Annotated in this window: 50 protein-coding genes (2 of these 50 only partly in view); 31 read left to right on the top strand and 19 right to left on the bottom strand. The window is 58.2% G+C overall.

Annotated features, from left to right (window positions below; translation table 11 throughout):
• Both ACYQ15_RS17450 and ACYQ15_RS17445 read left to right on the top strand, forming a co-directional pair.
• Nucleotides 1–85, top strand: the 3' end of a protein-coding gene (locus ACYQ15_RS17450) for a YqjF family protein (RefSeq protein WP_459938773.1). 683 nt of this gene lie to the left of the window's left edge; the window shows 85 of its 768 coding nt (coding positions 684–768); the start codon falls outside the window, past its left edge; its stop codon occupies nucleotides 83–85.
• Nucleotides 86–160: 75 nt separating this feature from the next.
• A complete protein-coding gene (locus tag ACYQ15_RS17445; RefSeq protein ID WP_459938772.1) occupies nucleotides 161–1036 on the top strand; it encodes a deoxyribonuclease IV in 876 nt (291 codons plus the stop codon).
• Nucleotides 1037–1220: 184 nt separating this feature from the next.
• Here the strand turns inward: ACYQ15_RS17445 and ACYQ15_RS17440 are convergent, their stop codons facing one another.
• The 3 genes from ACYQ15_RS17440 to ACYQ15_RS17430 form a co-directional block, all read right to left on the bottom strand.
• Nucleotides 1221–2342, bottom strand: coding sequence for an Sfum_1244 family protein (locus ACYQ15_RS17440; RefSeq protein WP_459938771.1), 1122 nt, complete (start codon nucleotides 2340–2342; stop codon nucleotides 1221–1223).
• Between the two features lie 646 nt (nucleotides 2343–2988).
• Nucleotides 2989–3732, bottom strand: a complete 744-nt coding sequence (locus tag ACYQ15_RS17435) for a M23 family metallopeptidase (RefSeq protein ID WP_459938770.1) — start codon at nucleotides 3730–3732, stop codon at nucleotides 2989–2991.
• A gap of 416 nt (nucleotides 3733–4148) precedes the next feature.
• Nucleotides 4149–4889 (bottom strand): tRNA lysidine(34) synthetase, encoded by a 741-nt coding sequence (locus tag ACYQ15_RS17430; RefSeq protein WP_459938769.1) that lies wholly within the window; start codon nucleotides 4887–4889, stop codon nucleotides 4149–4151.
• Nucleotides 4890–5068: 179 nt separating this feature from the next.
• Between ACYQ15_RS17430 and rpoZ the strand changes: the two genes are divergently transcribed.
• Genes rpoZ through moaC form a run of 3 tightly spaced genes read left to right on the top strand, consistent with a single transcriptional unit; the run spans nucleotide 5069 to nucleotide 6918 of the window.
• Nucleotides 5069–5290: a DNA-directed RNA polymerase subunit omega gene (rpoZ, locus tag ACYQ15_RS17425; protein WP_092117367.1), complete on the top strand. Its 222-nt coding sequence runs from the start codon at nucleotides 5069–5071 to the stop codon at nucleotides 5288–5290.
• Between the two features lies 1 nt (nucleotide 5291).
• Nucleotides 5292–6398 carry a molecular chaperone DnaJ gene (gene dnaJ, locus ACYQ15_RS17420; protein ID WP_459938768.1) on the top strand — a complete coding sequence of 369 codons (1107 nt, stop codon included), beginning with the start codon at nucleotides 5292–5294 and terminating at the stop codon, nucleotides 6396–6398.
• 4 nt (nucleotides 6399–6402) lie between these two features.
• Complete coding sequence (gene moaC, locus ACYQ15_RS17415; RefSeq protein ID WP_459938767.1) at nucleotides 6403–6918, top strand: cyclic pyranopterin monophosphate synthase MoaC; 516 nt, start codon at nucleotides 6403–6405, stop codon at nucleotides 6916–6918.
• A 100-nt stretch (nucleotides 6919–7018) separates the two neighbouring features.
• Here moaC and hisF read toward each other — a convergent pair whose 3' ends face one another.
• Entirely contained in the window at nucleotides 7019–7798 is a 780-nt protein-coding gene (gene hisF, locus ACYQ15_RS17410) for an imidazole glycerol phosphate synthase subunit HisF (protein WP_459938766.1), read from the bottom strand.
• On the bottom strand, nucleotides 7788–8429 hold the full coding sequence (gene hisH, locus ACYQ15_RS17405; RefSeq protein WP_459938765.1) for an imidazole glycerol phosphate synthase subunit HisH: 642 nt from the start codon (nucleotides 8427–8429) through the stop codon (nucleotides 7788–7790). The genes hisF and hisH overlap by 11 nt, the downstream gene beginning before the upstream one ends.
• A gap of 475 nt (nucleotides 8430–8904) precedes the next feature.
• Between hisH and rfaD the strand changes: the two genes are divergently transcribed.
• Nucleotides 8905–9879, top strand: coding sequence for an ADP-glyceromanno-heptose 6-epimerase (rfaD, locus tag ACYQ15_RS17400; RefSeq protein WP_459938764.1), 975 nt, complete (start codon nucleotides 8905–8907; stop codon nucleotides 9877–9879).
• Between the two features lie 280 nt (nucleotides 9880–10159).
• On the opposite strand, the gene gap is transcribed toward rfaD, so the two are convergent.
• The 4 genes from gap to ACYQ15_RS17380 form a co-directional block, all read right to left on the bottom strand.
• The gene (gene gap / locus ACYQ15_RS17395) at nucleotides 10160–11182 is read right to left on the bottom strand and encodes a type I glyceraldehyde-3-phosphate dehydrogenase (protein WP_459938763.1); all 1023 of its coding nucleotides are present in this window, start codon (nucleotides 11180–11182) and stop codon (nucleotides 10160–10162) included.
• A gap of 67 nt (nucleotides 11183–11249) precedes the next feature.
• Nucleotides 11250–11810, bottom strand: a complete 561-nt coding sequence (locus ACYQ15_RS17390) for a GAF domain-containing protein (protein WP_459938762.1) — start codon at nucleotides 11808–11810, stop codon at nucleotides 11250–11252.
• Nucleotides 11811–12420: 610 nt separating this feature from the next.
• Nucleotides 12421–12888: a tRNA (cytidine(34)-2'-O)-methyltransferase gene (locus tag ACYQ15_RS17385; RefSeq protein WP_459938761.1), complete on the bottom strand. Its 468-nt coding sequence runs from the start codon at nucleotides 12886–12888 to the stop codon at nucleotides 12421–12423.
• Between the two features lie 277 nt (nucleotides 12889–13165).
• Nucleotides 13166–14056, bottom strand: a complete 891-nt coding sequence (locus ACYQ15_RS17380; protein ID WP_459938760.1) for a tetratricopeptide repeat protein — start codon at nucleotides 14054–14056, stop codon at nucleotides 13166–13168.
• A 381-nt stretch (nucleotides 14057–14437) separates the two neighbouring features.
• Here ACYQ15_RS17380 and ACYQ15_RS17375 point away from each other — a divergent pair, with 381 nt between their 5' ends.
• From ACYQ15_RS17375 to ACYQ15_RS17365, 3 genes are all read left to right on the top strand, one after another.
• Complete coding sequence (locus tag ACYQ15_RS17375) at nucleotides 14438–15835, top strand: DUF4139 domain-containing protein (RefSeq protein ID WP_459938759.1); 1398 nt, start codon at nucleotides 14438–14440, stop codon at nucleotides 15833–15835.
• 92 nt (nucleotides 15836–15927) lie between these two features.
• Entirely contained in the window at nucleotides 15928–16431 is a 504-nt protein-coding gene (locus ACYQ15_RS17370; RefSeq protein WP_459938758.1) for an EVE domain-containing protein, read from the top strand.
• A complete protein-coding gene (locus ACYQ15_RS17365; RefSeq protein ID WP_459938757.1) occupies nucleotides 16418–18478 on the top strand; it encodes a peptidase U32 family protein in 2061 nt (686 codons plus the stop codon). The genes ACYQ15_RS17370 and ACYQ15_RS17365 overlap by 14 nt, the downstream gene beginning before the upstream one ends.
• 453 nt (nucleotides 18479–18931) lie before the next feature.
• On the opposite strand, the gene ACYQ15_RS17360 is transcribed toward ACYQ15_RS17365, so the two are convergent.
• Nucleotides 18932–19624 (bottom strand): LysM peptidoglycan-binding domain-containing protein, encoded by a 693-nt coding sequence (locus ACYQ15_RS17360; RefSeq protein WP_459938756.1) that lies wholly within the window; start codon nucleotides 19622–19624, stop codon nucleotides 18932–18934.
• Between the two features lie 499 nt (nucleotides 19625–20123).
• On the opposite strand from ACYQ15_RS17360, the gene ACYQ15_RS17355 reads away from it, so the two are divergent.
• From ACYQ15_RS17355 to ACYQ15_RS17285, 15 genes are all read left to right on the top strand, one after another.
• Nucleotides 20124–20918, top strand: a complete 795-nt coding sequence (locus tag ACYQ15_RS17355) for a 2-amino-3,7-dideoxy-D-threo-hept-6-ulosonate synthase (protein WP_459939612.1) — start codon at nucleotides 20124–20126, stop codon at nucleotides 20916–20918.
• 71 nt (nucleotides 20919–20989) lie between these two features.
• Nucleotides 20990–21961, top strand: a complete 972-nt coding sequence (locus tag ACYQ15_RS17350; RefSeq protein WP_459938755.1) for a 3-dehydroquinate synthase II family protein — start codon at nucleotides 20990–20992, stop codon at nucleotides 21959–21961.
• A complete protein-coding gene (pheA, locus tag ACYQ15_RS17345; protein ID WP_459938754.1) occupies nucleotides 21958–23091 on the top strand; it encodes a prephenate dehydratase in 1134 nt (377 codons plus the stop codon). Before ACYQ15_RS17350 ends, pheA begins: the two co-directional genes overlap by 4 nt.
• Before the next feature lie 28 nt (nucleotides 23092–23119).
• Nucleotides 23120–24490, top strand: coding sequence for a 3-phosphoshikimate 1-carboxyvinyltransferase (aroA, locus tag ACYQ15_RS17340; RefSeq protein ID WP_459938753.1), 1371 nt, complete (start codon nucleotides 23120–23122; stop codon nucleotides 24488–24490).
• Entirely contained in the window at nucleotides 24487–25278 is a 792-nt protein-coding gene (locus tag ACYQ15_RS17335; protein WP_459938752.1) for a prephenate dehydrogenase/arogenate dehydrogenase family protein, read from the top strand. The genes aroA and ACYQ15_RS17335 overlap by 4 nt, the downstream gene beginning before the upstream one ends.
• A gap of 339 nt (nucleotides 25279–25617) precedes the next feature.
• The gene (locus ACYQ15_RS17330; RefSeq protein WP_459938751.1) at nucleotides 25618–27048 is read left to right on the top strand and encodes an anthranilate synthase component I family protein; all 1431 of its coding nucleotides are present in this window, start codon (nucleotides 25618–25620) and stop codon (nucleotides 27046–27048) included.
• A complete protein-coding gene (locus ACYQ15_RS17325) occupies nucleotides 27029–27610 on the top strand; it encodes an anthranilate synthase component II (RefSeq protein ID WP_459938750.1) in 582 nt (193 codons plus the stop codon). The genes ACYQ15_RS17330 and ACYQ15_RS17325 overlap by 20 nt, the downstream gene beginning before the upstream one ends.
• 16 nt (nucleotides 27611–27626) lie before the next feature.
• A complete protein-coding gene (gene trpD / locus ACYQ15_RS17320; protein WP_459938749.1) occupies nucleotides 27627–28628 on the top strand; it encodes an anthranilate phosphoribosyltransferase in 1002 nt (333 codons plus the stop codon).
• Complete coding sequence (locus tag ACYQ15_RS17315; protein WP_459938748.1) at nucleotides 28621–29397, top strand: indole-3-glycerol-phosphate synthase; 777 nt, start codon at nucleotides 28621–28623, stop codon at nucleotides 29395–29397. The genes trpD and ACYQ15_RS17315 overlap by 8 nt, the downstream gene beginning before the upstream one ends.
• Nucleotides 29387–30067, top strand: a complete 681-nt coding sequence (locus tag ACYQ15_RS17310) for a phosphoribosylanthranilate isomerase (RefSeq protein WP_459938747.1) — start codon at nucleotides 29387–29389, stop codon at nucleotides 30065–30067. The genes ACYQ15_RS17315 and ACYQ15_RS17310 overlap by 11 nt, the downstream gene beginning before the upstream one ends.
• Before the next feature lie 457 nt (nucleotides 30068–30524).
• Entirely contained in the window at nucleotides 30525–31700 is a 1176-nt protein-coding gene (gene trpB, locus ACYQ15_RS17305; protein ID WP_459938746.1) for a tryptophan synthase subunit beta, read from the top strand.
• 49 nt (nucleotides 31701–31749) lie between these two features.
• Complete coding sequence (gene trpA / locus ACYQ15_RS17300) at nucleotides 31750–32520, top strand: tryptophan synthase subunit alpha (RefSeq protein ID WP_459938745.1); 771 nt, start codon at nucleotides 31750–31752, stop codon at nucleotides 32518–32520.
• A 503-nt stretch (nucleotides 32521–33023) separates the two neighbouring features.
• The gene (locus ACYQ15_RS17295) at nucleotides 33024–33503 is read left to right on the top strand and encodes a cytochrome c family protein (RefSeq protein WP_459938744.1); all 480 of its coding nucleotides are present in this window, start codon (nucleotides 33024–33026) and stop codon (nucleotides 33501–33503) included.
• A gap of 14 nt (nucleotides 33504–33517) precedes the next feature.
• Nucleotides 33518–35530, top strand: a complete 2013-nt coding sequence (locus tag ACYQ15_RS17290) for a methyl-accepting chemotaxis protein (RefSeq protein ID WP_459938743.1) — start codon at nucleotides 33518–33520, stop codon at nucleotides 35528–35530.
• Nucleotides 35531–35537: 7 nt separating this feature from the next.
• A complete protein-coding gene (locus ACYQ15_RS17285) occupies nucleotides 35538–35798 on the top strand; it encodes a DUF493 family protein (protein ID WP_459938742.1) in 261 nt (86 codons plus the stop codon).
• A 273-nt stretch (nucleotides 35799–36071) separates the two neighbouring features.
• Here ACYQ15_RS17285 and ACYQ15_RS17280 read toward each other — a convergent pair whose 3' ends face one another.
• From ACYQ15_RS17280 to ACYQ15_RS17270, 3 genes are all read right to left on the bottom strand, one after another.
• Entirely contained in the window at nucleotides 36072–38444 is a 2373-nt protein-coding gene (locus ACYQ15_RS17280) for an FAD-dependent oxidoreductase (protein ID WP_459938741.1), read from the bottom strand.
• A gap of 378 nt (nucleotides 38445–38822) precedes the next feature.
• Nucleotides 38823–40460 carry a glutamate synthase-related protein gene (locus ACYQ15_RS17275; protein ID WP_459938740.1) on the bottom strand — a complete coding sequence of 546 codons (1638 nt, stop codon included), beginning with the start codon at nucleotides 40458–40460 and terminating at the stop codon, nucleotides 38823–38825.
• Entirely contained in the window at nucleotides 40424–41551 is a 1128-nt protein-coding gene (locus tag ACYQ15_RS17270; RefSeq protein ID WP_459938739.1) for a class II glutamine amidotransferase domain-containing protein, read from the bottom strand. The genes ACYQ15_RS17275 and ACYQ15_RS17270 overlap by 37 nt, the downstream gene beginning before the upstream one ends.
• A 766-nt stretch (nucleotides 41552–42317) precedes the next feature.
• Between ACYQ15_RS17270 and ACYQ15_RS17265 the strand changes: the two genes are divergently transcribed.
• The gene (locus tag ACYQ15_RS17265) at nucleotides 42318–43862 is read left to right on the top strand and encodes a hypothetical protein (protein ID WP_459938738.1); all 1545 of its coding nucleotides are present in this window, start codon (nucleotides 42318–42320) and stop codon (nucleotides 43860–43862) included.
• Nucleotides 43863–44109: 247 nt separating this feature from the next.
• On the opposite strand, the gene ACYQ15_RS17260 is transcribed toward ACYQ15_RS17265, so the two are convergent.
• Nucleotides 44110–45021: an EamA family transporter gene (locus tag ACYQ15_RS17260; protein WP_459938737.1), complete on the bottom strand. Its 912-nt coding sequence runs from the start codon at nucleotides 45019–45021 to the stop codon at nucleotides 44110–44112.
• 206 nt (nucleotides 45022–45227) lie between these two features.
• Here ACYQ15_RS17260 and ACYQ15_RS17255 point away from each other — a divergent pair, with 206 nt between their 5' ends.
• A complete protein-coding gene (locus tag ACYQ15_RS17255; RefSeq protein WP_459938736.1) occupies nucleotides 45228–46580 on the top strand; it encodes a DUF2254 domain-containing protein in 1353 nt (450 codons plus the stop codon).
• 496 nt (nucleotides 46581–47076) lie between these two features.
• Nucleotides 47077–48567 (top strand): protein adenylyltransferase SelO, encoded by a 1491-nt coding sequence (locus tag ACYQ15_RS17250; protein WP_459938735.1) that lies wholly within the window; start codon nucleotides 47077–47079, stop codon nucleotides 48565–48567.
• A gap of 265 nt (nucleotides 48568–48832) precedes the next feature.
• Here the strand turns inward: ACYQ15_RS17250 and gmd are convergent, their stop codons facing one another.
• A complete protein-coding gene (gmd, locus tag ACYQ15_RS17245; protein WP_459938734.1) occupies nucleotides 48833–49990 on the bottom strand; it encodes a GDP-mannose 4,6-dehydratase in 1158 nt (385 codons plus the stop codon).
• A 413-nt stretch (nucleotides 49991–50403) separates the two neighbouring features.
• On the opposite strand from gmd, the gene ACYQ15_RS17240 reads away from it, so the two are divergent.
• From ACYQ15_RS17240 to ACYQ15_RS17225, 4 genes are all read left to right on the top strand, one after another.
• The gene (locus ACYQ15_RS17240; protein ID WP_459938733.1) at nucleotides 50404–51471 is read left to right on the top strand and encodes a M24 family metallopeptidase; all 1068 of its coding nucleotides are present in this window, start codon (nucleotides 50404–50406) and stop codon (nucleotides 51469–51471) included.
• Nucleotides 51472–51542: 71 nt separating this feature from the next.
• Nucleotides 51543–52721 carry a glycoside hydrolase family 3 protein gene (locus tag ACYQ15_RS17235; RefSeq protein ID WP_459938732.1) on the top strand — a complete coding sequence of 393 codons (1179 nt, stop codon included), beginning with the start codon at nucleotides 51543–51545 and terminating at the stop codon, nucleotides 52719–52721.
• 70 nt (nucleotides 52722–52791) lie between these two features.
• Nucleotides 52792–53265: a chemotaxis protein CheD gene (locus ACYQ15_RS17230; RefSeq protein WP_459938731.1), complete on the top strand. Its 474-nt coding sequence runs from the start codon at nucleotides 52792–52794 to the stop codon at nucleotides 53263–53265.
• On the top strand, nucleotides 53262–54116 hold the full coding sequence (locus ACYQ15_RS17225) for an HDOD domain-containing protein (protein WP_459938730.1): 855 nt from the start codon (nucleotides 53262–53264) through the stop codon (nucleotides 54114–54116). Before ACYQ15_RS17230 ends, ACYQ15_RS17225 begins: the two co-directional genes overlap by 4 nt.
• Nucleotides 54117–54189: 73 nt before the next feature.
• On the opposite strand, the gene ACYQ15_RS17220 is transcribed toward ACYQ15_RS17225, so the two are convergent.
• From ACYQ15_RS17220 to ACYQ15_RS17205, 4 genes are all read right to left on the bottom strand, one after another.
• Nucleotides 54190–54843 (bottom strand): hypothetical protein, encoded by a 654-nt coding sequence (locus tag ACYQ15_RS17220; RefSeq protein WP_459938729.1) that lies wholly within the window; start codon nucleotides 54841–54843, stop codon nucleotides 54190–54192.
• A gap of 109 nt (nucleotides 54844–54952) precedes the next feature.
• The gene (locus tag ACYQ15_RS17215) at nucleotides 54953–56692 is read right to left on the bottom strand and encodes an aldehyde ferredoxin oxidoreductase family protein (RefSeq protein WP_459938728.1); all 1740 of its coding nucleotides are present in this window, start codon (nucleotides 56690–56692) and stop codon (nucleotides 54953–54955) included.
• A gap of 312 nt (nucleotides 56693–57004) precedes the next feature.
• Nucleotides 57005–57475 (bottom strand): ferritin-like domain-containing protein, encoded by a 471-nt coding sequence (locus ACYQ15_RS17210; protein ID WP_459938727.1) that lies wholly within the window; start codon nucleotides 57473–57475, stop codon nucleotides 57005–57007.
• A 53-nt stretch (nucleotides 57476–57528) separates the two neighbouring features.
• A protein-coding gene (locus ACYQ15_RS17205; protein ID WP_459938726.1) for an FAD/NAD(P)-binding protein crosses the window boundary here: on the bottom strand, nucleotides 57529–57671 show its end. It continues 715 nt past the right edge of the window; the window shows 143 of its 858 coding nt (coding positions 716–858); its start codon lies beyond the right edge, outside the window — the gene reads right to left on this strand; the stop codon is at nucleotides 57529–57531.

Here is a 57671-nt window from a genome sequence, read left to right as displayed (position 1 = left end):
CTTGCTGCATTACTCACGCGAACGTGAAATGCTGATTCAATCCATGGATTTCAGCGAACAATCCCAGCCTAAACTTGCCTTGTAGACGCGTCTCCTGTGGTCGCACGGTTCATGATTGCATTCGAGATGATGCTCATCGCCAAAACACACGGAGGAACCAATGCCCTTCCTGGGTGCGCATATGCCCGCTTCAGGCGGTCTGCATCTTGTTTTTGACCGCATTTCAGCTGTTGGAGGTGACGCATTGCAACTGTTCACCCGCAACCAGCGCCAATGGGCCGGCCCTTCCATCACGGATGCCGAGGCCAAGGCCTTTGCCGCGGCCTGGAAGCAATGGGGCCGCAAGCATGTCTTCTCCCATGCCTCCTATCTGATCAATTTGGCGTCTCCTGACGAAACATTACGGCGCAAATCAGCCTTCGCCCTGGCGCGGGAGTTCATCCGCTGCGCCCGGCTGAACATTCCCTGGGTGGTGCTCCATCCCGGATCCCATAAGGGCGCGGGGAGGAATGCGGGATGCATTCGCGCGGCAGCATGCCTGGATATGGCTTTTGAAGAGGCAGGAGACCAGGCAGGAAAAGTCGGCCTTCTTTTGGAGAATACCGCCGGAGCCGGGACCGCGCTCGGTGCGGATCCCGAAGATTTGGCGGAAATCATTTCCGCATCAAAACACCCTCAGCATCTGGGGATCTGCTGGGACACGTGTCATGGCTTCGCCGCCGGCCATGACCCTCGCCATCAGGATTCCTGGGGCGAGGTCACAACGCGCCTGGACGCAACTGTCGGCCTTTCACGGCTCAAACTGCTGCACCTCAACGACAGCAAGACTGAACTGGGCAGCCGCCGGGATCGTCACGAACATATCGGACAGGGCAAGATTGGATTTCCAGGATTTTCAACCATCCTCAACGATCCGCTGCTGGCGCATCTGCCCATGGTCCTGGAAACGCCCAAGGGTCCTGATCTGGCTGAAGACATTGAAAATCTGAATGTACTGCGGGGATTGTTGAAGGCCGATCAGGGCGAAATTCGGTAACTGCTCAAAAAGGTCGGGCACGACTGCGCGTTACCATGAAGCTGGATTCCCGCCTTCGCGGGAATGACTTCAATGGGAACGCTTTTCCAAGCACGTCATGCCCGCGAAGGCGGGCATCCACACCATGCTTGCCACTGGTAATTGAGCAGTTACGAAAATTCGTAAAAGAGCGGAAAAGCCCTGATCAGCGGCTCAGTTCTTCGGCATCCACATCGCCGAGAATGCCCAATGGGCGGATGATCTCTTCGATGATCCGCTCCACGGTCCGCTCGTGACAAAAGGGATCGGAGGCACGGTGAACATCGACCAGTTTTTGCGCCAATTCCCTGCCCCTGGCATACGCAGCGGTTCGAACCCGCTCCACTTCTCCCCAATCCCCGGACCGGGTGAATTCCGGGAAAATGCGGAAGATATCCATGAACAGCAATTTGGAAAGTGGACGCATCATGGCCAGATACAGGCCAAGTGAAGATTTGCTGTCCCCTGAGGCCATGAAGGCCAGAAGGCCCCGAGGGTGGGTGTCGGCCAGAAGATCCTTGACCGCTCGAATGAAAACCTCAGCCAGGGTCTGGCAGGTGTTGGCCACCATTTGATGCCAGACTTCGCCGGGAAAGGCGTCCTCCGCGGCCTCGCCGATTTCATGATGCACCCATATCCGAAGTTCTTCATGCACCATCCGCTCATAATTGCTTTGGAAATCAGCGGGACGCCGCAGAAGTTCCCGAGAATCCAGGCCATAGCCGGCCAGGGCGAAATCCAAAGCCGGGCGCACCGAGGGGCGCTGCTCCTGGACCACGTCCCAAATGAGTGAGGCCATGGCCTGGCGCCGGGCAATTATCCGGTCGCCTTGACGCATCACCGGTGTCACGAAAATATCCCGGCACAATTCCTGTTCCACGGTATAGACATTGAGACCATTGATCACGGTCTCTTCCACCGGCAACGCCAGAAAAAAACTGGGCTTCATCCCGAGAACATAGCCGGCGCCGTAGAGACAGCCCAGGGCGGCGCATCGGCTGTTCACTTCTTCGACCTCGAAAGGAGCGATGCAATCATCGTCCACTTCAAGCGCCTTGCACTCCAGCCCCTCCAGTTCCGCCCATAATTCTTCCCGCTGCTCCACCCATTCCAGAATCAACCCATGCTCAGGTTCTTCCCAGGGAGCCAGCCCGGATTCCCACTTGTACAGGTCGCGCATGCGCAGCAGCAGTCCGCACAAGGAAAATGATCCGCTGAAATTGGCATCTGAGATATGACAATTATGTTGCACTTGCGACTGCAACAACTGGAGATCGAAATTGGACATATTTTTTCTGCCTGACAATTCACTCGGCGTGAGCCGGAAAACATGGTGATGCCGCCATTGAGCGGGCTTTATGCGAACAAGGGAGTTTGCGAGGCCTTGAAATCAAGGCAAGCCGAACCTCAGCTGCGTAGTGATGACAAAAGGTATGATGCGATCAGAAGCATGGCAACCAGTGGCGCGCGGAAGTTTGAACCCTGGGGGGGACCAGGAGAACAATCACCATGAAGGGTGGCATTGAAGACCTTACAACAGAAGAGCTTGATGCAAAATGTCATCTTGCACCAGGCAGTGGGCAGTGGGCAGTGGGCAGTGGGCACTGATCAGTGGCTTGTGGCAAGTAAAATCAGGATGTTGCCGGAAGCTTGCAAGGTTGTGGACAGTCCACGGTCTTTTTTGCAATGGCCTCAGCAGAAGTCCCTGCTCAACGTCTCCAAGGCTGCCTGTGGCTGGTCTGAGGGAGGACGGATCTTGAGTTGTCAATGATTCGTCAATTCGTAACGACTCAGCAGAGCCAGAATAAGATCTGGATACCGGCCTTCGCCGTTATGACGAACATGGAAACGGCTTACTCCGATCCGTCATTCCGGCGAAAGCCGGTAGCCAGTTCTGGGGACTGGCCATGCACCATATGTGCTGAATAGTTACGTCAATTCAAGATGTATCGTTTGGGGTCAACCGGCATGCCGTTCAAGCGGACTTCGTAATGCAGGTGTGGACCGGTGGTGCGTCCGGTGCTGCCGATGTAGCCGATCAATTCGCCGCGACTGACATCCTGCCCCGTTTTCACGTTGATTCGCTGCATATGCGCATAGAGTGTGACGATGCCCGAACCATGATCAATGGTCACGGTCAAACCGTAAGCGCCATCTCTGCCGGCGGAGAGAACCCGTCCCTTGGCCGTTGCATAAATCGGCGTTCCCGGCGGACCGGCGATGTCGATCCCCTTGTGGAACTCTCTTCTGTCCGTGAACGGAGAACGGCGATAGCCAAAATCGGACGTCACCCAGCCATCGGTGGGCCAGATGGAAGGAGTGGACGCGAAAAACCCCTGGTTGTCGCGCAAGGTTGTCAGCAGTTCTTCCTGGCGAATTTGCTCCAGTTTGGCTTCCGTCCGCAACTCTTCCAGAAAATTATGCATCTTTCGAACCAGCAGTTCCTGACGATGGGATGTCGCATACTGATCCGTAAAACCGATTCTTTCCGATCCCCCCAGAGAGAAAGAGGCCGGAACATATTCAGATTCAAGGTTGGCCATGACCCGGATCTTTGCATTGAACTGTGAAACCTGATTGACTTGGGTTTCAAGTTCCTTAATCTTCTCGGTCAGGATGAGAAATTGGGTCTCCTGATTTTCCAGATTACTTTGAGCCTGATGAAGCTTGTTCTGCATGGATCCGACACTCAGGCGATTCTGGAAAAAGTGGAGATTCAAGCCCAATGACGCAAAAAAAATGCCGGCTATCAGCAAACATATCCATATCCGAAGAGTGAACGTGCTACAGTTGCCGGCATTGTCCTTGAAAACAAGGATCTGGTATTTTTTTCTGATCATTGGACCCTTTGAACCTTGAGACCCGGCAAGACGTTAGCAGAGCCGAAGATTTGCAAGTTAGCGGATCATGGCCGGTCACATCGAATGCAATCGCGGACACAGTACCATTACTTCTGCCCAGTCATGTGATCTGCATTCAGCTTCGAAAGTTTTGCACGTCAACTGAAATGACTCTACACTTTTCGGCAGCTAATTTGCGGCCAATTCACATGATACACGCCAACATGTCAAGCTTGTCTACTTCCCTGGGAATTTCACTTCATCACGTCAAGCTGCCACCGCTTCAAAGCGCCATAGACACTGCCGTGCATTGCCGGATCATTGGATACCACATTCCGGAACCAGGTTTCGGTAGTGGCGCGTTCACTTTGCGTCGCCGATGGGCAGGGATTGCTCCATATGGGCAAGTTCCATTGCTTGGCCGCCTTGCGGATCATCGGCTTCTCCACGAGCAACAACGGCCTGATCAGCGTCAGCTCGCCTCCGAAATAATCTTCCCTGGGCGTCAGGCCCTCCACGCGTCCATTCCGGAACAGATTCAAGAAAAATGTCAGCACCAGGTCATCGGCATTATGGCCCAGGGCCAGATGCGTCAGATTGTATTGACGACAAATCTCAAAAAGGCGTTTCCGCCGATGCCAGCTGCACAAAAAACAGGCCGAATTCTTTCTGTTGGCGGAGCTGTGCGCCAGTGGCCCGTAATCCGTCAGTTCCGCATGAAGCGCGACCCCATGCGCCTGCAGCCAGGGCGACAAGGGTGCATGGCTGACCGGATCAAACCCGGGATTGAGGTGGATGGCCATGACTTCAAAGGGAAATGGAACAATTCGCTGCCGCAACAGGAGCACCTGCAGCAAGACCCAGCTGTCGACTCCGCCGGATACGGCAACACCGACTCTCGCCCCGGGCCAGATCATGCCCAAGCGCTGCATCAACAAGCCCGTCTGGCCGAGACATTTTTTTTGGGCAAAGGCCAATTTTCTGATACGCGTCATGGTGATTCCTTTCTCATGTTTTCGCCGCATGGCGGCGCAATGCGCTTAAACAACTTCCACATTCCCATCAACCATATATCGGGACATTATTTTTTCGAGAACAAAGAACGTTGACGCGACACACGTTCCTTGATAAATAATAAAGTTTTGCAAATTGAAGAAACCGCCGGGGAGGATATATGGCCAGAATAACAGTCGAAGACTGCTTGCAGCAGGTGGACAATAGATTTCTTGTGGTTCAGATGGCGATCAAGCGGGTCCAGCAATATCGTAAAGGATATAAGCCGCTGCTGGAAAGCGACAACAAGGACATCGTCACCGCTCTGCGTGAAATTGCCGCGGGCAAGGTGCTGCCTTCTGAAGACATTCAGCAAGCCGCGGTCATTGGCGTGACAAAGTAACATGGCGCAACGTAAGGATTTTTATGAAATCCTCGGAGTACCCGGGGATGCGTCGGAAGAGGAAATTAAAAAATCTTATCGACGCATGGCCATGAAGTACCATCCGGACCGCAACCCGGATGATCCACAGGCTGAGGTACGATTCAAGGAAGCCGCGGAAGCTTATGAAGTGCTTCGCGATCCACAAAAACGCGCCCACTATGACCGCTTCGGCCATGAAGGGCTTAACAATTCGGGCTTCCAGGGCTTTCGCAACACGGACGACATTTTCTCGACCTTCAGCGACATATTCGGTGAGTTTTTCGGGTATGGCAATCGCGGTCCCAGGCCCCAGGCCGGGGCGGATCTTCGCTACAACCTGACGTTGTCCTTTCGGGATGCGGCCAAAGGCCGAGAAATCGAGCTGGAACTGCCCAAGAACGAGACCTGCGAGGAATGCGGCGGATCGGGCGCGGCCGCGGGAACAAGGCCGGAAACCTGCCAGCAGTGTGGAGGGCAAGGCCAGATTCACCAGAGCCAGGGTTTTTTCCGTCTCGCTGTAACCTGTCCGATTTGCCAAGGCCAGGGTGAAATCATCACCACGCCCTGCCGGACCTGCCATGGCCGGGGCATCGTGCGGAAGATCCGGGAACTCAAAGTCCGGGTTCCGGCCGGTGTGGACAATGGAAGCCGCCTGCGCCTGCGTGGGGAAGGCGAGCCCGGCCTTTATGGCGGCCCTCCCGGCGACCTGTTTGTTGTCGTTCATGTGCAGGAGGACGACGTTTTTCGCCGCCAGGGACAGAACCTGGTGGTCAAAAAGGAAATCAGCTTCGTGGACGCCGCTCTCGGCTCACGCATCGAGGTGCCCACCCTGGACGACCCTGTCCCCATGGATATCCCCAAAGGTACCCAGAGCGGACATGTCTTTCAGATTTCCGGAATGGGCTTGCCGCACCTTGGCAGCAACCATCGGGGCGACCTGCTGGTCGAGGTCCAGGTGATGATCCCAACCAGGTTGACCGGCAAGCAGGAAGAACTCCTGCGCGAATTTGCCCGCCTGGAAGATGACCGGCCCATGAAAAAGGTGAAGCGCCTCTTTAAAAAGGCCAAGGATGCCGTAAAAGGATGACCATATGGGCGCAATGTTTTCTCATCTGACGGAAAATGGCGATTTGACCATGGTGGATGTTGGCGACAAGGAACTGACCCAGCGCCTGGCCATGGCCCGCGGCGAAATCATACTCTCCGCGAAAACCCTGGACCTGCTCCTGGAAAAGGCCCTGCCCAAGGGGGACGTCCTGGCCACCGCCAAGGTCGCGGGAATCATGGCGGCCAAAAGAACCGCCGAACTGATTCCCCTGTGCCACACCTTGAACCTGTCCTATGTCGATCTGCGTTTTGCCGTGGACGTACAACGCCTGCGTATCGTCATCGAATCCGAAATTCGCTGCACCGGGCAGACCGGCGCGGAAATGGAAGCTCTCATGGCGGTTCAGGTGGCTGCGCTGACCATCTACGACATGTGCAAGGCCGTGCAGAAGGACATCGTGGTCGGCCCCTGCCGCCTGGTGCACAAATCAGGTGGACGCGGCGGAACGTATGAAGCCATTCCTGACGAAGATCACCCGACCGACGATTCGGCGGATTAGGCTCAGGCCGAGCTGATCAATTTACAACTCAAAGCGCCCCGTGCGTCTCTCGTTCTTTTGAGAGATGTACGGGGCGCTCTTCTTTGCGGCTTCGCAGACGTCACCACACCTGACGGACCTTGACGCCTAGTTCCGCCAGAATGTTCTTGATTTCCCGGATTGAGTACTCCCCGAAGTGAACGATGGAAGCCACCAGAGCCGCGGAAGCCAACCCCTGGTTCAGGGCATCGGCCAGATGTTCCGGCTTGCCCGCGCCGCCCGAGGCGATCACCGGGATGGACACGGCCTCGGAGATCATCCGGGTCAGGTTCAGCTCGTAACCTTCCTTTGTGCCGTCGGCATCAATGGAATTCAGACAGATCTCCCCCGCACCCAGATCCTGAACCTTCCTGGCCCAGGCCAGGGCGTCGATCCCTGTGGGAGTACGGCCGCCATGAATGACAACCTCGTATCCCGACGGAATGGATTGGCTCGTATCCACCTTCAGCACGTCCATGCCCACGACAATGCATTGGGATCCGAATGCCGCCGCGCCCTGGGAAATGATCTCCGGCGAACGCACCGCAGCGGAATTGACGGAGATCTTTTCCGCACCCGCCAGAAGCACGGCCCGCATGTCCGCCACGTTGCGGATGCCGCCGCCAACGGAAAACGGGATGAAAGTCTTGGACGCGACCTCCTCCACCACCCGCAGCATGATGCCCCGGTCTTCGCTGGATGCCGTGATGTCGTAGAACACCAGTTCGTCGGCCCCTTCGTCGGAGTAGAACCGGGCCATGTCCACGGGATCGCCGATGTCCACGTTGCCCTTGAACTTCACGCCTTTGGTCAGCCTGCCGTCGCGCACGTCCAGGCAGGGGATGATGCGTTTACTGAGCATGGGCCACCTCCTTGCAATAGGCGTGAAAGTTGGCAAGCAGGGTCAATCCGGGTCGGCCGCTCTTTTCCGGATGGAACTGGGTGGCCCAGAGTCCGGGGCGGCCGAACAGGGACGCGAATTCCCGGCCATAGAACGTGGTCGCCAGGACCAGTTCGGGAGCAGGCGCGGGAAAGTAGCTGTGCACGAAGTAGAATTCCGCCTCGTCCGGGACATTGTCCAGCAGGCTGCATTGCTTCTTGCGCTGGAACCCGTTCCAGCCCATGTGCGGAATGATCAGATTCCGCCCGCTCTCATCCGTCCAGGCAGGATCGAACCTTCGGCATTCTCCGCTCAGGATGCCCAGTGTAGCGGTGTCGTTTTCCGCGCTGTAGTCCAGCAGGATCTGGCATCCCACGCAGATGCCCAGCAAGGGCTTTTCCGTGCGCACCACCTCGCCCAGAACCTTGTCCAATCCTTTGGTGCGCAATTCATCCATGGCCTGTCCGGCTGCGCCGACGCCGGGAAATATCACTCCAGCGGAACCGAGCAGCACGTCCGGATCGGCCGTGATTGAACAAGGGATACCCAGAAAATCCAGAGCCCGGCGGACACTGGTCTGGTTCCCGGCTTCATAATCCAAAATCGCCAGCATGGCTGTTCTCCTTGATCAACAGGGCAAATGAAACCTGCGCGAGCAGTGCTCAACATAATCCTTGCATCTTTACAAGACGCGCTGGACACTGTTCCAATCATAAAACCATGTATTTGTCACCTTACAGGCTCTGCCCGCAAAATTGTACCTCCGTCGCAACTGCTCTGCACTTTCAGAAGAGGACAGGAGTGTTCCGGATTGTCCCGATTTTGACTGAGCCAGGATTCGTTCATTGAATCATTGCCGAAGGTCCGAAGCGCCAAATGAGGTCTACTCGCGCAATGGTTCGATGTACGAGGCCGGCGAAGAAGTTGCGAGGCCAAAAAATCGGGACAATCCGGAACGCAGCTGAACTGTGCCCTCCGTCGACAGAACCAGAAAAGCGACGGTTGACGATCCTTGCCAGCAAACACGGCTCCGGGGTAGAGCCTCAGCCGGAACGAACGAACAACACGTATTGGAACGGGGGACGCTTATGTACATCGTCACTGGGGGGGCTGGATTCATCGGCAGCGCCCTGGTCTGGAAACTGAATCAGCAGGGCATCACGGACATCCTGGTCGTGGATGATCTGGGGCGGGGAGAAAAGTGGAAGAACCTGGTCAACCTGCGCTACGCCGACTATCTGCACAAAGCCACGTTTCTGCAACTTCTGGAACAGGGCAGATTGGGCCCGGAAGTGCAGGCGATCCTGCACATGGGAGCCTGTTCCTCCACCACGGAGACCGATGCCGAATACCTGATGGAAAACAATTACCGGTACACGAAAATCCTGGCCCAGTTCTGCCTGCGCCATGACGTCCGGTTCATCTATGCCAGCAGTGCGGCCACCTACGGCGACGGGACTCTGGGTTTCGACGACGATCCGGAGTTGATGCCCCGCCTGAAGCCGCTGAACATGTACGGCTACTCCAAGCAGCTCTTCGACCTCTGGGCCCTGCGCAACAAGGTGGCGGACAAGATGGTGGGATTGAAATTCTTCAATGTTTTCGGTCCCAACGAATATCACAAGGGCGACATGATGAGCGTGGTCTGCAAGGCCTATCACCAGATTCTCGAAACCCGGAGACTGCGCCTGTTCAAGTCCCACCGGGCGGATTACGCCGACGGCGCCCAGCAACGCGACTTCATCTACGTCAAGGATTGTCTGGACGTGGTCTGGTGGCTGCTCGAGAATCGGGAGGTCAACGGCATCTTCAATCTGGGCAGGGGCGAAGCCAGAAGCTGGAATGACCTGGCCACAGCCGTTTTTTCAGCCATGGAACAGCCACTCAATATTGAATACATCGACATGCCGGAATCCATCCGCGAAAAGTACCAGTATTACACGGAAGCGAGCATGGGCCGCCTGTACGACCTGGGATGTCCCGTCATCTTCGGCACTCTGGAAGCCGGCGTGGCCGATTATATCCACTCCTATCTGATGACGGAAGATCCCTATCTGGGATGAAAGCAGCTAACGCGGGCTTTGCCCGACCCAGTTTCAAGTTATCAGTTATCAGTTATTTTTTGTCCGGATTTTTTCCTGATAACTGATAACTGATAACTGATAACAATCTCTTTTTTTTGGTGACAGGCTTGAAGCAGTAAATCACTACAGTGCTTCGTACTGAACCTCTCTGCCCTACTTCCGGATCACCTTCACGACGCACCATGAACAAGGGGCGCACTTTCGTGCGCCCCTGACAATACCCGTCCATTCGGCAACCCGCGAATCGACCGGAACCTCTTTATAATCCCTTTTCGGCCAGAAACGCCGCCAGGTCCGCAAGACGGCAGGAGTACCCCCATTCGTTGTCGTACCAGGCTACCAGCTTGATCAGGTTGCCCTTGCCGCCCATGACCAGAGTAAATTCCTCATCCACGATACTGGAACGATCGTCGCCGATGAAGTCCGAGGAAACCAGGGGCAGGTCGGCATAGCCCAGAATACCGTGCAGCGGTCCGTCCGCCGCGGATTTCAGCGTGGCGCGAAGTTCCTCGGTGGTGGTCTCACGCTCCAGGAGGATGGAGCAATCCACCACCGAAACCGTGGGCGTGGGCACCCGCAGGGAGTACCCGTCGAAGCGGCCCTTCATCTCCGGCATGACCAGGGCCAAGGCTCTGGCCGCGCCGGTGCTTGTGGGGATGATGTTGCAGGCAGCGGCCCGAGCCCGTCGCAGATCCTTGTGCGGCAAATCCAGGATACGCTGGTCGTTGGTGTAGGAGTGGACCGTGGTCATGGTGCCCTTGACGATGCCGAAGGCGTCGTGCAGCACCTTGACCGGGGGCGCCAGGCAATTGGTGGTGCAGGAGGCGTTGGAAAGGATATGGTGATTTTGCGGATCGTACCGGTCCTGATTCACCCCCAGGACCAGGGTCACATCCTCCTCCTTGGCCGGAGCGGAAATGATCACCTTCTTTGCACCGGCCTGCAGATGCTGACCGGCAGTGGCCCTGTTCCGAAAAATTCCCGTGCACTCCAGAACAATGTCCACCCCAACGTCCTGCCATGGAATCTGGGAAGGATCGCGCTGGGCAAAGCTGCTCACGGTCCAGTCCCCGATGGTCATCCGGTTCTCGCTGGCTCCGGCCTCGAAACGGAACCGGCCGTAACTTGTGTCGAACTTGAAGAGGTGCACGTTGGTGGCCACATCGAACAGATCGTTGACCGCCACCACCTGCAGCCTGTCGGCGTGCTTTTCATGAATCGCCTTGAGCACCTGGCGGCCGATTCTGCCGAATCCGTTGATTCCAATATTAATTTTTTGCATGTCTCATCCTTTCTGTCACGAAAATATTACCGCTGCACATGGAAAAACGCTTGCCGCTCCCCATCCATCAATCATCGAACAGCCGATAGTCGTAGGCCGTCTGCAACTCGCTATCCAGCTTGAGACGGTGGTGCAGGCGGGCATTTTCAATGGCAATGGCGCTCAGGTTGGCGATGATGGTCAAAAATTCGATTTCCTCCTCTGAAAAATCCCGGCACTGCTCCGAATAACCCCGTAGCACGCCGATGGCTTTTTCCTCGGCCAGCAGCGGCAGCACCACGACAGAGGAAATTCCCTCTTCCTTGGCTTTTTCCGGATACTGAAAACGAGGATCGGAACAGGCCTCGCGAATGGTGACCTGCTTTCCGGAGAGGGCCTCCTGATCCAGTCCGCTCTTGGCCACTTCCACGGCGCCTTTTCGCAGGTAGCCTTTGCTGAGACCATGGGAAGCGCCCATCAACAGATGCTTGCCGTCGTCTCCCAGGAGGCGGATGGAGCAGGCCTTGAGATCCAGGGCCTTCGTCACCTGCTGGGTGATGGCGTCCAACACCAGTGAGGGATCCAGGCTGGAATTGATCACTTTGGCCACTTCGTACAGGGAATGATAATAGTCCTTCTCTTTGGTCATGGGGTCTTCCCTCCGGAGGATTCAGGTTCTCGTAACTTCTCGGCATACAGAAACGCCAGAAGACATGATTGGTCCGACCTGCCTGATTATGCCTTGAACAGGTCGTTGCATACCAAAATAAACAATAAGCCATTTTCTACCCGGATTCTTCACAAAGGTCGATATCACGGCAGACATTAAATTTTGCAGCGCAACAATGAAGCCCCATAATCGTTTGCCGATGGAATTCCTCCGATCGGCCATCGCCAACATAGTGACCTATGCCATGCCCGTATCTATTCAGCAAATCCGCGAAAAAGATCTGGATAGCGATAGCGCCGGCGTTCGCCGGTATGACTGTATAGATGCAGCTTGCCACGATAAGTCATTCCGGCGAAAGCCGGAATCCAGTGCAGGTGAATGACCACCCTCCGGATGAACTGAATAGTTACTCATGCCCTTCCTTTTCGCCTATGAACCGGCCATGACCCTTTATATCGATGCTGGGGGAGAAAGTCGTCAGAGCATGGGGGATCCGACCTGTCTGAAAAAAGAGTTCCACAAGCAAGGGCCCTGGAAGTTTCTTTCTCCAGGGCCCTTGCTTGTGAAGCGATGGCAGCAGTTGACGTACTCATCTTTCCGGAAGATTTTGTGGAATGCCTCCGGTCTGGCGTAATGCTTCGTAGAGCACGATCCCGGCACAAGTAGACAGATTCAGACTGCGCACTTCTCCCCAGATCGGAACGCGGATGCAAGGCGCATCATTTCCGAGCAATTCCGGAGGCAACCCCCTGGTTTCCGGCCCGAACACGAGCAAATCCTGCTCCTGAAAAAGGAACTGATGAATCTCGATTCCCTTCCTCGCACTGCTGTACACCAAACGACCAGCCCCGAAACCTTCAAGGAACGCCGCCCAGTCCGCCCAGACCCGAACCTGGACGTGTTCCCAATAATCCAATCCTGCCCGGCGAAGGTACTTATCCTCGAGCCGAAAACCCAGAGGTTCGATCAGGTGCAACGGCGTCCGGGTCGCCGCGCAGAGCCGTGCAATATTGCCGGTATTCGGCGGAATTTCTGGTTGGTAAAGAACTATCTGCACTCACAACTCCGCGAAGCATCCAAGTGACTCAAAATTAAAAAAAATCGGCAACGGCATTGAGAGCCTCAATAAAACGAAGAACTGGAGGAACTGTTCAGCATGCTACTGCCCTGTGGACTTTGGCATCGCAGGCGGCCTCGGTATCGATACCCGGATCGCAGGCGGAGCCATGCGTAGGTCTTCTCAACATTTTACGAAATTGATTCCGATCCCGACACCGACCCCGATGTCGGAGGCAGATCGCACACCATGTGCTGAATAATTACGATCTGAAAAATCATTGCTCGGCACGCCGCTGCAGAACCCACTGCTCGGCTCGTCCGCGGGCATCGCTGATCTGTCCCGGCGTCATGCGCATTTCAGCCAGATTCATGGCCTCGGCCGCCTGCTCCAGCCCATGAAACACAGCCAGAATGAACCACTTGTAGGCCAGCACGTTTTCCTGAGACACGCCCTCGCCGGTCAAATACATCAATCCCAGATTGAGCTGCGCCTCGGGAAGCCCCTGTTCTGCGGCCTTTTTGTAAAGGGCGGCGGCTCTGTGGAGATTTTTTTCCACGCCTTCGCCCCGTTCCAGCAGGTATCCGGCGTGATACTGCGCCGGCGCATAGCCTTTTTCAGCGGAAGCAACGAGCAGATCCAGGGCTTTTTGGATGTTCCCTTCCGTGTCCTCCTGCTCCAGATACAGCTGGGCCAGATTGTACAGGGCCTCAGGATGCCCCTGATTCGCGGCCTCGGTATACCAGTGCAGCGCCTGATTCTTGTCCGGGGCGAATCCCAACCCCTCCTCGAAGAGAATGGCCAGATTGTTCTGGGCTTCCGGATGCCCTCGCTCTGCCGCGATCCGATACCAGTGGGCGGCATGCAGATAATTCTGTTGCACCCCGACACCCATGGCGTACATGGCTCCCAGGTTGACCTGGGATTCCAGATGCCCCTGTTCGGCGGCTTGTTCAAACCAGTAGAATGCCGATGCCGGATCACGCGGCACGCCGCGCCCTTCGGCGTAGATCAATCCCAGCTGATGCTGAAACATGGCATCCCCCGCCAGGGCCTGCTGCTGGACAAAGCCCAGATCATGAGCGGATCCCGCGGAAAAATTTCGTTCCGCCCCGGCAAAGACAATCATGACAACGAGGCAACCGCAAAAAGCGATCCGCTTGGGCATGAGAACTCCTCGGATTAGGTTGAATACGGCAATTCACCGACTGAAGGCTCGCGCAAAGAGTGACAACGGTTTCATATGGCAGCCATTGCTTGCAGGGAGTGCAGGTAACCTGTCATTGACCTCTTGCTTCGCATGGCTGTAGATTCAGGATTGCCGGTGAACGGATCTCGCCGATAGCCGGTTCTGTTCATATTTTTCTGGTCATTTCCAGCGAAGCCCGCTGCGGAACCATTGTCCGTCTGATGTACAAAATCCACGTTCTTCCGGCAATCTCCTCAGCGGCGCATTTCCGTTTCCAGGCCGCCAGGAATCCCGCTGGCCTTGCAACATCTCCGCTCCGGCGCTTACTCAACGCATTCATGCAGCTTCAAGGAGGAACACATGAAATTTTCAATTCTTATTCTTCTTTTCGTTCTTCTGGTCTTTTCGGCACAGATATCCTGGGCCGGGACCACGAAATCCCTGACCGTCACCGTGTACAATCACGGACAGGCCTTGATCAACGAGATCCGCGAACTTGAACTCCCCTCCGGGACCGGAATGGTCGAGTTCAGCGGAGTCGCCGAAACCGTTCAGGCTCCAACGCTGCAGGTTCGATCCCGAACCGCACCGGAAGACTTTGCCGTGCTGGACATGAACTACGAGTATGACCTGATCAGCGTGCAGAACCTGCTGGACCGTTACGTCGGTCGAACCCTGCAGGTTGTCCTGCCCGACCCACACGATCGCAAGGCCACCATTCTTCGCGAAGCGACGTTGCTGGCCAATAATGATCGTCCGATTTTCCAGGTTGAGGATCAGATCTACGTCGGCGACTACGACTCGATTTATCTGGCCGAAATGCCGGAAGGATTGCGGCCCAGGCCGACCCTGGTCTGGCTGGTGCAAAACCAGGGCCCGGTCCGCCAGGACATCGACGTCTCCTACCTGGCCGGTGGCATGAACTGGCGCGCCGATTACGTGCTCAAGGTGGACCGCGACAATGACCGGGCATCCTTGTCTGGATGGGTGACCCTGGACAACCAGTCCGGCATGGCCTTTGCGGATGCCGCCCTGAAACTTGTGGCCGGCGACGTGCATGTGGTGCGCCCCGAACCCACCAGGATGCGCCGCGACATGGCCATGGCCGCCCCCATGATCGCGGAGCAGATGCAGCAGGAAGATTTTTTCGAGTACCACCTGTACAGCCTGCCTCGCCCGGTGAACATGGCCAACCGCCAGACCAAACAGGTCAGCCTGCTGCAGGCTCCCGAGATGCTGTTGGGAAAAAAGCTTGTCTCCCGCTACAGCGGATATCCCGGACCCGGACAGGGAATAATCAAGCAGGGCGTCGAGGTCTTCCTGATCTTCAAGAACACCGAGGCCAACGGACTGGGCATGCCCCTGCCCAGGGGGATCGTCCGGGCCTATCAGGAAAGCCGGGACGGCAGCACCTTGTTCATCGGCGAGGATCGCATCGATCACACTCCCCGGGATGCGGACGTGGAATTGAAAATGGGGCAGGCCTTTGACGTGAACGTGGAGCGGCGCATGCTTTCCCATGAGCAGATCGGCAAGAACATGGCCCGCTACACCTGGGAGATCCGGGTCCGCAACAGCAAGAACGAACCCCAGCGGGTGATCCTGGAGGAGTATGTACACGGCGACTGGCGGCTCACCCAGTCCAGCCATCCCCATGAAACCATTGATGCCCGAATGATCCGTTTCGAGGTCGACGTTCCGCCTTCCAGCGAGCAGGATCAGCTCGTGCTGACCTATACGGTGGAAGCACGATTCTGATTTCAACAACCGCAAGATCGCCTTCGGGCATGTCACCTCCGGGAGGATGTGCCCGCAATACCCTCTTTCCCATTGCCCAGGGAGCCTGAACCGTGCCCAACTATTGGCTGCTCAAAAGCGAACCCACCTGCTTTTCCATCGACGACCTTGCCGCGGCCCCGGACCAGACCACATTCTGGGACGGAGTACGCAATTATCAGGCCCGCAATCTGATGCGCGAAATGCGCATCGGGGATCAGGCCTTGTATTATCACAGTCAGGTTAACCCTTCCGTGGTCGGCCTGGCCGAAATCGTCCGTGAAGCATACCCCGACCATACCGCCTGGGATCCCCACAACGATCACTTTGATCCGAAATCCACGCCGGACAAACCGGTCTGGGACATGGTGGACATCCGCCTGGTGAAAAAATTCTCCCGTCCTCTGCCTTTGCCCATGCTGCGTACCATCACAGCGCTGGCCGGCATGGAACTGCTGCGCAAGGGCAGCAGGCTTTCCGTTCAGCCCGTGACCGCGGACCAGTTCGCGACCATCCTTGGCCTCGCCTCAGACCGATCCTCGTCATTGATTTCCCAGGAACACCATGCAACTCAATGAAACAAGCTCTACAACCTTCCGTCCGGAGATACTTGCTCCCGCCGGAGACCGGCAGGCCTTTTTGGCGGCCCTGGCGGCCGGTGCCGACGCCGTCTACTGCGGCCTGAAGCACTTCTCGGCCCGGATGGAGGCGGAGAATTTTTCCCTGCGCGAACTGGCCGACCTGACGCGACTGGCCCACTCCAAGGGACGCAAGGTCCTGGTGGCCATGAACACACTGCTCAAGCCCCGGGATCTCACTGCCGCCGGCCACCTGGTGGACCAGCTGCAGCGCCATGTCCATCCGGATGGCCTCATTCTTCAGGATCTGGGATTGCTGGAACTCACACGGCAAGCGGGCTTCTCCGGCGAAGTGCATTTGTCCACCCTGGCCTGCGTCAGCACGGCCTCCGGCCTGGAAACGGCGGCCCAACTCGGCGTGCGGCAGGTGGTGCTGCCCCGGGAACTGCATCTCGATGAAATCAAGCAGATGGCCCAGGCCTGCCCATCCGGCATGAACCTGGAAGTCTTCGTCCACGGCGCGCTGTGCTACGCCGTCTCCGGGCGCTGCTACTGGAGCAGCTACATGGGCGGAAAAAGCGGCCTGCGAGGGCGCTGTGTTCAGCCGTGCCGCCGGGTTTACAATCATGAAGGCCGGCTGGGAAGCTACTTCTCTTGCCAGGATCTCAGCCTGGACGTGCTGGTCAAAACCCTGCTGGACATCCCGGAAGTCCGCACCTGGAAAATCGAGGGCCGCAAAAAAAGCGCCCACTATGTTTTCTACACCGTCACCGCATACCGCCTTCTCCGGGACGAAGGCAATTCCGTCCGCGCCCGGAAAGAGGCCGCGGCCTTGCTGGAGATGGCTCTCGGCCGCCCCGGATCCCATGCCGGCTTCCTGCCCCAGCGCAAATACACGCCCCTGGCTCCGAACACGCATCTCGCTTCCGGGCTTCTGGCCGGACATATCCCCAAGGATGCAAAAACCGCGTTCATCCGTCCCCGACTTCCCCTGCACCCTGGTGATCTGTTGCGGCTCGGTTCCGAGGATCAACCGTGGCACAGGGTTTTGCGGGTCACACGGTTTGTCCCCAAAGGCGGACGATTTGACCTTGCCGCGGAACAAGGAAAAAAGGCTTCGGAGAGAACAAAACGCTCCTTCCACGGCAGACCGGGAGGCGCAACGCCCAGAAGTACGGCCCCGCCGCCGGGAGCCGCTGTCTGGCTCATCGATCGTCGTGAACCGGAATTGAAACAACTGATCCAGCAACTTGAAGTCGAGCTGAACCAATCTGCCCCGGATGAAGTTCAGGCTTCGTCCTTTACTCCGGTTATGCCCCGATCCGCGCGTTTTGAAGGTCGCGGACGAACCATGATTGTCTCCCGCAGGCCAAGGCGAAGCCAGGAAAAAGTTGTCCAGGCCATGTGGTTGGACCCGAAATTTCTGGAGCACATGGGCCGGGAGACATCCCGCCGTTTGTGTTGGTGGCTGCCGCCGGTGATCTGGCAGGATGAGGAACATTTATGGCGTAGCGCCCTGGAGCAGGTCCAGTCGGCTGGCGCAAGATTTTTCGTCTGCAACGCGCCCTGGCAGATTTCCCTGTTCAATTCCTCAGCCTCCATGACCAATAGGGAAATCTGGGCCGGTCCTTTCTGCAACACGGCTAATGCCCTGGCCATTGCCCAGTTGCGGGAACTGGGCTTTAACGGCGCCGTCGTCAGTCCGGAATTGGACGAGGAATCTTTCCTGATCTTGCCCGAACAGGCCGGTCTGCCTCTGGGAATTATTACCGAAGGATTGTGGCCTTTCTGCGTCTCACGCCTGCAGGCCGAGGAACTGGTCCCGGAAAAGCCTCTGGCCAGCCCCAAAGGTGAAATCGCCTGGGCGCGCAAATACCAACAAAATCTTTGGGTCTATCCGGACTGGACCCTGGACTTGCACTCCCACAGAGAAAAACTGGAATCCGCGGGCTATCGCCTCTTCATCCAGCTCGAGGAAAAACTCCCCCCAGGGATGAATCAACGCCCCCGGACATCCCCATTCAATTGGAATTTGCGGTTGCTCTGAAGTCTAAAGGAAGGAGTAACTATTCAGCACATACTCTGGTCACTCGCCAGAGCTGGATTCCGGCTTTCGCCGGAATGACGTATCATATCAAGTCTTTTCCAAGTTGAGTCATACCGGCGAAGGCCGGTATCCAGCCCGATTTTTCTCGGATGAACTGAGTAGTTACAAAAAAGGAAGAAAATCCGGCTCAGGCCTCGGTTGATTATCGCAACGGAAGCGCGAGCCGGAACGTTCATTTGCTGGCAAGGGAACAGCCTCGTTTTCGTTTTTTTTTATGGCGTTATTATGCGCTTGACGTGACATTATTTATCCCATGTGAATTTTGCGCACCCGCAAAGGTCGCCCCTACAAATTAATCTCAAGGATACGCAGTTACCGATAGCCCATCGCCCCTTACCCATCGCCCATCGCCCATTGCCCATCGCCCATTGCCCATCGCCCCTTATAAAAGCCTCAAGGCCTGATCTTGAGCACCTGGCCCGGATTGATCCGGTCTCCGCTGAGGTTGTTCTGGCGACGAATTTCATCCACGCTCACATTGTAGGTCCGGCTGATGCGGAACAGGGTGTCACCGGGCTGCACCTCATGGGTGATTCCCCTGGAGGCTGCAGGACGCTGCTGGGCCGGGGCTGATGAAGCGACGGGTGCGGGTGCGGGCGCGGGCGCCGGTGCGGGTGCCGGGGCGGGAGCGGGTGCCTGGGCGGCTGCTTGTTGCTGTGCAGGGCGCGGTGCCGGAGTCGCGGCTTGCCGTGTTGCGGGCTGATTGGAGAGTTCAGCGACCTGTTCCTTCATTTCCCGGGAAAGCTTGTCAACGCGCATGGTTAGAATACTGAAATCGCCCTGCATCCGGACCAAAGCCTGCTGACGTCCGCTTTCCTGGTTCTCCAGACCCATCAGCCGTGTCTCGATGCTTTCAAGCCGGGCCAGGATGTCGCTGAAGTCCCGATCCGCATTGCCGCCCCGCCCGGAAGAGATGATGATTACCATGATAACCAGGACAAACAAGCCCACGCCGCCAAGGATCAACTGCTTTCCCCGGCCCTCCAAAGCGTCTCGCAAAGTGTTCGGTTCCGGCTCTGGAGCCTCAACCTCTCTCGGTTCCTGCTCCATGGATTCCAACTTCTGCAACCAGCTTTTTTTGTCCATATATATTCTCTCCGGTTAGTGTTAAGGTGCGTCGGCATGTTTCCAAAAAACACCGCAAGATGCAAGCCGCTCCTGCTTCAGGAAGGATGCAAATTCCAGCGTTCTCCTGTCCTTTGAATCCCTGATGCCTCCTCTCCTCGTCATAACATCCGGGATGATTTGCTTATCCTTGATCAGGACCGGCACAAGCCGACATTATCGCAGGTAGGAATTTTTCTGAAATAAAATGCTTGACACCTAAAAACTGTTTTGACTATTTATATCTCCATGCCTTCCTCAACCACCCTCCTCTCCACCAATTTTTATTTTGGTTTTTTTTATTTTTGGCGTGGATTGGCCTGTGGTCAGAGGGAAGCGGTGTATCCAATACAATAGGAAACCAGAATAAACCGCTCTCAAAGGGCCGCAGGCAAACCGCCTGCGGCCCTTTTTTTTTGGCTCAGGCGGCGACGAGACGGACTCCTGGAGACAATGCCGGGGAGATGAGATCATGCAAAACATGCACTTGGGAAAAGCAGTCCGACTGGAACGCATTTTCAACCGCAACACGGGGCGCACCATTGTCGTGCCCATGGATCATGGCGTCAGCGTGGGCCCCATTTCCGGGCTGGTGGATATGCGCGAGTCCATCAACAATGTGGCCGAGGGCGGCGCCAACGCCATCATCCTCCACAAGGGACTGGTGCGCTGCTCCCATCGCGGCCGCGGCGCGGACATTGGACTGATCGTCCACCTTTCCGCCAGCACGTCCCTGTCCCCCTTCCCCAATGCCAAGACCCTGGTCGGCACGGTGGAGGACGCCATCAAGCTGGGTGCGGACGCCGTCAGCCTGCACATCAATCTCGGCGACGAGACCGAGAGGCACATGCTGGAGCAGATGGGGCGGGTGACCACCTCGGCCATGGACTGGGGCATGCCCGTGTTGGCCATGGTCTATGCTCGCGGCCCGAAGATTCCCAATGAGTTCGATCCGGACGTGGTGGCCCAGTGTGCCCGGGTCGGAGTGGAACTGGGCGCGGACGTGGTCAAGGTGCCGTACACCGGCAGCATCGAAACCTTCCGGCCCGTGGTGGAAGGGTGCTGCGTGCCCGTGGTCATTGCAGGAGGACCGAAACTGGACAGCAGCGGGGACCTGGTGCGCATGGTCTACGACAGCCTCCAGGCCGGCGGCGCGGGTTTGTCCATCGGGCGGAACATCTTTCAGGCCGAGCAGCCTTCCCGTCTGGTCCAGGCCCTGCACGGCATTGTTCACGACGACTGGGAAGTGGCCCAGGCCATGGAATTGTTGCAGTAAATCAAGTTAATTCGGACTGCGGCTATGCATCTGCTCTGCTGAAAAAGACGCGACAACAAGAGGACACCAACATGCCCCAAGTCTGGTTTAAAGCCGTTCCCTTCGACAAGAACTCAGTGACCCTGGCCCTGGAATCCGGTGTGGACGTTCTGATCGCTCCCCCGGACCGCGTCGACGAGATCAAGGCTCTGGGCCGCGTTCAGGTCCTGGCTGAGAATGAAATTGAAACCATCTGTCTGGAACAGAAGGCCGACGAAGAACAGGCCGTGCACTGCCTGCGCACCCAGGGCAAGGTTCTGTTGCGTCTCGGCTGGGAGATCATTCCCGTGGAAAACATTCTGGCCCAGGGCGACGGCCTCGGCGTCGAGGTGATGTCCCTGGACCAGGCCCGGCTGGCCGCGGGGATTTTGGAACGCGGCGTGGATTTCGTGGTTGTTCTGCCCGAAGCGGTGCAGGAATTGAAAGCCATCGTGGCCGCATTGAAGCTCTCCGAAGGCATTCTTGAGCTGGACACGGCCCGGATCGAGGAAATCGCGCCCGTGGGCCTGGGCCACAGGGTCTGCGTGGATACCTGCTCACTGCTGCGCACCGGCCAGGGCATGCTGGTGGGCAATTCCAGCGCCTTCACCTTTCTGGTCCATGCCGAAACCGAAGACAATCCCTATGTCGCGGCCAGACCGTTCCGGATCAATGCCGGCGCCGTGCACGCCTATACCCTGCTGCCTCGCGACCGGACCGCCTATCTCGGGGAAATATCCGCCGGTCGCGAAGTGCTGGTCGTGGACGCCCAGGGCCGGACATCCTTGGCCGTAGTCGGGCGGTCTAAAATCGAAATTCGTCCCCTGATCCTGATCACCGCCTCCAGCGGAGGCCGCCGGGGCACGCTCTTCCTGCAGAACGCGGAAACCATCCGCCTGACGCGTCCTGACGGAACACCGGTCAGCGTGGTGGCCCTGGCCCCCGGCGACGAGGTGCTGTGCCGCCTGGACACGGCAGGACGCCATTTCGGCATGGCCATTACCGAGGAGATCAGCGAAGCATGAGCCAGAACAGCAGCGAAATACCTCTGTCGGAGGAGACCAGGTCCCGCATGGCCGAACTGCGGCAGGGGATCGACGCCGTGGACCGCGAACTTCTGACCCTCCTGAACCGCCGGGCGGGGTTCAGCCTGGAGGTCGGACGACTGAAGCGGGACCAGAAGGACATCATCTTCAAGCCCTTCCGCGAAAAGGAACTCCTGGCCGGACTGATCGCAACCAATCCCGGCCCCCTTCCGGAAGAGCATCTGCGCACCATCTACCGGGAAATCCTCTCCTCCTCCCGCCGTTTGCAACGCCCGCAGACCATCGTCTACCTCGGGCCCGAAGGGACGTTTTCCTACTTTGCCGGGGTGGAATACCTCGGCCACAGCGGTGAATTCCGGCCCAAGCCGACATTGCATGAAGTCTTCACGGCCATTGTGCGCCAGGAAGCCGAACTGGGCGTGATCCCGCTGGAAAACTCCCTGCAGGGCACCGTTGGGCAAAGCCTGGATCTGTTTCTGCAGTTCGAGGTTCATGTCCAGGCGGAAATCTACTGCAAGATCAGCCACGCCCTGCTCTCCACGGCTCGGCAAATGGCCGACGTGAAACGGGTCTATTCCCATCCCCAGGCTTTGGAGCAATGTTCGGCCTGGCTGCGGGCCCATCTGCCCACGGCCGGCATCGTGCCCGCGGAAAGCACGGCCGCAGCGGGCCGCCGGGTCCTGGAGGAACCTGACAGCGCCGCCATCGGCCATGTCCGCCTCGGGCAGATGCTCGGCCTGACCACCCTGGCCCAGCGTATCGAGGATCAGCCGGACAACTGGACCCGCTTCCTGGTCATCGGTTCCGTTCCGGCCGGAGCGGGCAACCAGGACAAGACGTCCATCCTGTTCACCCTGCCGGACAAGCCCGGGGCCTTGGCCGCGGTCCTGAACCTGCTGGCCCGGGAAGGCATCAACATGAAAAAACTGGAATCGCGGCCGTTTCGCGGCGAGAAATGGAAATACGTCTTTTTCGTGGACCTGGAGTGCGACATCAGTCGCGAGGAATACCAGCAGGTCCTGGTGGACCTGCGCAACAACTGCCATACCCTGCGCATACTCGGCAGTTACCCCTCTGGTCCCTACCTGGACGTCACCGCCGACACATGATCTTTTTTCCTGAATCCAAGGATTTTCCATGACCACACAGCCATCTCCCGTCATTCTCCAGGCCCCGGCCTCCAAATCCCTGTCCCACCGCGCCCTCATCGCCGCAGCCCTGGCTCCGGGCAAATCCCACCTGTCCAATGTCCTGGAAAGCGAGGACCTGGAACGCACCCGGGACATTCTGGCCCTGGCTTCGGCACTGATCCAGCGTGATGAACCGGGCCGGCATACGGTCTCCGGAATGCCTCGCGGCCCGCTGGGCCGCCAGGGCCAGGAGGACCAGGAACCGCTGATCATGGACGTGGGGGAGTCGGGCACCACCTGTCGCCTCCTGACCGCGGTCCTGGCCGCGGGTCAGGGAATGTTCCGGATCCAGGGCCGGGGCAAGATGCACTCCCGCCCCATTGCCAGCCTGGTCCGGGCTCTGCGCACGCAGGGAACGGAAATCGACTACCTGGAACAGCAGGATTGCCCTCCCCTGCTCCTGCGGGCCGCGGGTCTGCCCGGCGGTGAAGTCTCCATCGATCTGGACGAATCCAGTCAGTACCTCTCCGGCCTGCTTCTGGCCGCGCCTTTGGCCCGATCCGCAATGACGATTCAAATAGGCGGAAACAAAGTAGTCTCCTGGCCCTACGTCGGTCTGACGTTGCAGATCATGGAACAATTCGGGGCAAGTTTCCAGGTCCAAAGCCTGCAACAGGAAGGTTGGACCGACGTGCCCTGGCAGAACCCAGGGGACGTGGTACCCGGACGCCTGCGCATCATCGTCCACCCTGGAGCGTATCAACCTCGGGACATGGCCGTGGAAGGCGACTGGAGCAACGCCTCGTACTTCTTGGCCGCCGGCGCGCTGAGCCGTGTTCCGGTGGGGCTGCGGGGGCTGAACATGGACTCTCTCCAGGGCGACCGGGCAATAGCGGACATCCTGGCCAGAATGGGCGCCAGGGTGACCTGGAAAGAGGACGAGGTCGTGGTTGCAGGCAGTCGGTTGCACGGCGTGGACCTGGACATGGGCCACTGCCCGGACCTGGTACCCACGGTGGCGGCCGTGGCGGCCCAGGCCGAAGGAACCACCACCATCCGCAACGTGGCCCACCTGCGGATCAAGGAAAGCGACCGTCTGGATGCCGTGGTCACGGAACTGACCCGTATCGAAACCAGGGCCACCCCCCTGGAGGACGGCATGCGTATCGAACCCGCGCCCCTTCCCGTAGGCCGACGCTTCGCCTTCAAGACCTACGGCGACCACCGCCTGGCCATGAGCCTCTCGCTTCTGGAACTGGCCGGAATCGGCGTGGAGCTGGACCAGCCGGGCTGCGTTGCCAAATCCTTTCCGGACTTCTGGACCCGCTGGGCGGAGATGAAAACAGGCCTGCACGCGGCCGGACAGGAGACGGCATGACGCTGACGACGGCTCAACCGTCCAGCTGGGATCACTCCGCTCCCGGCCGGATTTCCCGCTGCTGCGTGATCGGCGCCGGCGGGCGCATGGGCGGCCTGTTCGTTTCCCGCTTCAAGGAGGCCGGATTCGAGACGACCGGGCTGGACCAGCCCCTGGAAGCCCCGCTTCTGGCCGAGGTTTTGCCCGTCCAGGATCTCGTGCTCCTGGCCGTTCCCGCACCGGCCATGGAGGAAGTCCTGGCTAAATGCGCCCCGCATTGCAGGCTGGATTCCATCCTGATGGACATCTGCTCCGTGAAGATCCAGCCCCTGCGCCTGATGTTGGACCATCACCCGGGACCGGTGGTGGGCACGCACCCCCTGTTCGGCCAGGATCCCGGCGAGGAACCGCGCGTTGCCGTGATCCCGGGCCGCGACGAACAGGCCATGCAAATGGTCGCTCAACTGCTTCAGGGCCTGGGCTTTCAGACCTTTCCCACCACGGCGGAGACGCATGACCGGGCCATGGCCGCGATTCAGGGGCTGAACTTCGTGACCACCGCCGCCTATCTGGCTGCGTTGGCCGGGGATGACGCACTGCGGGACTTCCTGACACCTTCCTTTGAGCGCAGACTGGAGGCGGCCCGTAAGATGCTCACCGAGGACGCAGCCCTTTTCGCGGACCTGTTTGAGGCCAACCCCTACAGCCAGGACGCGGTCCGCCAATTTCGCTCCCACCTGAACATCGCCGCCGGCGGGGACGTGGACGTCCTTGCCCAGCGGGCCGGCTGGTGGTGGCGAAGCTCATAGTCCAGGGGAAGACCGGCCCAAAAGCTTGTGCATCATCACGACATTTGACTTCAAAAGCCGCCTTCCCCAGGGAAGGCGGCTTTTTTTTGTTGGGCAATCAACTGTCAGCTTTGAGAAGTTATCAGCACGCACTGTCATTATGCGATCAGCAGCAAGCAGATTTTACCACGAAGAGCACGAAGGACACGAAGGTCATGAAGAAATGATTTCTCTCTGGATGATTTGAATTCGCGAATGAACAGCGCAGTATTATTTATTTTGTCATCTGTCTCACTTCGTGCTCTTCGTGTCCTTCGTGGTAAAAAAACAAAACGCGAACCCAAACCAAGGAGAACGCAAATGCATATCGATCTGCCCCAGACGGGCCAATGGCTGGCCGCGGATGTTCAGACGCCCATCAGTCTGTTTCTCGGCCTGGTGGGCAAGCGCCCGGGGATCCTCCTGGAAAGCGCTGAAGTGGACGGTCGCCTCGGACGATACAGCCTGATTGCCTGGGATTTTCGGCTGCGCCTGAGCTGCCGGGAAGGCCGCATGGACGTTCAGACCCATGACTCCAGTCTCAAGGACTTGGAAAAGCTGGATGGTGAGGAATTCATCCCCGCCCTGCGCGAGATCATGGCCTCGCTGCGCATTACCCCGCAGGACGAGTTCGCGGACCTTCCACCACTGGTCAGAGGTCTCTACGGCTACTTCGGATACGGAATGGCCGGATTGTTCGAACCCAAGCTTGCCTCGCTGCTGCCTCCGTCCCAGGCCGACTGCTGCCTCGTTCTCCCCGGCCGGGTGGCCCTGTTCGACCACCTGCACCATCGCTGCTGCGTGCTGAGCCTCGACCCGGACCGCAACTCCGTGGAAGAACTGCAACAGGCTGTTCCGGACGAGCCGCCGGTGGTGGGCCAGGTCCGGCACATCCCCGAGGGCGATGAATTCATGGAACGGGTTCGCCGAACCAAGGAACTGATCCGCACCGGCGAAGTGATCCAGACCGTCATCTCCACCCGGTTCGAAGCGCCCTTTTCCGGCGAGCCCTTCGTGCTCTACCGGCGGCTGCGCCAGATCAATCCCTCCCCCTACATGTTTTTCATGCGCCTGCCCCGGCTGACCCTGCTGGGCTCCTCCCCGGAACTGCTGGTGCGCTGCGAGGGAGGCCTGCTCCAATCCCGCCCCATTGCCGGAACACGGCCCCGCGGGGAAACCGAGGCCTTGGACCGACAACTGGCCGTGGAACTGCTGGCCGATCCCAAGGAGCGGGCCGAGCACGTCATGCTCGTGGACCTGGGGCGCAACGACCTGGGCCGTATCGCTGCGCCGGGCTCTGTGGAGGTGGGCAAATACATGCAGGTGGAGCGGTTCTCCCATGTCATGCACATGACCTCCTACGTTCAGGCCCAACTGGCCGAAGGCAAGGATGCCCTGGACGTGCTCCAGGCCACCTTCCCCGCGGGCACGGTCAGCGGCGCGCCCAAGATCCGGGCCATGGAAATCATTGCCGAACAGGAACAACTTCCCCGGGGACCCTATGCCGGGGCAGTGGGCTGGCTGGGCTTGAATCCGGCAAGCGGAACGCGGCAAAACGAGGTCAACCTGGACACGGGCATCACCATCCGCAGCCTCTGGGTCCGGGACGGGCAGGTCCATTTTCAGGCCGGAGCCGGGATCGTATACGACTCCGACCCCGTCAAGGAATGGCAGGAATGCCACAACAAGGCCCGAGTGCTGTTGGAAGCCTTCAAACGTCAGGGAGGAAGCGATGTTTTTACTTATCGATAACTATGATTCATTCACATTCAACCTGGTCCAGGCGTTCCAGGTTCTGGGGCATTTTCCCCACGTGGTGCGCAACGACCAGCCCGGGTTGATGGATCTGGCCCAAAACCCGGATTTGCAAGCCGTGATCATATCTCCCGGACCCAGCCGCCCGGAAAACGCCGGACAATGCCTGGATTTTCTCAAGCTCCTGCCGACCACAATCCCTGTCCTGGGCATCTGTCTCGGCCACCAGATCCTGGGACATCATGCCGGGGCTTCCGTGGTGGTTGCCGACCGGATCATGCACGGCAAGACCTCCGCGGTGCTCCATACCGATGAAGGACTCTTCGCCGGACTGCCCCAGCCCCTGGAATGCGGACGCTACCATTCCCTGCTGGTCCGGGTGGAGGAAGCTCCGGATCTTCTGGAACGCACCGCCTGGACCGAAGAGGGCGAAGTCATGGGCCTGCGCTACAAGGACAGGCCGTGGTGCGGCGTGCAGTTCCATCCCGAATCCATCCTGACCCCTGACGGCCCCAGGCTTCTGGACAATTTTCTCAAGATGCAGCCCATTGCGGCCTAACCGAGGAGGACAAGTTATGACCGACAGCGTGAACGATATTCTTGAACAACTGGCCCGGCGACAGCCCCTGACGGACACCCAGGCCGACCGGATCTTCAACGCCCTGCTCCAGGGCGAACTGGGTCCAGCCCAGGCCGGCGCCTTTCTCATGGGTCTGCGGGCCAAGGGCGAGGACTCCACGGACCTGGCCGCCGGCGTGCGGGCCGGGTTGGATCATGCCCTCCCGATCCCCGGTCTGTCCGGCGTGCGCATCGACACCTGCGGTACCGGAGGGGACAACGCCTGCAGCTTCAACTGCTCCACGGCCGTGGCTCTGTTCCTGGCCGAGATGGGCTATCAGGTGGTCAAGCACGGCAACCGGGCCGTGTCCTCCTCCTGCGGCAGCGCCGACGTGCTCGAGGCTCTGGGCCTGCCCCTGGACACCGAACCGGAGCAGGTGGCCGACCACCTGGCGGCCCGCAAGTTCGTCTTTCTTTTTGCTCCGGCCTATCATCCGGCGTTCCGGCACATCATGCCCGTGCGCCGGGAACTGGGCATCCGGACCCTGTTCAATCTCATGGGCCCCCTGCTCAATCCGGCCCGCCCCACCCACCAGCTCATCGGCGTGGGCGACCCGGCTTTCCTGTTCATCATGGGCGAAGCCCTGCTGCTCACCGGCGTGGAGCGGGCCCTGGTGGTCCATGGAGCCGGAGGCTACGATGAGCTGACCACCTTTGGTCCGGCCCGGTGCTACATCATCAAGGACGGCATCATGGAAAAGACGGCCATCAACCCGCAGAAGCTGGGGTTTGCGCGCCATGCTCCGGAAGACGTCACCGTGAAGGACAAGGACCATGCCGTGGGCGTGATGCGCGAAATCCTGGCCGGCAACGGCCCCAAGGCCATGGCCGAAATGGCGGCCCTGAACCTGGCCGCCTGCCTCTACCTCCTGGAAGAGGGCAAAACCCTGATCGAGTGCGCGGAGCTGGCCCGGGACGCGGTCAAAAAGGGTGTCGGCAGCCGGGTGCTCCATGCTTGAAAAATTCCGCCGCGCCAAGGAAGCCGAAATCCAAAAGCTGCAACGGATGGTCGCAGCCGGGACGCCTCCGGAACCGCTCTCCATTGCAAGACCATCCCTGCGCCAGGCCCTGCTGGACCACGGCCCAGGAGCCGTGATCGCCGAATACAAGCGCGCCTCGCCCAGCAAAGGCTTGATCAATGCGACATGGACCCCGGTTCAGGCAGCCGAGGGCTATGCCCGGGCCGGAGCCGCGGCCCTCTCCGTGCTCACCGAGGAAATCCACTTCCAGGGCAGTCTGGATTTTTTGCCCATCATGGCCGATACCGGCCTGCCCGTCCTGCGCAAGGATTTTCTGCTGCACCCGCTGCAGGTCCTGCAAACCGCCGCCACCCCGGCCTCGGCCTTGCTGCTGATCGCCCGGATGCTCACCCTGGCGGAGCTGGAAGCCATGCTCGGCGCGTGCCGGGAGCATGGCCTGGAAGCCGTGGTGGAGGTCTTCGACGCCGCCGATCTGGAGAAAGCCAAGGCCGCCGCCTCGAACATCATTCAGGTCAACAACCGGGACCTGGACAAGTTGACCACGGAATTGCGCATTTCCGAGGAACTGATCAGGCACAAATCTTCCGATGAAGCCTGGATCAGCGCCAGCGGCATGAACTCGGCTCGGGACATGCGCCGGATGCGCAATGCCGGCTTCGACGGGCTGCTCATCGGCACGCGATTGATGCAGGAACCGGATCCGGGCCTTGCCCTCGCTCAGCTGCTGGAGGAACTGCATGCTGCCTGAATTCCGAGTCGTCCATCATTCATCAGGACGGCGACGGCCGTTGATCAAGATCTGTGGATTACGTCGGCCCGAAGATGTCCTGCTTTGCGACGAAATGGGCGTGGACTGGACCGGCTTCATCTTCCATCCGCCCAGCCCCCGCTCTGTCGACCCGAAGCTCGTGGCCGGCTTGCCCAAAGGCCAGGCGGCACGGGTCGGTGTTTTCGTCGACCAAAGCGCGGAGGAAGTACTCAGGATCATGGAAATGGCCGGGCTGGATCTGGCCCAATTGCATGGCGGGCAGGACCGGAAATTCTGCGCCGCCGTGGGCGCTAATCGGGTCATCCGAGTCTTCTGGCCGCAACGCTACGCGAGGCGAGAGCTTCTGGAACAGGATCTGGACGCTTACGCTTCGGTCTGCCGCTGGTTTCTCCTGGATGCCGGAACCAGCGGCGGCGGGCATGGAGCAAGTCTGGACTTCGCCGGCCTGCACGGCCTGAACTCCCCCAGCCCCTGGCTGCTGGCCGGGGGGCTGGGTCCGGAAAATATCCGCCAGGCCCTGGACCAGTGTACACCCGACGGACTGGATTTGAATTCGGGAGTTGAAGTCGCTCCGGGAATGAAGTCCAGGCTGAAACTGGAAATGGCAATGTGGAAGATCAATGCAGCCAAACCGGTAACAGACCAGTGAAGCAGCTGATGGAGCACCTCATGAGGATTTACACAGGATAGTGGTAACTGCACAAGAATTGAGGCGAGCATGGCCTGGATGCCCGCCTTCGCGGGCATGACGAGCTTAATGACAGCATCTTTGCAACTACTCAGCAGAGCCAGAAAAAGACCTGGATACCGGCTTTCGCCGGTATGACTAGCGTGGGAAAGGCTTGCCCAGATACGTCATTCCGGCGAAAGCCGGTATCCAGTGCTGGAGAATGATCATGCACCGTATGTGCTGGGTAGTGCGTACCTTTTTAATGTCATTATTGCTAAGGCGGGAATCCAGGTGCATGGTAGCTATCAGGCTGTACCCGAATTTTATACAGTTTCGGATATTATTATCGAGAATGTTCTTCAATCTGTGTCAATCTGTGTCAATCCGCAAACAAAAATCTTAACAACCGTATCACGTGGACAATTAAGGAGAACCGATGAAAAAAGGATATTTTGGCGATTTCGGCGGGCGATTCGCGCCGGAGCTGCTCATGCCGCCGTTGTTGGAGTTGGAAGAGGCCATGGAACGGATCATGCCCACCGAAGCCTTTGCACGGGAACTTGGTGATCTGCTGGAACACTATGTCGGTCGCCCCACGGCCTTGTACCATTGTGCGCGCCTCTCGAAAGAGCTTGGCTTCGGCGTCTGGCTCAAACGCGAGGATCTGGCCCATACCGGGGCGCACAAGATCAACAACACCGTAGGCCAGGCCCTGCTGGCCAAGCACATGGGCAAGACCAGGCTGGTGGCCGAAACCGGCGCTGGGCAGCACGGCGTGGCCACGGCCACGGCCGCGGCGCTGCTTGGCCTGGAATGCCTGGTGTACATGGGAGCCGAGGATGTTGTCCGCCAGGCCCACAACGTTCAGCGCATGGAACTGCTGGGCGCTCGCGTTCAGCCCGTGGAGTCCGGCAGCCGGACCCTGAAGGACGCCATCAATGCAGCCATGCGCCACTGGATCGCCGAGCAGGAGCAGACCCATTACTGTCTCGGCTCCGCCGTGGGACCGCATCCGTTCCCGCTCCTGGTGCGCGAACTGCAGGCCGTCATCGGCCGCGAAGCCCTGGAGCAGTTCCGGCGACGGACCGGCGGTCTTCCCAACCGGGTCGTGGCCTGCGTGGGCGGGGGATCCAACGCCATCGGCATGTTCCATGCCTTTGTTCCCCACCCGGAAGTCGCGCTGATCGGGGTGGAGGCCGCGGGTGACGGATCACCGGGCTGCTGTCATTCCGCCACCCTGAGCACCGGAACCACCGGCGTGCTGCACGGAACCATGACCAGGCTCCTGCAGACCCCGGAGGGTCAGATCCTGCCGTCCCATTCCCTGGCTCCCGGCCTGGACTACCCCGGCGTCGGACCGGAGCATGCTCACCTGCAGGCCCTGGGTCGCGCCGAGTATGTCAGCGTCACTGACGATCAGGCCCTGGCCGCCTTCATGCGCCTTGCCCGGACCGAAGGCATCCTCGCGGCCCTGGAAAGCTCCCACGCCCTGGCCTATGCGGTCGGTCTTTCCGGCACCCTGCCTGCCACCGAGAACGTGGTCATCTGCCTCTCGGGCCGCGGCGACAAGGATCTGGAAATCGTCCGCGCCGCCTTGTCCAAAAGCAAATAAATAATCGCGAAATCCATCACGACACTCTCAACATCCTGGAGCATCAACAATGTCCCACAATCTTCTGACCCAAAAAATCGAACAGGCAAAATCCCAGGGCCGCAAGGCCGTGATGCCCTACCTCCCCGCCGGGTATCCGAACAAGCAGGATTTCTGGGCGCACATCCAGGACCTGGACGCCGCCGGAGCGGACATCATCGAGATCGGCGTGCCCTTCTCCGATCCCGTGGCCGATGGACCCATTGTCGAACAGGCGACCTTGCGCTGCCTGGAACAGGGCATATCCCTGGATTGGATTCTGGATGAGTTGCGTCTACGACGTGCTTCCGTCAACGCCGGAATCGTCCTGATGGGTTACATGAATCCCTTTCTGCAATACGGCATCCCCAAGCTGGCCAGGGAAGCCTCGGAAGCCGGCGTGAACGGCCTGATCATCGCGGACCTGCCCTTTGAGGAAAGCGCGGAAATCCGGGAGGACCTGCTGGCGCACGCCATCGACCTGATCCCCCTGGTCGGCCTGAACAGCTCGCCGGAACGGTTGCGCATGCACGCCGACAAGGCAACGGGTTTCGTCTACTTCGTCTCGGTCATGGGCACCACCGGCGAGCGAGCCTCCCTGCCTCCGGAACTGCAGTCCGCCCTGATCCAGGCCAGATCAATATTTTCCATCCCCCTGGCCCTGGGCTTCGGCCTGCATTCACCCAACCAGCTCCAGGGCGTGGAAGAGTCGGTGGACGGAGTTGTCATGGGCAGCTCGCTGATTCGGCACATCGCGGAAACAGGGCGAGTGGGAAGTTTTTTAAGCCCCTGGATGAATTGACACTGTCTCTTGTGAGAGACATGAAAATCAGCTTGTTTGATGATCTGAAATAGTTACTGTTCAGCCATGTTCCGGCTTGTCTCGATTTTTCGGCCTCGCAACACCTTCACCGGCTTCGTAGCATCGGACCATTGCTCGGATAAACATCCATGGGCGCTTCAGGCGTTGGGCAATGGTTCGATGAACGAATCCTGGCTCAGTCAGAGAGGCGATGCCAAAAATCAAGACAAGCCGGAACACTCCGAGTTTATCATGAAAGCGCTGAATAGTTACCTGGAATAAGCCGTCGAGTCATTGCCGGATGCTCACTCTCAAGGTGCCAACCCGCGCTTTGGTTTGCTGACGGCCGCATGGCAAAGCCAGCCAAGCATGAAACAGATGCTTTCCAACAATTTTGTAGCACTCGTTGCTTTTTTCACATAGACCTCGTACATGTCGCCGAAACTACGCCGCATGGGATACCATAGCACAATCAGAATCCATTACGACGCTACCTGGAGGAAATGATGAAAAAGGCTATGACTGGACTTGCCGTTATTCTCGGTTTTCTGCTGGTTTGTTTTCTGCCATTGATCACCGGCGCCCAGGCGCCTGTCAACGCGAGTTACGTCGGCAGCAAGCAATGCGCGGACTGTCACTATGATCAGTATGCAAACTTCATCGAACATTCCAATAAATCCAAATCCGATCATAGCGTGCGTCTGATGGCGCCGAAGCTGACCCCCGAGGAACTGCGGGAATGTTACGGCTGCCATACCACGGGATATACCCGTCCCGGCGGGTTTCGCAGTTTCGAGGAGACCCCTGATCTCGGGCATGTCGGCTGCGAAGGCTGTCATGGACCTGGCTCCGTGCATGTGCTTACCGGTGATCGAGCCGATATCCGAGGCAGCCTGACCATTGAGATTTGTCGGCCCTGCCACGAAGATGAGCGCGTTCGGGTAATCAATTACAAACCCCTCCTTCATGCCGGCGCCCACTAAGAGAGGATGTGATCATGCAAATACTCCGCGCCTCCCTGGGAACCAAAATCCTCGTCCTGGTCAGCATCCTCACGGCAACGGTCTTCACTGCCTTATTTCTCGTCAACTCCTACTGGCAACGCAGCGACGCCATGAGTCAGATCGACCGCATGGGCCTGCGCGTCACCGACCTCCTGCAACTGGCCATCGAGGAGCCGATGCTCATCGGCGACGATGCCGGCACGCGAGCCCAGTTTGCGAAAGTCGCGGGTTTATATTCGGACGTGGATATTTATCTGACCGACTTTCGCGGCAACATCACCTACTCCACGCAGCATGAGGTCATTCGCCGAGACATGCTTACAGTGGTTGACCATGATCAGATTCGCGAGCTGCTGCAAGACGGTTTGCTTCGGGAAACCGATCGGGAAGTGCTTATCGAACAGGCGGAAGCCACCAAATACGTCCGTCTGCGCTCCATCCCCAACGAGCCAAGTTGTTATCACTGCCATGGATCATCCCAGCCGATATTGGGCGCCATGCTCGTGTTTCAGGACGTCAGCGAGGATATCGCGATCCTTAGGGACCATCAGGTCAAGGGAGCGGCCTTGTCCGCCGGCGGTTTCGCCATTCTGCTGATCGGTCTGCTGGTCTTCATGCGCAGGGCGGTGGTGGGAAAAATCGCCACACTCAGCTCCGCCAGTCAGAAAATCAGCCAGGGCGACTATTCCGTCGAGTTCGAGGTCACGGGGGCCGATGAACTGTCGCAACTCGCCGGCAACCTGCAATTCATGGTTCGCGGCATTCAGAATCAGTTGGAATACAACAAGGGGGTTCTGGAAGGGATTGCCGTGGCCATGTACGTCACGGACAAGGACGAACGGATCCAGTTCATGAACGACCAGGCCCTGCAACTGCTCGGCAAATCCAGGGAAGACGTGGAAGGACGAACGGCCGGCGAAATCATGCGTGGTCAAGCCGGCGTCGGTGCGGCTTCGGAGGTTCTGCGCGAGGGCAAGCTGATCAAGGGCAAACGCGAATACCAGCACCCCAATGGCCGACTGGTGCCCATCTACCGGGAAGTTTCACCGCTCAAGGATGCCCAGGGGCAGGTGGTGGGGGCCATCGGCGTGCTGATCGACCTGAGCCAGGAAGAGGAAGCCAAAACACGAATCCAGAATCAGCAGGACAATCTTTTGACCGTTGCCCGGGATGTCACCGAGGTGGCCCTCAATCTCTCTTCCGTGGCTCATAAATTGTCCGGTCAGATCAGCACGGTCAATGAACGGATCGGGCATACCGAGCAGCAAACCACCCAGGCGGCCACGGCCATGAACGAGATGACCACCACGGTCATCGAAGTGGCCCGTAATTCCGCCAGCACCGCCGATGCCGCGGCCCGGGCGACCCAAAGCGCCAAGGAAGGCGGCGAAGGTGTCCGAGGAACCGTGGAGGACGTCAAGAAAGTGGCCCAGGACACGGATATTCTTTCCCGTTCCCTGAATGACTTGGCTCACCGGGCCGAGGACATCGGCCAGGTGCTCGGCGTCATCAACGACATCGCCGACCAGACCAATCTCCTGGCCCTCAACGCCGCCATCGAGGCGGCTCGCGCCGGAGACGCAGGTCGCGGATTCGCCGTAGTGGCCGATGAAGTGCGCAAACTGGCCGAACGGACCATGCAGGCGACGAAACAGGTGGAGGAAGTGATCACCACCATCCAGAACAGCACCCGGGACGCGGTGCGCAAGATGGAACAAACCCGCCAGGTGGTGGACGATACGGCCAAGAAGGCCCTGCTCACCGGCGAGGCCTTGCAGTCCATCGTCTCCCAATCCGAGTCCATCGCCGACATGGTGACCACCATTGCCACCGCCGCGGAGCAGCAATCCGTCACCAGCGATGAAATCAACGAGAACATCAGCCAGGTCAGTCAGCTCTCCATGGCCAACAGCCAGGAAATCCAGACCGCGAACCTCGATATCCAGGAGATTGCCCGCATGTCGGATCAATTGAGCGAACTGGTCAAACGATTCAAGGAAAGCTGATCAATCAATGAAAGACTACGACAGTTTCCAGAAACTTCTGGACGAACAGTATTGCTGGCCCGCGGTGTATCCTTTCAAATTCATCGTACCCAGGGCGAGTTCCGAAAAACTGCTGGCCGTGTTCGAGTCCCGGGAGGGAGTGAGCGTGCGCGAATCCGGCAAAGGCAATTACATCAGCGTGACTGCCAATGTAGTCATGCCCTCCAGTGCCAGTGTGATCGCGGTCTATGAAGCTGTAGCGGACATCGAGGGGATCATTTCTTTGTAGGTACCCTTTGTAGATACCGGGGACATGTTCGCCCGCGGAGGCGATCAAACAACAGGCCGTTGGCATTTTTCATTGCCAACGGCCTGTTTGTTTATGCAGGAGTAACTATTCAGTTCATCCGGAGGGTGGTCATTTACCTGCACTGGATTCCGGCGTTCGCCGGAATGACTTATCGTGACAAGCTGTATCTATACAGTCATACCGGCGAACGCCGGTATCCAGATCTTTTTCGCGGATTTTGCTGAATAGATACATGCAGGATTCAATTCTTTGCTATCCCAGGGGCGTGTTCTCCACCAGATCCCAGACCCCGCAGGGGCAGCATTTGCCGCAAAAACCGCAGCCGATGCATTTCTCCGGATTGGCCAAACGTTCGTATCTGCCGTCGCCCAGATCCTTGCGCTCGATGGCCGCCGCAGGGCAGACCACGTCGCACAGGCTGCAGTCCATGCAAGAACCGCAAGACGAGCACTGTGAGGCGCACTGGTTCAGGTCGTTGTATTCCGTGATCCGGGGATCATAATATTCCAGGGTCATCCGCGAATAGTCGATGCGTTCGGAGGATTCGCTGTACTCGATGGAGTAGTCCTTCAGCCAGGAAGAATCCATCGACGGACGCTTGCCCGTGGCGATTTCATCGATGATCCCGGCCGCCTTGCGGCCTGCGCCGATGGCGTCGGTGAGCAGGCCTGGCTTGACGATGTCCCCAATGGCAAAAACCTGCGGGTCGGAAGTCTGATTATTCTCATTGACCAGGACAAAACCCCGGTCCGTGGCGATGGCTTCGGGCAAAAATCCCAGATCGGGCAGGTCGCCGATGGAGATGACCACGGTGTCCGCCGGGATCACCTCCCCGGTGGTCAGCATCACGCCTTCGGGAGTGATTTCCTTGGTGAAGCATGGATACCGGAAAACCGCGCCGGCGCGTTCCGCGGCCTTGCGCTCTTCGCCGAAGGATGCCGGTTCCTGGATGTCGATCAGGGTGATTTCGTCCGCGCCCAGGCGGTGCCCCTCGGTGGCCACGTCGCAGCCCACATTGCCCGCTCCGATGATCACCAGCCGTCGACCCACGGGTTGATTGTCCAGCTTGGCGTTCTTCAGGAAGGTCAGGGCCGGCACGATCCGTTCCGCGCCGGGGATGGGGATGGTCCTGGGTTTCTGGGCGCCCGTGGCAATGACCACAAAGTCGAAATCCGCCTTCAGTTGATCAAATTCCTTGTGGGAAAGGTTTTGCTGCAGATGAACATGGGGCAGGATTTGACGGGCACGCTCGACTTCCGCCTCCAACACCTCCTTGGGAATGCGCTGTTCGGGAATGGCCGTGGCCATCTTGCCGCCGAGCACCTTTTCCATGTCGTAAATCCAGGTATCGTGTCCCTTGAGCCGGAGTTGCCAGGCCACGGAAATGCCTGCCGGTCCGCCGCCGATCACCGCCACGCGAGTGCCGCTCAACTCCGGGAGTTTGGGCGGCTTCGATCCGACGCCTTTCCTGCCCAAATCCGTGATGTCCACGGGCTGCAGCCCTCCGGCCACGCCCTTGGTGCAGCCCTGCATGCACAAATGCGGGCAGAGGTATCCGCAGATGGTGGCCGGAAACGGAGTGAAGGCCAGGGCCACGTCCACTGCCTCGTCCACCTTGCCTTCGCGAATCAAACGCCAGCGCTCCTGAACCGGCATGCCCGTGGGACAGGCGGCCTGACATGGGGCGAGATACTTGCGATGCTCCCAGACCGGCACATAGCGGCGCAAGTCTCCGGTGGTGATCAGGGGGATCGGGCTGCGATCCAGGTTGGTCAGATCACCGATCATGCCGCCGCGGCCCAATTCTCTGTCCCAGATATCGCGGCGAAACTCAGTGATTGAGCGGCGCTTTGCCCCGATCTTTTCCATTGGCGTGCGTGCGCTCAGACACTGCCACTCTTCACGGATCGTGAGCCCAGCAAGAAGCTCCTTGCGATGCACCTTGTCGAGGAAAATCTCCATGTTCGTGGTCAGCCACTGCCATTCCTCGTCGGATATGGGCGTCAGCTTGGCGTCCGCCTGGCTGTAGCCATGAATGGGACCGCGAAAGAAAATTTTCCCGCCGACCATGCCCACGCAGGGACGATAGCCCAGCACGTTGGAGGGATCCTGCGCCTCGTGACCGCAAACAACGGCAATCCCCCCGGCCATGAACTCGGCGAAGTAATCCCCCGTCGACCCCAGAACCCACAATTCCGGATGGGAAAATCGCGGGTTGAACTTGGTCATGGTCATGCCCCGGGAACCAATGGGACCGGCGACAAAAACCTTGCCCTGGGCCATGGCGTTGCAGGCGCCGTTGGTGGCATAGCCATGGACGATGATTTCCGCCCCGGCATTGAGCCAGCCGATGTCGTCGGACGCCGGGCCGTGAATTTCAATGGTTGTTCCCGGCGAACCCATGGATCCGGTGCGCTGGCCGGATGAACCGGTAATCCGCACGTTGATCGGCTTGCCTTCCGGCTGAAAAAGCCGCCCGCCAATACCATGCTGACCTCGGGCCTCAACTTCCAGGTCACAGGCGCCGTTGCGCACGGCCTCCTGAATGCGCTCTTCCAGAATCCGGGAAGAAACCCGCCCTGTCTCGTCTTTACCGGCGATGCGTACTGCTTCTGCGTTGCTCATATATGCCTCGTCAAGAGATATTTCCGTTCACGGACGTTATGGATGAACGGTTCACGTTTTCCTGGGTAGAGTATCGAAAAAAAATTGCGTAAGTATTCAGCAATTAAAATAAAGACTTGTATTTGATTTAATGTTGTTTTTCACCACGAAGAGCACGAAGAACACGGAGGATACAGGAAACAAACATCTGATGTTGCACCTCGCATTCATTCACAATTACCACAATGGAAACTCAGCCTTCGTGTCCTTCGTGCTCTTCGTGGTCGATCATCATGAACACGGATCAGCTGAGTTGTTACATCAAGCGCAACTGTCGCGGATCGTCGCTGGCCCTCGTTGCTCGTGCAACGAAGGCCGACTGAACCGCAAAATCAATCCCTACACCACGTACTTGATTTGCAGCCTTTCCGCCGCGGCCTTGTCGGCAATGCCCAAAGCATCGGACATCCCGATGGGCAGGGAGGTGGAGCGGCCCAGGGGAGCGACGATTTTCTTGAGTTCCGTGTCGAACCCGACGAACACGTCCACCACCCGCTCGGCCACCTGTTCCGGGTCCAGGCGGCGATACAGCCGCGGATCCTGGGACGTGATGCCCTTGGGACAGCGGCCGATGTTGCAGATGTTGCAGCGATCGCCCTCGGATCCGAGACAACCGGCCGCGGCCTGCATGATGTACTTGCCGATCTGGACCGCGCTGGCCCCGAGCATGATCAGGGCCGCGGAGTTGGCCGCCAGGTTGCCGTTCTTGCCCGCTCCGCCGCCGGCAATGATGGGCAGCTCGTTCTGTTTGCCCAGCTTGACCAGGTTCAGATAGCAGTCCCGCAGATTGGAGGCGATGGGATGGCCCATGTGGTTCATGGACACGTTGTAGGCCGCGCCGGTGCCGCCGTCCTCGCCGTCGATGGCCAGCCCCGCGGCATAGGGATTGCGGGTCAGATTGTTCAGCACGGAAAGCGACGTGCTGGAGGCGGAGATCTTCGGATATACCGGCACCCGGAAACCCCAGGCCATGCTCATGGACTGGATCATCTTGGCCACGGCTTCCTCGATGGAGTACTTGGTCTGGTGCGTGGGCGGGCTGGGCAGGCTGACGCCGGGCGGCACGCCGCGGATCGCGGCAATGAGCTGGTTGACCTTGTGCCACTGGAGCAGTCCGCCGTCGCCGGGTTTGGCGCCCTGACCGTACTTGATTTCCACGGCGCAGGGGTCTTCCTTCATGTGCGGAATGGCGTGAATGATCTCATCCCAGCCGAAATAGCCGCTGGCGATCTGGAGAATGACGTACTTCATGAAGCGCGAGCGCAGCAGCCGGGGCGGACATCCCCCCTCGCCGGTGCACATGCGCACGGGCATGCCCAGCTCCTCGTTGAGATAGGCCACCCCCATCTGCAATCCTTCCCACATGTTCGGGGACAAGGCTCCGAAGCTCATGGAACCGATCATCAATGGATAGATTTCCCGGACCGGCGGCATCCAGCCCTGCTCCCGGCGGGCCTTGAGCGCTTCCGCCGGAGGCAGAATGCGTCCAACCAGCGTGCGCAGCTCGAACTCATGGCGTCCGGCGTCCAGGGCCGGGTCCGTGAGCATGGAGATGCGCATGAACTTGATCTGATCCAGAACGCTTTCCCCGGCATTGCGCCGGCCGCCGCGGGTTCTCGGCTGACCGCCCCTGTCGCGATGATAGCGCAACGTGTCCATGCTTTCTGACTTCAGCGGCCGGATGGCGTTGTTCGGGCAGACCATGTTGCAGGTGGCGCAGCCGATGCACGCATAGGCCGGATCCGTGCGCTGCCGGATGCCGTAATAGACGTTGGAACTGGAGGTGGGCTTTTCCCGCAGGCCCAGGGGCGGCGTGACGATGGTCCGCTTGCGGAAGGTACCCAACTCGATGGAGTTGACCGGGCATACCGCCGTGCATCTCCCGCACAGGGTGCAGGTATGGATATCCCAGTTGATCTGCCAGGGAAGGTCGCGTTGACTTAATGTAGATGGGGTAACGGCTGCGTTTGCCGGCATATTCGAATCTCCTGACAATCGGGTGACACAATGGCCGTGTCAAGGTGCATGGGTTGAAAATCCTTGGATTTGTCGCGTTCCGGAATGGCCGCGTCCAGTCCGCAGGACTCGGACGAGAAGGCGTACAGGCCTGGCCTGCCGCCGACAATGCCGGGACGCAGTTTCTTGCGGTCCTGGACCATGAACATGGTCTTGTCCGGCAGACAGCCGATGACGCAGTTCGGGCCGTCAATGATCAGCCGCCGGCAAGCCTGCTTCAGTGTATGCAGAAAATCCCGGTCCGGATGAGCTTCCAGATCTTCAGCCTGAAGCGGGGTGATCACGTGCTTGTAGGCTTCCAGGCCGAGCCCGAGTCCCTTGAGGGTAAAATGGAGGATATGGGTGAACACCTCGGAGTCGGATTGGTATCCTTCATAGCCGGGAACGCCCTGGGTGCTCAAATATTCCTTGATGGGCACAAAGGCTGTGTTCTCGCCATTGGTCATGGTGGACACGCCCTGGATGAAAAAGGGATGACACGCGTACAGATTGATGCCGTAGTTGGTGTTCTGCCTGCCCTGAGCAAGTATCCGCCCCGCGAACAGTTCCTCCCGGTCCAGGCCAAGATATTGGCCAATTTCCATGGGATCGCCGACTTCCTTGATCATGATCACGTCCGGCCAGAAACTGAAGACGACCATGTCCTCCTCGGCCTGGCCCATGTGGCGCAACGCCAGCCGGGTCTTGGTCAATTCCTGTTCGCGAACCGTCGGCTCCAGGTCCTTCCAGTGCGCCGGAGGTTCGTAGACCTGGCTCAGATAGATTTCCCTGCGGGGAGTGCCCGGAGGAGTCTCTTTCATGTTCAAGGTCAGTTGAAATTTGGGAACAAACCCTTTCTCGGCCATGACGGTGTCCAGACGGCGCAGGCCATTCTGGGTGAAAATGCCGGAAAGGATGGGCAGGTCTTTGAATTCCTGGAAAGGACCGGAAAGATCAGTCAGAAAAAGACCGATTCCCGAACCGTCGTGACCTTCCTTCATCACATCCAGCGCCTCAATGGCCCGCATTGGCGATACGGGCTGGGAACTGGTCAGAGAGAATAAGCGGCACATGGGTAAACTCGTTCATTGAGGTGAGAACAGTACATCAACTTGATGACGCAAGACGATTGCCGACTGAAAGTTGAAAAGCAGCATAACAAATACCCGCAATATGGAGCATGAAATGGCACCTGAAATTCCCACAAAGATACAAAAATGTATTAACAGGAGTCAGGGCTTTCAGCAAGAAGCCACATAAATGTGTGAGACAGACAAAAAAACATCCGCCCCATGCCGGATATCACCAAAAACAGGAGCATAAATAATGATACGCCATATCCATTTTTTTCAGGAAAACGTACAAAAATGCAGACTTATGATGACAGTTGCCATTTTTGAAACATCTCTAACGAATGCTTCTCTTCATGGCAAGGTTTTTCTTTCAGGATTTGTAAAAGCTTTCGTAATTTCTCAGCACTTTTCATGACAAACTTGGATTGTTCCGGCTTGTCTCGATTTTTGGCATCGCTCAGTCTGACTGAGCCAGGATTCGTTCATCGAACCTTTGCCAATCGCCTGAAGCGCCAATGGATGTTTATTCGAGCAATGGTTCGATGTACGAAGCCGGCAAAGGAGTTGCGAGGCCGAAAAATCGAGACAAGCCGGAACGAAGCTGAATAGTACAAGCTTTCAGGGAGGGGCTCAGGGATTGTCGCCCAGGAATGGCGTTCTCGTTGATAAACACCACGGGTCCTGGTAGAGGAGTTGGGTACAGTATCGGTAAAAGCCGCTGCATGCCTGTCATAGTCCGTAATGCAATGCTTTAGGAGGTCGTCTCATGGATGTCGCCGTTGTGGTCGATCAAATAGCCAATTTGCAGATCCTGAACCAGTTCCTGCTTTCGTTGTTTCTCCTCATTCCCATGGTCCTGGTGGCCAGGACGGCCGTGGCCGGGACCCGCTATTCGCCTATCCTGATCATCGTCATTTTCGGGCTGACCATGGGTTACGTGCTGGTGGCCAGCGGCGTATCCACTCCCGGCTTGCCTCAGTTTTCACTGATCGACCTTGTCAGCCGAACGACCATTGTCGCCTTGACGGTCTCCTTTTTCGTGGGAGGGCAGGAACTGCGGAAGATCCTGGGCGGTGTTGAACTTGATCCGGACGACATGGTGGTTCCCTCCACGGAAGAAACCGTTTTGGGTACGGGGCGCACCCAGCTTGTCTTCATCATCCGTTCTTTTTTCCTGTTGATTGGAATCGAGGCCTTGTACCGCCTGATCGTGGGTCTGAGTTTCAGCGATCTCAGCCGGTTCTATCCGCTGATTGCCTATCTCGGGCTGGTGGGCGCCGTGATCCTCATCGATCACAAGGCCAAAGTGGCCAACAAGCGCCTGTATATCAAGATGGGGCTGGTGGAAGTGGCTGCCATTCTCGGCATTCTTCTGGTGTCGTATACCATTGCGATGTGGATCAGGCCCGTCATTGCCCTGCCCCAGATCTTTTTTGCCATGATCATTGCCGCCGGTCTTGGAGCGTTGATGTATCGCTGGCGTTTCGGGCCGACTATCCGGGCCCTGCTGTTTGCCGGAATTCCCGTTGTTCTGGCCGCCAATTTCATGATCGGCGGATCCCGAATCACCGAAGCCTTTGCCATCACCGGCATGAACGCCGTCCTGGCGTATGGTTTTTTCGGGCAAATGTTCTGGATGTTCGGCGGAATCGCCTTGCTGATGCTGTTCGGTAAAACCAATCAGGCCCGCAACCTTGCTCCGGGCATGGCCGGCGCCTTGTCCCACTCCGGATTGACCGGCGCCTGTACGGCTGGAGACCTTGGCAAAACGGCTGCCTACCGGGCGCCGATCATGATCAACATCCCTTTTTTCGGCCATATTTTCGTTTTTTCAGTGCTGGCCATGAGCGCACAAGTTGACAGACTGATCATGTGGCCGTCCCTGCTCATAGTTCTGGTCGGCATCCTGCTGACCGTCTACTCCATGCGGACCATGGGCAGAGCCGGCGGGAAGGACGCCAGCGAGGTCAAGGGATTGATGCAATTTTCCTTTGGCTGGCAGCTCTGCGCCGTATTCGGCGGATTCGTCCTGCTCAGCATCGTCGGCATGCCTCTGGGGTTTACGGCCATGGCCGTATCTTCAGGCATTTCCCACTTTGGTCTGTTCGCCGCCACCCAGGGCGGCATGTTCGGCGAGGAAGCAGCCCTCTTGATTCCCTTCATTTTCTCCATGCCGTTCCTCGTCCACCCCGTCGTTTTTTTCATGTTCGGGCGGGCCATGGAAAACGAAGGTGAAATGCCGAGAACGCCGGTCTTCATCCTGGCCGCCGTTGGATTTTTGGGAATCCTGTATTCAATGTTTGCGGTATAACAAATAAACGGAGTAACTATTCAGCACATACGGTGCATGACCATTCCCCAGCACTGGATTCCGGCTTTCGCCGGAATGACGTATCGGAGCAAGCCGTTTCCATGTTAGTCATACCGGCGAAAGCCGGTATCCAGATCTTTTTTCTGACTCTGCTGAGTAGTTACAAAACTGATTCCATTATCGCGTAATTCGCCTGGGGTTGGGCTTGCCCATTGCGTGGCGTTTGCCCAGGTACTATCCGACTGGGTCAGGGCTGATGCACGGTAATCAGCACAATGCCCCACAGGGCGATGACCACACCAACCACCTGGGCTCTGGTCATGTTTTCCTTGAAAAAAACCCGCGCCAGAAACATGGTCGGCGCGGGAGAAAGGGCGACGACCACGGCAATGATGGAGACCAGACTGTCCTGAATCGCCAGTAAAAAAAACAGGACTCCGAGGGACTGCAGCACTCCCGCCGAGACAATATGGGGCAGGTTTTGCCGTTGAAAAATCAGGAGTGATCTTGTCGCAGCGAGCACGACCCCGGTAGTCGCAACCGCGGCAATGCTCGCTGCGAAAACCGGCCACATGATATTGCCGTGCATGCTTGCCTGCTTCATGAAGATGCCGAGCAGGCCGAACCCGATGCCGGCCAGAGTTGCCCCCAACAAGCCCGGGGTTTTTAGAATCTCGCCCAGACGTCCCGCAATGACCAAAGCAGTGACTTGACTCCTTCCCCCCGGATTTGTTCCCGCTGGGGCCAACGCCCGTTTGGGGACATGCGACATGATGCCCACGGCGATGATGACGCAGAATATGCCCCAGACAGCCATCCATGTGGGGCGTTCTCCAAGGGCGAGGCCAAGTGCAAACGGCACCACCGCCGACCAGATCGCCGTGATCGTGGCCACAATCCCCATGTTCCCCATGGCCAGAGCCCGATAATACGCAAAAATCGACAACGCGACGACAGCACCTGCAACGGATCCCCACCCGACAGCCAAGACCGTTGGCTGTTCCCTGATCAGGCCCAGGACGACCCCGAACATCACCAATCCCGTCAATTGGGAAAGAAAGGTCACCGTCAGCGCGGGCGACCTCCGCGATGCCAGACCAGCGCTGAAATCCGCCGCTCCAAATGCGACGGCGGCTAAAAGTGCGAGCAATATGTCCATGTCTTTCTCTTTTCCTCATTTCCGCATTTAAGAATTTTTATCAAAGGAATAAGCAATTCTGCGTATTGTGCATCTACACGCCGACAAGATATCTTTTGCATATTCCGGCAAAAATTGAGGGTGTGATAAAAAAAAGCGCCGAACGTTCCGGCATCCCACACCCGCGCTGATACATCTGAAATATTGCCGGTGCGTGAGGCATCGTCGTGAAAGCGCAGTTCTTGAAACTATTCGTTCGGATCCGGTCCAGCTTGTGGTTCATCCCTGTTGTCATGTCCTCCGGGGCAGTGGCTCTGGCCCTCATAACCATCGTCCTGAAGGATCCCTTGGCGGAGTTTTTTGAGTTGACCATGGGCTGGACTTTTTCCGGCGGAGCCGAGGGCGCCAGCGCTGTGCTCAAAACCATAGCCGGTTCAATGATCACTATTGCCGGCGTCGTCTTCTCCATGACGCTGGTAGCCCTGTCGCTTGTCTCTTCCCAGCTCGGTCCCAGACTGCTCCGCAATTTCATGCGCGACACGCCGACCCAGGTCGTGCTCGGCACATTCGTCGCGACATTTTTGTATTGTCTTGTCGTACTGCGCACGGTGCGCCGCGTGGAATCTCCCGGTGATACGGTTTTCGTTCCGCACTTGTCAGTCACTCTGGCCGTGCTGTTCGCTGTCCTGAGCGTAGGGGTCTTGATCTACTTCATTCACCATGTCTCTGTTTCCATCCAGGCCAACAACGTCGTGACCCGGGTCGGCAAGGAATTGCTGAAAACCCTCGACCAGCTTTACCCGGAAAAGCGTAACGGGGATGCTTCTCGAACCATAGAGCCGCCCACCCCGGATTTTCTGGATGCGATCTCCAGGAAGTCTCAGCCCGTACTTGCTGCCGGCGACGGCTATGTCCAGTTCATCGACAAGAATGATCTGCTGGAATGGGCTGGAGAGAAAGACGCGATCATTCGGCTGGAGCAGCAGCCGGGACAGTATATTGTCGCGGGACGCCCGTTGGCACGTATTTGGCCGGAAAACAAAGTTACCGACCAGGTTGCGAAACGGGTCAATCGAGCCTTCGCCCTGGATCGGGAAAGAACACCGAGCCAGGATATTGAGTTTGCGGTCCTTGAACTTGTCGAGATTGCCTTGCGCGCCCTGTCGCCCAGTTTGAACGACCCATTCACGGCCATCGCCTGCATCGATCAACTGAGCTCCGCTCTCTGCCGACTGGCCCAGCGGGACAAACCGTCACCCTATCTTTACGACGATCGGCGTAAATTGCGAGTCATTGCCCCCCCTTTGCGGTTTTCGGAAATCACGGACGCGGCATTCAACCAGATCCGGCAAAATGCCCGCTCCAATGTTGCGGTGACCAACCGCCTTCTGGAAACAATCGCCACCGTGGCCAGTTTCGCGCGTCGCCCGGAAGATCGAGCTACGCTTTTGCGACACGCGGAATTGATTGTCCGAGGCGCCCGCGAAGGTTTGCCGGAAGAATCGGACCGCTGGACCGTGGAAGAAAAGTATCAAGGCGTCGTTCGGCTGTGCAGGGAACCAGCTACGGCGGGTTCTTGATCTTGCATGTTCATTTGCCGACGGCCAGGACAGTGTGGCATGAAAAGATCTTCGTAACTATTCAGGTAACTGCTCAAAAACTTGTGGCATTCAACGGGATAAATCCTGGGAGCGCCGCACTCCAGTGCGGCAACGGTGTAACGCACTCAAGGCAAAGTTCCGGCTGGAGCATGGTCCCAGTAGCTTGGTCACGAAACTCCGCGTCGACGGGTATACCTACACAAGGGAACTTCATCGCCCGGAGTTTTTGAGCAGTTACCTATTCAGCACATACGGTGCTTGACCAGTCCCCAGCACTGGATTCCGGCTTTCGCCGGAATGACGGATCGGAGCAAGCCGTTTCCATGTTGGTCATACCGGCGAAGGCCGTTATCCAGATCTTTATTCTGGCTCTGCTGAATAGTTACGATCTTCGTAACTATTCAGTAAATGCTCATCGAAAACCGGGAACTGGTCCGGCTGAAGTAGTTACAGATATTCAACAGGAGACAACGTAATGGATACAACCACCACGCCAAAAGATCCCGCGGCCGACCGCTCCGGATGGAAGTTCGACAACAGCTATGCCCGGCTGCCGGAGACATTGTTCGTCCGACTGAACCCGGTCCCGGTGCGTGATTCCCGACTGATCATCTTCAATCGTCCCTTGGCGGAGTTTCTGGGACTGGATGCGGACACACTATCTGGAGCAAAAGGGGCGGAGATCTTTGCCGGCAACAGCATTCCGGAGGGCGCGGAGCCTTTGGCCCAGGCCTATGCGGGGCACCAGTTCGGGTACTTCTCCATCCTTGGCGATGGTCGGGCGATCCTGCTCGGAGAGCAGATCACTCCGCGAGGAGAACGGTTCGACATCCAGTTCAAGGGTTCCGGACGCACGCCCTTTTCCCGGCGGGGAGACGGACGCGCCGCCTTGGGGCCGATGTTGCGGGAGTACATCATCAGTGAGGCCATGGACGGCCTGGGCATTCCCACGACACGCAGCCTTGCCGTGGTGACCACCGGAGAGCCCGTGTTCCGCGAAACCCCGCAGACAGGAGCCATCCTGACCAGGGTCGCGTCCAGCCACATTCGCTTCGGCACGTTTGAGTATCTCGCTGCGCAGGGAGACCGGAATACGATCCGAATCCTTGCCGACTACACATTGCACCGCCATTATCCGGATCGGATCAAGACCGAAAATCCTTACCTTGCACTGCTGCGGGCCGTCCTGGAGCGCCAGGCGTCCCTGGTGGCGAAATGGCTGCATGTCGGTTTCGTCCATGGCGTAATGAACACGGACAACATGACCCTGTCCGGCGAGACCATCGACTACGGTCCCTGTGCCTTCATGGACGCCTACGACCCGGAGACGGTCTTCAGTTCCATCGACAGGGACAGACGCTATGCCTATGGCAACCAGCCCCAGATCGCCCAATGGAATCTCTCCCGCTTCGCGGAGACATTGCTGCCTCTGATTGCTCCGGATCAGACAAAAGCCATCGATCTTGCCCAAAAAGAGATTTCTTCCTTTTCAGAAATTTTCGAGCAGGCCTGGCTTTCGGGGATGCGGAGCAAGATCGGTCTTTTCCATGCAAAGGACGAGGATCAAAACCTGGTCCAGGAACTGCTCTCCTGTATGCACAAGAATCGGGCCGACTATGCCAACACCTTCCGGGACCTGGCCTCTGAACAGCTTCCGGATGCACCTCTGTTCCAGGATCCAACCTTCCAGACATGGCGCGAGCGCTGGTTGGCGCGACTGTCGGAACAGGCAGAATCCAGGGAAGAATCCCGCCAATTGATGCAGGCCCGCAACCCGGCGGTCATCCCCCGCAACCACAAGGTTGAAGAGGCTCTGGAAGCAGCGGTGGAGCGTAACGACTTGAGCGTGATGCAGCGCCTCGTTGATATCCTCTCCCGGCCCTACGAGAGCCGTCCGGAACACGCCGAATACTGCCTGCCTCCCGAACCATCGGAGCGGGTCTATCAGACCTTCTGCGGCACATGACCCGGCTTTCTCACAAAATTTCAAGGCCCGATTTCCGCGCAAGCGCGGAAATCGGGCCTTGTTTATTTGAAAAAAATCAGCCGTGTAACTACTCAACTTTCGAACGGGGAAGAGGTTGGCTTAACACAAACTTGTGGCAAGCATGACCTGGATTCCCATCTTCGCCGGAATGGCTGTTTATAACACCTCCGGTCCAACATCCCGTGAAGTGAATATCCAGCCCGATTTTACCCGGACGAGCAGAATAGTTACACAACAGTGAACGCTACATGAATGCCTCGCAGCTTCCGGGCAGGCCGAAACCGTTGTGAACGCAGATGGATTCGCGGGAGGCTTCCCGGACATCGAAAGCAACCATTTCCGTAACCATTTCCGGAAAGCTGATCTCGGGGGTCCAGCCCAGTTTTTCCCGGGACTTGGTCGGATCGCCGAGAAGGCTTTCCACTTCCGTTGGCCGGAAGTAGCGAGGATCCACGGAAACCAGGACATCGCCCTCCGTCAGTGAAACGTCCTTCCCGATGCGTTGCAGGCAGGACTGGATGATCGGAGACGGCTGATATTTTGCGACAATGCCCTTTTCCTCAAGCCCCTCGCCTTCCCAGCGCAACTCAATGCCCACTTCCCGGAAAGCCAGTTCGCAGAATTCCCGGACGGAATGCTGTACCCCGGTGGCAATGACAAAATCTTCGGGCTGGTCCTGCTGCAGGATCAGCCACTGGGCACGCACGAAATCCTTGGCATGACCCCAGTCGCGCAAGGCGCCAAGATTGCCGAGAAAAAGATCCTTCTCCAGTCCCAGGGCGATGCGCGCAGCGGCCCGGGTGATCTTGCGGGTGACAAAGGTTTCGCCGCGAATCGGGGATTCGTGGTTGAAGAGGATTCCGTTGCAACCGAAAATGTTGTACGCCTCACGATAGTTCACCGTGATCCAGAACGCATACAGCTTGGCCACGGCATATGGAGAACGCGGATAGAACGGTGTGGTTTCGCTCTGGGGCACTTCCTGGACCTTGCCGTAGAGTTCCGAGGTGGAAGCTTGATAAAATCGTGTTTTATCCGTCAATCCAAGGAGGCGGATGGCTTCGAGCATGCGCAGGGTGCCGAGAGCATCGGTGTTGGCCGTGTACTCAGGGCTTTCAAACGATACCTTGACGTGGCTTTGGGCGGCCAGATTATACACTTCGTCCGGCTGCACCTCCTGGATGATCCGGGTCAGGTTGGTCGCGTCGGTCAGGTCCCCGTAGTGCATCAGGAAACGCACGTTCTCTTCGTGCGGGTCACGGTATAGATGGTCCACCCGTTGGGTGTTGAACAGGGAAGAACGGCGCTTGATGCCATGGACTTCGTAGCCCTTCTCCAACAGGAATTCCGCCAGATACGCCCCATCCTGACCGGTTATTCCGGTTATCAACGCTTTTTTCATGAGCAATTTCTCCTTGATTGATACTCGCTGTCCGCGTACGGACAAACGCACACGTTCATAACGGATTGCCGATTGCAGGGCAACTTTGGATAGTTTAGAAAAACACGACGGCGAGGCATTCTCTGGCTATCCGTCATCAAGCATCGTCAGTTTGGAATCATCTTCATTCAGATGTGGCGAAAAAAACGATCTGCTCATAACTCCGCGCAACCGTGCTGGATACCGGCTTTCACCGGTACGACTGGATTGGAAACTGCGCAGCATTTTGAAGTCATTCTGTCGAAAGTCGGAATCCAGCTCTTTCGATCGTTATTTCGGCTGCCTGCCATTGAGCAGTTACAGAACATATTCTTTCGGGAAGCATCCCGTCCGGGCCAGGCACCAATAAGATAAAAACACAGGAACGCAAAACCATGACCGACAGACACGCCCAGCGCCGGGAAAGGCTGCGGGAACGGCTGCACGAAGCCGGACTTCCGGCATTGCTGGTCTCCAACCCGGCCAACAGATTCTACCTGAGCGGATTCGAACTGCACGATCCCCAATGCAACGAAAGTGCGGGCATGCTGGTTGTCGACGCCGCTGGAAAGGACTGGCTGCTCACGGATCCGCGTTACGAAATCGCCGCTGCCAAGGTTTGGCCCAGGGAGCGGCTGTTCATCTATACCAGCCCCAAGGTACAGCAGATCCGAAATTTTCTGGCCGGATTGAACTACAACGCCCTGGGATTTGAATCCCGGGCCATGAGTTATGATTTTCATTCCGAATTGAAGGACCACATTGTCCTTGCGCCGACGCAAAGCATGGTTGAAATTTTGCGAAGGATCAAGGATGAATACGAGATCGCCCTGATGGAAGCGTCCAGCAAGCTGAACCACGAGGTTTTCGCCATGGTGCCGGATCTGTTGCAGCCGGGGCGCACGGAACGGGAGATCGCCTGGGAGATGGAAAAGCTGTTCCGGGAACGCGGCGCCCAGGAACTGGCCTTCCCCACCATCGTGGGCGTGAACGCCAATGCGGCCCAGCCGCATGCCGTTCCGGACGACACCCCTGTCCGGGAGGACTGCCTGGTTCTGGTGGACGCCGGCGCCCGGCTCAGCGCCTACTGTTCGGATCAAACCAGGACCTTTTGGGTCGGCGCAGCCCCTTCGGATGGCTTCAAGCGCACCATGGACCTGGTCCGCAAGGCCCAGGACGCGGCCATCGAGGTTATTCGTCCGGGAAAGCCGGTTGCCGACGCATATCATTTGGTCAAGGGATTCTTTCGAGACCATCTTGTGGATGAGCGGTTCAACCACGGCCTGGGACACGGTATCGGCCTGGAAACCCACGAAGCGCCGAGTCTGGGACCCCATGACAAGACCATCCTGGCTCCGGGGATGATCGTCACCGTGGAACCAGGTCTCTATTATCCCGAATGGGGCGGCATCCGCTGGGAATACATGATTCTGGTCACGGAAGACGGATGCCGGATTCTGTGAGTTCCTGTAAATTCCTGGACATCATTTTCTATGTCCATCAATGACGAAAACTTGATCACATGAGGTTTGTCATGAACATTCGCCACCCCGCCCTTTCTCAGTCGTCCTTCCTTGCGTGCATGCTCCTGGCCCTGGTTCTGTCGTGGCTGCCGGCCCCCGCCGCGGCAGCTTTGGACGACCATCTGGAAGCCAAGGTGGGCCAGATGCTGATGATCGGATTTCGGGGCCTGGATGTGGAGGAAACCTGCTCCGTCATTCAGGACATCCGTGCCGGTCGGGTAGGAGGAGTGATCATTTTCGACTATGACGTCGCGTTGAAAAGTCGCGTCCGCAACGTGGCCTCGCCGGAACAGCTCAAGAACCTAGTGGCCAGGCTCCACGCCGCGTCTCCGGACGTCCCGCTGTTCGTGGCCATTGATCAGGAGGGCGGACGGGTCAACCGCCTCAAGGAAATCTTCGGTTTTCCGGCAACGGTTTCCAAGGGCTGGCTCGGCATGCAGAACGACCTGGCCCTTACGGGTGAGTATTCCCGCCAGACCGCTCGGCTGTTGTCCGAACTGGGCATCAACATCAACCTTTCCCCCGTTGTGGATGTGAACGTCAACCCGACCAATCCGGTCATCGGCATGCTGGAACGCAGCTTCTCCGACAACCCGCAAATTGTCGCCCAGCAGGCCATCGCGGAAATCCTCTCGCATCAAGCCGAAGGCATTTTAACCGCGCTGAAACATTTTCCCGGCCACGGCAGCTCCACCACGGATTCCCATCTCGGATTCACCGATATCACCCAGACCTGGACCGAAATCGAGCTGGAACCCTACCGGGAAATCCTGAACTCCGTCGGCACGGACATGATCATGACCGCCCACGTGTTCAATTCCGCGCTGGATCCCACCTGGCCGGCGACCCTCTCCCCGGCCATCATGCAGGGGCTGTTGCGCGATCAGATGAACTATCAGGGCGTGATCATCTCCGACGACATGCAGATGCAGGCCATCACGGACCACTACAGCCTGGAAATCGCCCTGGAACAAACCATCCTGGCCGGAACGGACATCATCATTTTCGGGAACAACCTGGTCTATGAAGATGGGATTGCGCAAAAGGCCCAGGAGATCATCCTGGGGCTGGTTCGGGATGGACGCATCACGGAGGCTCGCATTCAGGAGTCATATGCACGGATCATGCGGCTCAAGGCCCGCCTCGCCGCGCGCAACAACATGGCTTGCATCCGATGCGATGCCTTTTGAGATCACCCATGCGGATTCCGATACACATTGAACAGGCCTGTATATTGACGGCAAATGGATCGATCCCGACATGAAAATCAATGTTTCCATTTCCGAATTGCGGGTGACGAAGCAACCCGGCGTGGTCCTTGTAACGCATTCGCTCGGGTCCTGCATGGGGCTTGCCGCCTACGACCCGGTGGCCGGAGTGGCGGGTTTGATTCACTGCCTCCTGCCCAAGCCAATGCTGAACAAGAAAGCCATGGACAATCCGGCCATGTGCGTGAGTACCGGAGTTCCGGCCATGATTCGGGAAATGTATTCCCTGGGCGCCCGGCGCCCGAACCTGATTCTCAAGGCCGCCGGATGCGGTAGAATGATGAATGTGCTCAACCAGTTCAACACCGGCAAGCGCAATCAGGAGACCTTGCTGGCTCTTCTGGAGTATAACGGGCTGGAGCTCGCGGGAAGCGATCTGGGCGGGAGCATTCCCCGCACCATGTACCTGGAGGTGGACAGCGGGCGGGTCTTGATCCGGTCAAAAAGAGAGGAACGGGAAATATGATCAAACGGAAGATTATTCTGTCCCAGATCGACCGGGTGCCGGTTCTCTCCACGGCAGTCCAGGAAGGCTTGCGGCTTCTGCGCGATCCCCAGGTGGACATGGGCGACCTGTCCCGGACATTGCAGCACGATCCCGGAATTACGGCAAACATTCTCCGGTTGGCCAACACGGCATATTTCGGCTCCGTGAACCGCGTAAACAATCTGCGGGACGCCGTGGTCCGCCTCGGCGCGAAACGGGTTTCCCAATTGCTGTTGACCGTGGCCGTCACCCCGCGCATCAGCGGCGAACTGGCCGGCTATGATCAGCCGCCCTGCGCCCTTCTGGAACAATCCCTGGCTATTGCCGTGGCCGCTGAACTGACCGCCGCGGAACTCGGCCTGGAACCCCCGCCCAACACGTTTACATCCGGTCTTTTGGCCTGTATCGGCAAGCTCATCCTGAACCAGTTCCTGGACAACGAATGTGACGAGGTCCTCGTCCTTATGGATACCGAGGACATCTCCTTTGAACAGGCGGAACTCCGAGTCCTGGAGGCGGATCATCCGGAAGTCGGGGCACGGCTTCTGGAGTCCTGGAACCTGCCCGAGGAAATCGTTCGCGTGGTCCGCCATTTTCGCAATCCGGACGCCTCCCCGGATCAGGATACAACCCTGGATCTGGTACACGTGGGCTCTATTGTCGCGGGAATGGTCGGAATCGGTCAGGGGGTGGACGGGATGCGCTATCCCATCTCAGAGGCTGTTGTCGAACGGTTGGGCCTGACCGAGGTGATAGTGCAAAATGTTATGGTCGACGTGCTGGACCATGTTGCCAAACTCAAGGAAGTCCTGCCCAAGTGCGGAACGTAGGCCACAACGCGCCGCAACTCCGGCCTGGCGTGCGACAGGGGCTTTTTTGAACTTTTGGAGCAGTCGTTGGGTATTACGCGTGGGAGACGCCGGGAATTCGCAGGGCGATGTCGCCTTGGGGAAGTTGCCAAGTATCCGGGGCGGATGAGTCCACGGGCAACGGCCTGCCGTTCAGGGAGGCGTTTCGCAGGTGGTCGAAGAACTTGGGGGGCTGGAGCTTCAGGAATCTGAGCAGGCTTTCCGAGGATACGAACAGTCCGTGATGCAGAAATAGTCCGGCCAGTTCGCGGCCCACGGCATTGTAGAGCCGAACGTGCAAACGGAACGGCTTTTTATCCGCTGCGTCGAAACCGGCGTCTTTTCCCTGGGAAATGCCTTCCCGCATTCGGCTGTAATACCCGCCGCGACGCATGGTCGCACCCACCAGTCCGGGCATGGCTGCGGACAGGGCCAGTCGTGAGGTCGGTCCGAGCAGGGCCCGGTCCAGATCGTCAATGGCTTTCCCGTCCAGAAAAATGGTCTGCAGACTTTTTTCCGTGTACACCCCGCAGACGCCGACCAGCTCGCACAAAAACTCCCGCAAGGTGCAGGGTTCCGGAACGGGCATGTCGAAGCCGCCCTGAAGAAGAATGCCGAAATATTCCGGGGCGTCATGCTCCATCAGGACCAGCGGCAAATTGCCCAGAATTTGATCATAGGGTTCGGGATAGGGAGCTGTGTACGGCACGGTGATTCCTGAATTCAGGTTTGTCTGCTTTGCACGGCTTTGGTCGCCGCATCAAGGAAATTCCCGGGCCGGATGCCTTGGCCCCCGGCCCGGGAAGAAATCATGACAGTTAGAAGTTGTAGACGCTGTCCAGTTCCTCGGGGGAGACGTCGAAGACCACGTTATGAGGCGTCAGCGGCTCGCGAGAGAAGTAGCGGGGCAGACGGTCATGTTCAGGACCGAAGCCGGCTTTCTTGTTGAACTCCTGCTCCATCTTCAGGATCTTCTGGCCCAGGGCGACCACGTCGTCGGCGGTCATGTTCAGGCCGTACATGTGGTTGATGGAATCGACCATGGCGCCGAAGGTCTCGGGCTGATCCAGAATGGCAAAGGCGATGAACAGGCAGTAGCCGGTGGCGTCCAGGGCGGCGGTGGCCACCTGCAGATTGCGGGACAGCGCGGCCTGGCCTTCGCTTTTCAGCGGATCCACGTCCCCGCCGACCTTGAGGATGTTGGTGGCCACGGCATACCCGGCGGTATGGTCCGCGCCCTGGGTGGAGGTGGCGTAGGTCACGCCGATGCCCTTGACCGCGCGGGGGTCGTAGGCGGGCATGGCCTGGCCCTTGACCACCGGAGCGTGTTCAAGACCGTAGCAGCGGGCCGTGGTGGCCGCGCCGGCGCCCAGAATGCGACCCAGCGGCGTTCCCTTGCCAACTTCGTGGACCAGGTTGATGGCGCCTTCGGCATCGCCGAATTCGATCACTCCGGCCTGCATGGCCACGCCGATGGTCACGCCCATCTCAATTGTGTCCAGCCCGTAGTTGTCGTCCAGGAAATCCAGCTTGGCCACTGCGTCCAGATCGTCGATGCCGCAGTTGCCGCCGTGGGACCAGACGGTTTCGTACTCCGGCTGCTTGGTCATGTAGTTGCCGTCCTTGTCCGTCCAGATTCCGGAACACTGGATGGCGCAGCCGCGATGGCAGCCGTGGGTGGCCACGCCGCCGGGACGGGTCTTCATGGTCTCGGCCTGCAGCTCGCCGGACAGATTCTGGGCGTGCTTGTAGCGGCCTTCGCGGAAGTTGTAGGTCGGATAGCCGCCGGCCTCGTTGAGCACGTTGGTCAAGACATTGGTCCCGTAAGTGGGCAGGCCCTGCCCGGTGACCGCGTGCTGCTTCAGCCCTTCCACGAATTTGCGATTGGCTTCCTTGAAGCCGTCCGGGTTCGCGGGCTGGCGCATCTTGGTGTTCGAGGCATCGACCACGATGCACTTGATGCCCTTGGAGCCCATCACCGCGCCAACGCCGCCGCGGCCGCAATGCCGGGTGGGCCGGAATTCCGGATCGGTGACCGCGATGGAGGAGTTGGAAAAACGCATTTCACCGGCCGTGCCGATGGAAATGACCGAAACCTTCTCGCCGTGCACGGGTTTGAGTTTTTCGATCAGATCATAGTTGGGCAACATCTTGAGATCATTGGCCTTCTCGATCTTCACGTCCTTGTCGTCAATGACGACCTTGTACATGTCGTCGCCCTGGCGTTCGCCTTCCAGAATCACCGCGGCATAACCCAGTCGGCCGAGTGCCTGGGCAGCCGTGCCGCCGGCGTTGGATTCCTTGATGGTGCCGGTCAGCGGGCTCTTGCAGCCCACGGAAATGCGGCCGGAGGAGGAAGCAGCTGATCCGCTCATCAATCCGGGGGAGATGACCAGCTTGTTTTCCGGTCCGAGGGGATGACAATCCGCGGGAACTTCCTTGAACACGACCATGGTGGTCATGCCGCGCCCCCCCATGCCCGCATAGTCGCCCACCGGCTCAACAGTAGCCTTGGGGCCGCCTTGCGCGCCAACGTCAATCCGCAAAATCTTGTCCATGAATCTACCTCCTTAACGGGTTATCCTGACAGGAATAATAACGTATAAAATCGCCAAAACATCTGCGGCACTTCAACGCAATCACTGCTGATGCTCCGGCATGCCACCTGAAATCATCTGAAAACTGTACTTCTCAACTCCGGGAAGCATCTTCTGAGGGTTTGCAACAAAGCGTAGTACCTAGCCGGTAACACCACAACATGCAATAATCTTCTTTCGTGAGCCATTCCGGAAAAAAGATGCAACACCCTCTGTCTTTCGTGTTTTACCGCGCACTCTATTGGCGCTTTACGGGCCTTTCAACACCCGCAATCACTTCAACATCGAAGACAGCTGTCGCAAATGTGAGCGCTCTTCGTCAATACATTGCTGAACAAATTTCTTCTCTGAATCCGGCACCAGTTCACGCATTTCCATGAAAAACAGGATGGTGTCCTTTTCAAAGCCCATGGCCAGACGGATGGCCTCGTTTTCGTCACCGGCCTCGGCCAGACGCTTTTGCAGATCAGGGGAGAAAATCGAGTGCGAGTCGATCAACGCCTCAAGATACATCCCGTATTCTTCGTTGGTGCTCCAGGCCGGCAGCTCGATCTTGCCGAGGCGATCCTTGAGTTGTTGAAATATGTCCTCGTGTCGGGCTTCTTCCTTGGCAAAAAAGAGAAAAAAATCCTTGGCGTCCGGATTGTTGGCCGCATTGGCCGCGTTGGAGTAAAAAACCTGTCCCTGTCGCTCGATCTTTACCGCAGCCTCGGCAATCTCGGCTGCTTGAAAAAAAACGGCCATTGTCTTCTCCTTGATTCCGGTCCGTTGCGAAATGAATCGCAAGCAAACGAACTCTACAACTCGTTGGGCAGTTCGAGCAATTGTTCGTTGGTGAATACCGGACCGTCCACGCACACGTATTTTGTTCCGATATTGCATCGACCACAGATGCCCACGCCGCATTTCATGCGTTTCTCCAGGGTCGTAACGATCTGCT

Source organism: Desulfonatronum parangueonense (assembly GCF_054656975.1).
The sequence above is the reverse complement of the archived record's forward strand: the minus strand, read 5'-3'. Positions and strand labels throughout refer to the sequence as shown.

Coding starts and splice junctions, on each gene's coding strand:
- hisH (WP_459938765.1), bottom strand. CDS start 8,429: ATGCTGGCGATTTTGGATTATGAAGCCGGGAACCAGACCAGTGTCCGC.
- ACYQ15_RS17265 (WP_459938738.1), top strand. CDS start 42,318: ATGGATGTCGCCGTTGTGGTCGATCAAATAGCCAATTTGCAGATCCTG.
- ACYQ15_RS17295 (WP_459938744.1), top strand. CDS start 33,024: ATGATGAAAAAGGCTATGACTGGACTTGCCGTTATTCTCGGTTTTCTG.
- rfaD (WP_459938764.1), top strand. CDS start 8,905: ATGTACATCGTCACTGGGGGGGCTGGATTCATCGGCAGCGCCCTGGTC.
- ACYQ15_RS17235 (WP_459938732.1), top strand. CDS start 51,543: ATGAACATTCGCCACCCCGCCCTTTCTCAGTCGTCCTTCCTTGCGTGC.
- ACYQ15_RS17355 (WP_459939612.1), top strand. CDS start 20,124: ATGCACTTGGGAAAAGCAGTCCGACTGGAACGCATTTTCAACCGCAAC.
- gmd (WP_459938734.1), bottom strand. CDS start 49,990: ATGAAAAAAGCGTTGATAACCGGAATAACCGGTCAGGATGGGGCGTAT.
- ACYQ15_RS17380 (WP_459938760.1), bottom strand. CDS start 14,056: ATGCCCAAGCGGATCGCTTTTTGCGGTTGCCTCGTTGTCATGATTGTC.
- ACYQ15_RS17215 (WP_459938728.1), bottom strand. CDS start 56,692: ATGGACAAGATTTTGCGGATTGACGTTGGCGCGCAAGGCGGCCCCAAG.
- trpB (WP_459938746.1), top strand. CDS start 30,525: ATGAAAAAAGGATATTTTGGCGATTTCGGCGGGCGATTCGCGCCGGAG.
- ACYQ15_RS17315 (WP_459938748.1), top strand. CDS start 28,621: ATGCTTGAAAAATTCCGCCGCGCCAAGGAAGCCGAAATCCAAAAGCTG.
- moaC (WP_459938767.1), top strand. CDS start 6,403: ATGGGCGCAATGTTTTCTCATCTGACGGAAAATGGCGATTTGACCATG.
- pheA (WP_459938754.1), top strand. CDS start 21,958: ATGAGCCAGAACAGCAGCGAAATACCTCTGTCGGAGGAGACCAGGTCC.
- ACYQ15_RS17260 (WP_459938737.1), bottom strand. CDS start 45,021: ATGGACATATTGCTCGCACTTTTAGCCGCCGTCGCATTTGGAGCGGCG.
- ACYQ15_RS17230 (WP_459938731.1), top strand. CDS start 52,792: ATGAAAATCAATGTTTCCATTTCCGAATTGCGGGTGACGAAGCAACCC.
- ACYQ15_RS17240 (WP_459938733.1), top strand. CDS start 50,404: ATGACCGACAGACACGCCCAGCGCCGGGAAAGGCTGCGGGAACGGCTG.
- dnaJ (WP_459938768.1), top strand. CDS start 5,292: ATGGCGCAACGTAAGGATTTTTATGAAATCCTCGGAGTACCCGGGGAT.
- ACYQ15_RS17360 (WP_459938756.1), bottom strand. CDS start 19,624: ATGGACAAAAAAAGCTGGTTGCAGAAGTTGGAATCCATGGAGCAGGAA.
- gap (WP_459938763.1), bottom strand. CDS start 11,182: ATGCAAAAAATTAATATTGGAATCAACGGATTCGGCAGAATCGGCCGC.
- hisF (WP_459938766.1), bottom strand. CDS start 7,798: ATGCTCAGTAAACGCATCATCCCCTGCCTGGACGTGCGCGACGGCAGG.
- rpoZ (WP_092117367.1), top strand. CDS start 5,069: ATGGCCAGAATAACAGTCGAAGACTGCTTGCAGCAGGTGGACAATAGA.
- ACYQ15_RS17280 (WP_459938741.1), bottom strand. CDS start 38,444: ATGAGCAACGCAGAAGCAGTACGCATCGCCGGTAAAGACGAGACAGGG.
- ACYQ15_RS17375 (WP_459938759.1), top strand. CDS start 14,438: ATGAAATTTTCAATTCTTATTCTTCTTTTCGTTCTTCTGGTCTTTTCG.
- ACYQ15_RS17285 (WP_459938742.1), top strand. CDS start 35,538: ATGAAAGACTACGACAGTTTCCAGAAACTTCTGGACGAACAGTATTGC.
- ACYQ15_RS17390 (WP_459938762.1), bottom strand. CDS start 11,810: ATGACCAAAGAGAAGGACTATTATCATTCCCTGTACGAAGTGGCCAAA.
- ACYQ15_RS17250 (WP_459938735.1), top strand. CDS start 47,077: ATGGATACAACCACCACGCCAAAAGATCCCGCGGCCGACCGCTCCGGA.
- trpD (WP_459938749.1), top strand. CDS start 27,627: ATGACCGACAGCGTGAACGATATTCTTGAACAACTGGCCCGGCGACAG.
- trpA (WP_459938745.1), top strand. CDS start 31,750: ATGTCCCACAATCTTCTGACCCAAAAAATCGAACAGGCAAAATCCCAG.
- ACYQ15_RS17365 (WP_459938757.1), top strand. CDS start 16,418: ATGCAACTCAATGAAACAAGCTCTACAACCTTCCGTCCGGAGATACTT.
- ACYQ15_RS17210 (WP_459938727.1), bottom strand. CDS start 57,475: ATGGCCGTTTTTTTTCAAGCAGCCGAGATTGCCGAGGCTGCGGTAAAG.
- ACYQ15_RS17330 (WP_459938751.1), top strand. CDS start 25,618: ATGCATATCGATCTGCCCCAGACGGGCCAATGGCTGGCCGCGGATGTT.
- ACYQ15_RS17440 (WP_459938771.1), bottom strand. CDS start 2,342: ATGTCCAATTTCGATCTCCAGTTGTTGCAGTCGCAAGTGCAACATAAT.
- ACYQ15_RS17335 (WP_459938752.1), top strand. CDS start 24,487: ATGACGCTGACGACGGCTCAACCGTCCAGCTGGGATCACTCCGCTCCC.
- ACYQ15_RS17430 (WP_459938769.1), bottom strand. CDS start 4,889: ATGACGCGTATCAGAAAATTGGCCTTTGCCCAAAAAAAATGTCTCGGC.
- ACYQ15_RS17225 (WP_459938730.1), top strand. CDS start 53,262: ATGATCAAACGGAAGATTATTCTGTCCCAGATCGACCGGGTGCCGGTT.
- ACYQ15_RS17325 (WP_459938750.1), top strand. CDS start 27,029: ATGTTTTTACTTATCGATAACTATGATTCATTCACATTCAACCTGGTC.
- aroA (WP_459938753.1), top strand. CDS start 23,120: ATGACCACACAGCCATCTCCCGTCATTCTCCAGGCCCCGGCCTCCAAA.
- ACYQ15_RS17435 (WP_459938770.1), bottom strand. CDS start 3,732: ATGCAGAACAAGCTTCATCAGGCTCAAAGTAATCTGGAAAATCAGGAG.
- ACYQ15_RS17275 (WP_459938740.1), bottom strand. CDS start 40,460: ATGCCGGCAAACGCAGCCGTTACCCCATCTACATTAAGTCAACGCGAC.
- ACYQ15_RS17310 (WP_459938747.1), top strand. CDS start 29,387: ATGCTGCCTGAATTCCGAGTCGTCCATCATTCATCAGGACGGCGACGG.
- ACYQ15_RS17445 (WP_459938772.1), top strand. CDS start 161: ATGCCCTTCCTGGGTGCGCATATGCCCGCTTCAGGCGGTCTGCATCTT.
- ACYQ15_RS17350 (WP_459938755.1), top strand. CDS start 20,990: ATGCCCCAAGTCTGGTTTAAAGCCGTTCCCTTCGACAAGAACTCAGTG.
- ACYQ15_RS17270 (WP_459938739.1), bottom strand. CDS start 41,551: ATGTGCCGCTTATTCTCTCTGACCAGTTCCCAGCCCGTATCGCCAATG.
- ACYQ15_RS17290 (WP_459938743.1), top strand. CDS start 33,518: ATGCAAATACTCCGCGCCTCCCTGGGAACCAAAATCCTCGTCCTGGTC.